Source organism: Azospirillum canadense (genome assembly GCF_025961225.1).
GTDB classification, from domain to species: Bacteria; Pseudomonadota; Alphaproteobacteria; order Azospirillales; family Azospirillaceae; genus Azospirillum; species Azospirillum canadense.
This window is the reverse complement of record NZ_JAOQNG010000010.1, coordinates 274,845-331,950: the sequence shown is the minus strand read 5'-3', so window position 1 is coordinate 331,950 and position 57,106 is coordinate 274,845. Positions and strand designations below refer to the sequence as shown.

The window sequence follows — 57,106 nt, the reverse complement described above, 5'->3', positions numbered from 1 at the left end:
GCTAAACGCGCCCGGCGTCGCGCCGAGGAAATGCGGCGGGCGCTGGCAGACAAAACCCGACCTCCGCCGTCTCAATAAACCTTGCCCCTGTGAGTCGTCCCAAAGCCAAGCCCAAGCCGTCTCATTGAAATGGGGTTGACAGTTTTGAGACGTTTGGGCGATAACGTCTTAGGGTTCATTGAGACGCTTGGGACGACTCGGCATGTTGATCGGATACGCTCGTACCTCAACCCTCGACCAGAAGGCGAGCATAGAGGCCCAGGCCCGCGACCTTCGGGCCGCAGGTTGCGAGAAGCTGTTTCAGGAACAAGTTTCCTCTGTGGACGTGGCGAACCGCGAACAGCTAGCCCTGACCCTCGATTTCGTCCGGGAAGGCGATGCGCTGGTAGTCACAAAGCTGGACCGCTTGGCCCGCTCTGTAGCGCATCTAATAACGATACTCGACGCTCTGAAGGCCAAGGGCGCCTCCCTGCGTATCCTCAACATGGGCATCGATACCGCTACCCCTACCGGCAAGCTGATGTTGACCATGCTTGCGGGCGTGGCCGAGTTCGAACGGGAAATTATGCTCGAACGTCAACGCGAAGGCATTGCGAAAGCCAAGGCTGAAGGGAAGTACAAGGGACGCAAGCCTACCGCCCAAGCGAAGGCGGACGAGGTAATGGCCTTGAAGGCCCAGGGCGTAGGAGCTTCGGAGATTGCCAAGCGGCTCGGCATCGGGCGGGCTAGTGTTTACCGGATCATCGAAGCAGAAGCGGGGCCTGATCGAGAAAGGGAGGGTGCAGGAGTCCCAGAGACGTTGAGACTCCCGCACCCTGCCCCGGTTCGCTAAAGAGCCACTTCAAAAAAAGGGTTAAAGGTTGCGTTGTTCGTTGTTATTCGGTCTTCAGCCCTGGCCTCCCGACCTCGGTATTTCAAAGCCCTGGTAAACAATCTTTTCGACCGTATCGCGGCGTTGTTGCATGGTCATGCCATCAGGATTGTAAACACGATACGTAATCCCCGCCTTTTCGTGCCCAATGATTTCGGCGGCCTCGTTTTGAGGCACTCTGGACCGCTCCAAACAACGGGTAGCGTTCTTACGAAACGAATGGAAGGCTTTCCCTGCTCCAATGACGCCGCGCTTTCGCCTGTACTCGCTAAAATCGCCGGACAGATACCAAGATAGTTTCTTATCTGGCCCCCCAGGCTTCAACTGGGGCCAGAGTAGTTGCTTGGGATCATTGGCACGCCTTTCCAGTAGCCAGATAAGCTTACTGTGGATTGGCACAGGCCGAACACCAGCTTCCGATTTGGCAGCGACAATATCGAAATACCAAACCCCGTCTTGTTGTCGTACATTCTCCCAAGCAAGGGAACATATCTCGTTCAGCCGCATGCCGGTATAGAGAGCGACAAGCGGGATTTCCCATAGAGCGGTATTTTTCGGTAGCGGACTGAATAGTTGATTTAACTCGTCGATTTCATAAGGCACGTACGTCTCAGAGTTTTTTGCGTTGACCGCGCGAAATAGTCCATCGAAAGGATTTTCTCCGTTAGACTCCTGGCGTTTTTTAGCCCATTTCCATGCACAGCTAAGCGAAGTTACGTACCTGTTAAGCGTCCTTACAGCCAACCCTTCCTCAGAGCCGCTGTAAAGTTCTCGAAGCTCCTGAAACGACCGACTCTTCGTCTTTGGGCTCCTTCCCCAGTTAGGGTTGAACGTCGAAACCATGTCCAAGAAATTTATCGCGTCCTTGGGACCAATGAGCCGCATTGGCTTATCTTTGATAAAATCGCTAAAGAGCCGGAAGACAGCTTGATATTGTCCGTATGTCTGGTTTGTTAGCTCCGCCTTTACCTCTTCCAAGTATTTTTTACAACACTCGCTAAAAGGCATGCCGTATTCCGGCTTGACCTTAAGCGTTTTCCCGGCTGCCTCTTTCGCATAATCGTTGAGCGCATCAATCTTCGCCTGAATTGCAGCAGGCAAAGGAGCATCCACGTCAGGGTTAGCTTTGAGCCATTCGGCTTCTATCGCCTCAAGGGCAAAGTCTACGCCGCTGGACGATACCTCGTCGCCGTGTACATCTCGTACGGCATCGCCGAAGGCCCCCGCTCGCGCTTGGTCCAATGTCTCTCGGTAGGCCTTCCAAGGCACGCTTTCGGCATTTCCTCGCATCTCCTCGAAGGTACGGGTCCAATGCGCAACCCGTTCCCAGCGGCGCGTTTGGGCAACCGACAGATCGCGTGTTTGAAGGCTCTCAACTATGTCTGCCTTACCAAGCTGAACCCGCAACTCGGCGGGCACTGCGATACGGAAATACCACGCTTGCCGACGCTGTTTCAGGTAACGAAGATCCGCCACGAACGCCCTCGATGGTACATAGTAATGGTACACGATTGCGGTACATGTAGCCAAATTGCTCCAGCAAAATCAACGATTATAGTGCGTTACCGGCGTTTTGGCTTGGGCTCCTGGCGCCCCAGCCAACCTAACCCGCTGACGTGGTTGTAGTCTCGGGTTTGATTGCGGTCCCATTCTGTATGCACCGGCTTGTGCACGCAAGGTAACCGAACTCCTCAAAATCCTGAGTTTCCGATTTTGTACGAAAATTTCCAGTGTACATCAGGTGCACATGGGCGAGCCCGATTTTGGCTCTGAGGAGCCTTCAGATGCCATCCCGATCACTTTCGTCGCATCGCCACAAAACCGCGAGTGGCCACAGCGTGATGTTGGACAAGCTCAAAGCATGCGAATGTGAGTGGGATCAAGCCGATATGTTCCGCCGTCATTCCTCTGGCTGTAGACGTCCGCCAATTTAGACAGTTGCCCAAGAATAGATGCGGCCATGCTTGGAAACGTCAAGCGGGCAAAACTCGGAGTCGGGAAGAACACAACAAGCCCCGTTGACTTCCAAAGAGCCAGATTTTGCGGATGGCTTTTGATATCCGATATCATCGTCAGCAACATCCAGCCATCTCTAAGAGCTGGATGAAACCATGATGATCCAGTATGCGGCGGCTGTGGGTATACCTCGTCAATGTGACCAATGCAGTGATTACATTGATCGAGTTGCGCAATCTTGTTTATTCCGCCAGCGAAGGCTGGCGGAAACTCTTCCGTCAGCAAAAGCTTCACGCGGCTAATCTCCGAGCAGCAAGGTCGGCTTCGAACTCAATCGCAGCCCGAACATCTTCGATGTCTAGTTCATACCACCGCGCTACGGACTCCACAGAGCCTTGCGCCTCCATAGCGCGGGCAAGGGCAGCGGTTGGCACTCGACGTTTGGCTAATATTGGAGCACCAAACGCATGGCTCGGGTCCAAAACGACCGGAACACCGCGACCTTTTGGCCACCAACGGGAAGGGAGCGCATCGTCGCCCATATCGACGGAGTCAAGCGTAGGAGCAACTACGGCTTCGAATACATATTGCCATCGATTTAGATCGAGTAGCGGCTTTCCCCCTTTATTCACGGCCTTTCGGTAAAGAAATTGCCCATCTGTGAAAAGCTGCTTATTAAGCAAAGGATAATCACCACCATTATCCGCGCGATAATTCGTTAAAGCTTCTCTAATGTGTGTCAATCGCATCGACTTCTCTTGATCAAGCAAGCGTTTGACCAACCTAATTTCCATAAGATCGAGGAATGTCAATGCCTGCTTGCCATCCATCTCAGGCAAGTGCGGACTCCACAATGCCGGCTGACGCTTCGGACCACTCTTCGTTTTGACGAACGAACCTGTCATCCAAGAGCGCAAGCGGGCGTCGGTCACCCCGATCAGACGAGCTGCTTGCGGGATGTTGTAAATGCCAACGTTAAGGAAAGAAGTATCAATTGCCATGATCAGCCACACGGTTCATTCGGACGATTGTCGCCCACGCGTGGTAAATAAAGACTTTCGAGCACGTCGGAGCGAAAATTCGCACCCCGGCACCGACTCCCGCCACCATCCTTGTATCCAAATAGCTGGTTCACTGCGCAACCTCGTGATGCATGCCCTCGAACGCGTGACGGCACCGCCAGCATGAAGTCGCCTCTTCCTTCGCTACCGCATAGCATTTCGGGCACGTTCTCATGCCTGGAATAAAATTATCTGAGGCCTCACTGGATGATTGCGGAGTGTGATAGAGCGCCTGTTCGATCGGGCGCGGAGCCTGGGCGCCTATCACCGCCCCAAGGGCTTCTACTGCATCGCGCACCGTGGCGAAGCCGATCAGCATGCAACCTGTCATGAACAGGAATCCCGAGACGGTGAGGACGGACGTCTGCTGGCCGAGCAACCCGATGTTCACGATGCGCCCGGTTGAGCCGACTCCGCCGGAGACGCTGGTGTCCATTCCCAGGCCGGCAAAGAGCCCGAGAATGCCCAGCACGATCATGACAAAACCACTGCCTCGCACAGTACTCGCCCCCATCCCACCGGTTCTCACCATTGAGCGCCGATCGTTGGATGGTGTTAACGCAATCATGAAATGTCTATAGAGAGAAGCATCCGCCCAGTGTTTCTCATTGCCACACAACAGCATCTGGATGATCGTATACTTACATCAACACCCTTCGTTTGCTTCTCCCGCGTCCTATTCTGACGCGAAGCCCTACGGTGGAGAGTGATACCACATGGGAACCGATGGTGGTCCGTCACGACGCCGGCCGACGCACATGGTCTTGTTCATTCCTCCGTCCAGAAGGCATGAAGCAAGACCATCAGCCCTACCCCCATCGATACGCTTAACCTACAATAATGCACCCGCATTAAAATTTCTTAGTATGCGTATGTTCCAGGCTCGACGCGACACACCGCGAGGGCTTTGATTGTGGACATCAACAATACGCCTCACAAAATAAGGTCATTAGAGTTTGGCCGTTTCGTGGCCGCGATCCTGGTCGTTTTGCATCACGCGACGCTCATTCCGCAGGAAGCGCGATTTCTCGGGTACCAGCCGCTGCGCAGCTTTTTCTTCCCCGGGCATATGGGGGTCGAGTTCTTCTTCGTGCTGAGCGGCTTCATCATCATGCACGCCCACGCGGACGATCTCGGTCATCCCGAGCGCCTGGGCGGTTACCTGTGGCGGCGCATTTCGCGCATCTTCGTTCCGTACTGGATTGTGCTGGCGGTTCTCGTCCCGATGTACCTGCTGACCGGCATGGGCAGCGCGGACAAGCGCGACTGGAGCTACATCGCCATGTCGGCCTTCCTGGTGCCGCAGACGTCCCAGCCGGTGCTGGGTGTGGCCTGGACGTTGACGCACGAGGTTCTGTTCTACGCGATCTTCGCGCTGTGCATCCTCAGCCGCCGCCTGCTGCCCATCATGATGGGGGTCTGGATCGCGCTGATCCTGATCAATCAATACGTCTGGAACCTGCCGTTTCCGGGCAGCTTCCTGCTCAGCCTCTACAACGTCCTGTTCATCCTCGGCATCGGCTGCGCGTGGCTGCTGCGGCGCGTAACGGTTCCGCGGGCAGGCCTGGTCCTTGCGCTCGGGCTGGCGGTCGTGGTCGCCAGTTGGGTGCTGGAACTGTCGGTTGACGTCCGGTGGGACGTTCAGCGGTGCTTGTACGGCGTCAGTTCGGTGCTGATCATCCTGGGCATGGCGGAGTTGGAGCGGTCGGGCCGCCTTCGGGTGCCCTCCTGGCTGGTGCTGGGGGGAGCGGCTTCCTACGGCATCTATCTGGTGCACGCGGTGGTGCAGTCGCTCATCTTGAACGCCACCTTCCGCACCGCGGTCGGCGGCATGGTTCCGGACTGGGCCTTGTTCGCCGCGCTGGTGGTCGTTCCGGTCGCGGTCGGCCTTGCCTTCCACCGGGTGGCGGAGAAGCCGGCCATCGGGCTGTTTCGCGCCCTGCGGCCCGGCCACCTCGCGGTGTGGAGCTGGCCGCGGCTGCTGAAGGATTCCGCGTAAGCGCCCGACAGCCCGCGCGGCCCGATCGCCGGCACTCCGCCGGCGGCCGGGCCGTCGTTCTTCAAACCCGAAACGTTTCCAACGGCGCCGTCGAGCCCCGGACGACGCAGGTTCCGCTCAGCACCACCTTGCGGGTGGGGCGGTCCGGGGCCTCCAACCGCTCGAACAGCAGGTTCATGGCGGCGGCGCCGATCTCGTGGACGGGCTGCTCGATGACCGTCAGCCCCGGCCCCACCAGCTCCGTCCACGCTTCGTTGTCGAACCCGGCCAGGGCCAGATCACCGGGGATCGACAAGCCATGCTTCCGCACGGCCTTCACCACCCCCATCAGCAGCAGACTGTTGCTGACCATCACCGCCTCGGGCCGCACCGCACCTGGATTTTGTATGTCGGCGAGCCAGCCCGCCACCTCCGCCTCCGCAGCGTCGGCGTAGGGCGGAACGAAGCGGGCGTCGGGCGTCAGTCCGTGCGCGACCATCGCCGCGTGATAGCCGCCGTGCCGCTCCACCGCGGTGGTGCTGGTGTTGCCGAACAGCCCGGCGATGCGCCGGTAGCCCTGGGCGTGCAGGTGGCCGACCAGCGCCGCGGCGGCCTGCTGGTTGTCCAGCACCACGGAATCATATAGGCCGGACGGCCCGCTGCGGTCGATCAGCACCACCGGGAAATCCAGCCCGGCGCGGTCGAGCCGCGCCAGCGTGGCACGCGTCGGCGCGAAGATCAGGCCGGTGACCCGCTCTTCCTGCATCAGGCGCAGGTACATCGCCTCGCGGTCCGGGTTCTCGTCGGTGTTGCACAGGATCACCCGCATGCCGGCCTGGAACGCCGCGTCCTCCACCGCGCGGCTGACCGCGGTGAAGAAGGGGTTGCGGATGTCCGACACGATCAGCCCGATGGTCTGGCTGTGCTGTGACCGCAACCGCCGCGCGGACAGATTCGGGCGGTAGCCGGTGGCGGCAACCGCCTCCTCCACCCGCGCGCGCAGCGCGTCGCTGACCGGGCCGCTGCCCAACACCCGCGACACGGTGGCGACGGAAACCCCGGCCTTTTGCGCCACGTCCTTGATGCTGACAGTCATCCTGCGGTCGTCTCTGTAAACGTTACCAATGCCGATGCCTCAGATTCGCCCATTTCATCCGAATGCGCAAGGCGCATCTGGTATTCGGCGCGTTGACAACGTCACTGTAATCGTTTTCAATAACAGCGCTGCAACGGCCTACAAAAAATCAGTTGGAGGAGACGGACCCGCCATGGCACCCGAAACGCTGACCGCGACCCTGCCCCCCGACCTCGTCCGGCTGAACGCCCGGCCCGCCAGCAAAGGGGACGCCATCGGGGAAGCCGCCCAGCTGCTCATCGCCGCTGGCTGCATCGATCCGGCCTACGCCGACAGCATGCTGCGGCGGGAGGCGGTTGCGAACACCTTCCTCGGCCACGGCGTCGCCATTCCCCACGGCATGGTGGAGGACCGCAACCTCGTCCGCCGCAACGGCATCGCCATCCTGCAGGTGCCCCAGGGGGTGGAGTGGAACCCCGGCCAGACCGCCCAACTCGTGGTCGCCATCGCCGCGCAGTCGGATTCGCATCTGGCGGTGCTGCGGCGCCTGACCCGCCTGATGCAGGACGAGGCGCGCCTGACCGGCCTGTTCACGGCCACCGATCCCTCCGCACTGCTCGCCGCCCTGAACGAGGACCAGCCGAGCGCGCCCCCATCCGCCCCCGGCCGTGATCTGGCGGAACGGTTCGAGTGGGTGGTCGACTACCCCACCGGCCTGCACGCCCGCCCCGCGACCGCTTGGGTGGAGGCCGCCCGCCAGTCCACCGCCCGCGTGCAGATTCGCCACGGCGACCAAGTGGCCGACGCCAAGGCGCTCGTGGCGCTCCTGCAGCTTGGCCTGCGGGCCGGCGATTCCGTGGTCGTGTCGGCCGAGGGGGAGGACGCCGTCGCGGCGCTGGCCCGCGTGAGGGCGACCATCACGCGCCTCACCGCGCGGGAGCAGGCGGACGCCGCCGCGGCGGCGCAGAAAGCTCGCACACCCACGCGCGGCTGGACGCCGCCGGGCGCCCTGCCCGCCGTCGCCGGCATCCCGGCCAGCCCCGGCCTTGCCATCGGCCCGATCCATGTTCTCCAGTCGGCCGAGCTGACCGTGCCGGATCAGCCGGTTTCCTTGATCGAGGGCGGCAACCGGCTGCACGAGGCGCTGACCCTGACCCGCCAGCATCTGAAGGCGCTGGCTGACGACACCGCCCGCCGGCTGGGGCCCTCGGAAGCGGGGATCTTTACCGCCCAGGCCGAGCTTCTGAACGACACCGACCTCGTCACCGTCGCCTGCCAGCTGATGGTGGAGGGGCACGGGGTGGCATGGTCGTGGCATCAGGCGGTGGAGCGGACGGCCAATGGCCTATCGGCGCTCGACAATCCGGTGCTCGCTGCACGCGCCGCCGACCTGCGCGACGTGGGCCAGCGCGTGCTGGCGCGCATCGACCCGGCGCTGCGGATCGGCTCGATGCGCGACCTGCCCGACACGCCCTGCATCCTCGTCGCCGATGACCTGTCGCCATCGGACACCGCGGCGCTGGACATGGGCCGGGTGATCGGCCTCGCCACCGCGCAGGGCGGCCCGACCTCCCACACCGCCATCCTGGCGCGCACGCTCGGTCTGCCGGCCATGGTGGCGGGCGGCGGCGCCCTGCTGGGGCTGGCGAACGGCACTCCCGCCGTGCTCGACGGGCAGGCAGGCCGGTTGCACCTGACGCCGTCGGACGAGGACGTGGCGTCGGCCCGCGCCTGGATCGACCGGGAACAGGCGCGCAAGGCGGAGGAGGAGGCCCGGCGCGGCCTCCCCGCCCGCACCCGCGACGGGCACGAGGTGGAGATCGGGGCCAACGTCAACCGCCCCGATCAGGTCGCCATGGCCCTGTCGCAGGGTGCCGAGAGCGTCGGCCTGATGCGCACGGAGTTCCTGTTCCTGGAACGCGCCGAGGCCCCCGGCGAGGACGAGCAGTTCGAGACCTACCGCACCATGCTGGAGGCGCTGGACGGCCGCCCCTTGATCGTCCGCGCGCTGGACATCGGCGGCGACAAGCAGGTGCCGCACCTGCAGCTGCCGCATGAGGAGAACCCGTTCCTCGGCGTGCGCGGCGCCCGCCTGCTGCTACGCCGGCCGGACCTGCTGGACACCCAGCTGCGTGCCCTCTACCGCGCCGCCAAGGTGCGGGACACGTCAGGCCATGCGCTATCCATCATGTTCCCGATGATCACGGCCTTGCCGGAGGTGCAGACCTTGCGCGCCGCCTGTGACCGCATCCGCGCGGAGTTGGACGCCCCGCCGGTGCCGCTTGGCATCATGGTGGAGGTGCCGGCCGCCGCCATCCAGGCCGACGTGCTGGCCCGCCATGTGGACTTCTTCTCCATCGGCACCAACGACCTGACGCAATACGCCCTGGCCATCGACCGCCAGCATCCGGAACTGGCCGCGGAGGCCGACAGCCTGCACCCGGCCGTGCTGCGCCTGATCCGCCTGACCGTGGAGGGGGCGGAGCGGCACGGGCGCTGGGTCGGCGTGTGCGGCGGCATCGCCGGCGACCCGTTCGGCGCGGCGCTGCTGACCGGGCTGGGCGTGCGGGAGCTGTCCATGACCCCGCGCGATATCCCGGGGGTGAAGGACCGGCTGCGCGCCAGCGACCTGTCCGCCCTGCGCGATGCGGCGCGGCGCGCGCTGGATTGCGAGACCGCCGACGCCGTGCGCGCCCTGGACGGCACGCTGGAAGGAGGCGAGGCATGACCGCGCCCGCTGGCAACGCGCCCGTCATCACCGTGACGCTGAACCCGGCCATCGACCAGACCATCACGGTCCAGGCGCTGCGCCCCGGCACGGTCCACCGGGCCACGGCGGTGCGCCGCAACGCCGGGGGCAAAGGCGTCAACGTCGCCTCCTGCCTTGCTGATTGGGGAACGCCGGTGGCCGTTACCGGCCTGCTCGGCGCCGACAACGCCGCACCGTTCGAGGCGCTGTTCGCCGCCAAGGGCATCGCCGACCTGTTCGTACGGCTGCCCGGCGAAACCCGCGTCAACATCAAGATCGCCGACCTCGGCAGCGGCGACACGACCGACATCAACCTGCCGGGCCTGACCGCCACCGCTGACGCGATGGATCAGGTCAGCGAAACGCTCCAGCGCCTGGTCGCGCCGGGCTCCTTGGTTCTGCTGGCCGGAAGCCTGCCGGACGGGCTGCCGGACGACAGCTACGCGGCGCTGGCCGCCGACCTGCACGCGCAGGGAGCCCGCGTCGTCCTCGACAGCAGCGGTGCCCCGCTGGCGTCGGCGCTGGCGGAGGGGGCCGGTCCCCTGCCCTACTGCATCAAGCCGAACCGGCACGAGCTGGAGGCCTGGGCCGGCACGCCGCTTCCGACACATGCCGACCTCCTGGCCGCGGCGCGCGACCTGCACGGCCGCGGGGTCGGCATGGTGGTGGTGTCGCTGGGGGCCGACGGCGCCCTGTTCGTGGCGGACGGGCCGGCCCTGCATGCCCGGCTGCCGGCGGTGACCGCACTCAGCACCGTCGGCGCTGGCGACGCCATGGTGGCGGGCCTGATCGCCGCCTTCCGCGACGGTCTTTCAACGGAGGGCGTCGCCCGCCGGGCGGTGGCCTTCGCGACCGCCAAGCTCGGCTGCTTCGGGCCGAACCTGCCCGGCGCCGACGCGGTCCGGTCGTTGGCCACGCAGGTCCAGGTGACCACGCTTTAATCAAGAAAGGGCGCGTGTCCGCCCGGGAGGAAAACATGGCAAATATGCTGGCCGTGGTCGCCGCGGGCGACCTCAGCACCCAGGCCGTCCTGGCCGCCGAAGCCTTGCGCAAGGCCGCGATCTCGCTCGGCCACAGCATCGAGGTGGAGGTGCGGACCAGCCTCGGCATCCGCAACGGACTGCCCGCCAACGCGGCGGAGCGCGCGCAGGGAGTCATCCTGGTCGGCTCCGGGGACCTGGGGGAGGAACGCTTCGCTGGCCTGAAGCGCACGGCCGCGGCGCTCGACGCCGTGCTGGGCAACGCGCGGGCGGTGCTGGAGCAGGCGCTCTCCACCGCCACCACGACGGCGGCAGCCTCCGCACCGGCCGCGACCGGAACGCGCCGGATCGTCGCCATCACCTCCTGCCCCACGGGCATCGCCCACACCTTCATGGCGGCGGAGGGCATCCAGCAGGCGGCGGCGGCGCTGGGCCACCGGGTGCGGGTGGAAACGCAAGGGTCGGTCGGCGCCCGCGACACGCTGACCGACGACGAGATCCGCGACGCCGACCTCGTCCTGATCGCCGCTGACACGCAGGTGGACCTCAGCCGCTTCGCCGGAAAGCGCCTGTTCCGCAGCGGGACCAAGCCCGCCATCAACGACGGCCGCGCCCTGATCGAGCGCGCCCTGGCGGAGGCCAGCCCCTACGGCGCCGCGGCGGACGCAGCCTCGCCCCACCTGACCGACGCGGTCACCGCCGGCAAGGCGGAGCGCGCGACCCAGCGCAGCGGGCCCTACAAGCACCTGATGACCGGCGTGTCCTTCATGCTGCCCTTCGTGGTGACCGGCGGCCTGCTGATCGCCATCGCCTTCGCGCTCAGTGGCATCTACGTGGTCGAGGACAGCCAGCAGGGCACGCTAGGGCACGCGCTGTTCCAGATCGGTGCCAAGGGCGCCTTCGCCCTGATGGTGCCGGCGCTGGCCGGCTACATCGCCTTTTCCATCGCCGACCGGCCGGGCATCACGCCGGGCATGGTCGGGGGCCTCCTGGCCGCCAACCTTGGCGCCGGTTTCCTGGGCGGCATCGCCGCGGGCTTCATCGCCGGCTACGGCACCGCCTGGCTGAACCGACACATCCGGCTGCACCGCAACCTGGAGGGGCTGAAGCCGGTACTGATCCTGCCGCTGCTGGGCTCCCTGATCACCGGCCTCGCCATGATCTACGTGGTGGGCACCCCGGTGGCGGAGGCGCTGGCCGTGATGAGCGCCTGGTTGAAGGGGATGCAGGGCAGCAGCGCGATCCTGCTCGGCCTGCTGATCGGCGCGATGATGGCTTTCGACATGGGCGGCCCGGTCAACAAGGCGGCCTACGCTTTCTCCACCGGCCTGATCGCCAGCCAGGTCTACACCCCCATGGCCGCCGCCATGGCCGCGGGCATGGTGCCGCCGTTGGGCCTCGCGCTCGCCACCAAGCTGTTCGCCGACCGCTTCACCGCCGAGGAGCGGGAGGCCGGCAACGCCGCCGCCGTGCTGGGCATCGCCTTCATCACGGAGGGCGCCATCCCCTTCGCCGCCCGCGACCCGCTGCGCGTCATCCCGGCCCTGGTGCTGGGCGCCGCCCTGACCGGCGCCATCTCCATGGGGATCGGGGCGGAGCTGAAGGTGCCGCACGGCGGCGTCTTCGTGCTGCCGATCCCCAATGCCGTCACCCACCTCGCCGGCTACATCATCGCCATCGCCATCGGCACGGTGACCACCGCCATCGCCCTGCGCGTCCTGAAACGTCCGGCCGTGGTTGCGGCGGTTGCGGGCAAGGCGGTCGCATAACAGGGTCCTGTAAACGATTACACGAAACCGTGGACGCGCAGGATCCTCCCGGCTATGGTGACCCCGCTGCCCTGCGCAGCACGCTCTCATAGGGCGTTTCCTCCCTAGACTTAAGGCCACGCGCATCGCTGCGCGTGGCCCTTTTTTTGAGGTCTGTCGGCAACCGTGCAACGTGCGCGATTGACAGTGCGCCACAGCTCACTTAGCGTGACGACCATGCGCACGCGGTCTTCCCTTTCGCAGACGTCGAAAAAATCCCCGTAACGGGGATTGTGGGACCACGCGCGCCGACTCCGGCTGCAACCAGTCTTCCCAACCCCGTCAGGCCAGGCGGGGTCGTGGTGCGTTCGGCTTCGCCTCCTGTCCCACTTACAGGAGCACGAACCGATGACGTCCCTTTCCACCCCTTCCGGCATTTGGCTGCCACTCATCACGCCGTTCCGCGACGGCGCCGTGGATTTTCCTTCCTTGCGCCGCTTGGTCCGTCATTACGCCGATTTGCCGGTGGATGGCCTGATCCTCGGCGCCACGACCGGCGAAGCCCTGGCGCTGGACGACGACGAATTGCACCGCCTGACCGTGGAATCGGCTGAAGCCCTGGCGGGGTGCGGGCATGCCCCGACCCTGTTCATCGGCTTGAGCGGAAGCGACACCCGGACGATGGTCAAGGCCATGAGACGCGTCGCCACCCTGCCGGTGGCGGGTTGCCTGATCGCCTGCCCCTATTACGTGCGCCCATCGCAGGAAGGGCTGTACCACCATTTCCTGGCCATCGCCGAGGCGGCGGACCAGCCCCTGTGGATCTACAACATTCCCTACCGCACCGGCGTGAACATGAGCAACGACACCCTGCTCAGGCTGGCGGAGCATCCCCGCATCACCGGACTGAAGGATTGCTGCGCCGAAGCCGGGCAAAGTTTCGACCTGCTGTGCCGCCGTCCCCCGGGCTTCCAGGTCTTCACCGGCGAGGATACGTCGTACTTCGCCGCCTTGGCCCAAGGTGCGGATGGCGGCATCCTGGCGTCGGCCCATGTGGAGACCGCGGCCTTCGCTCGGGTGGGCGATCTGCTGCGGCAGGACCGGCTGGCCGAGGCCCTTGTCCAATGGCGCGCCATCGTCACCCTGACCGGCCTGCTGTTTGCGGAACCGAACCCGGCCCCGGTGAAGCATTGGCTGTGGCGCGAAGGGCTGATCGACAGCCCCGAACTCCGCCTGCCCATGACGGGCGTGAGCGCCACCCTGGCCCAACGCCTCGATGCGGAGATCGAACGCCGGCGAGCGTTCCGCTAACCCTGGAAAGCAAAACGGATGGTGCCGCGCGCCGGGCGCCTCGCAAGGCCATGTCTTGCCCCGGACCTCGCGCGCAGCACCCCGAACAGAGGTTCTATGCTCCACCAAAGGTGAAAGCCCTTCCCCGGCCATAGTGGGCAGTTCCGATCGGTGGTAAGACTGCCGAAGCTGCTGAGTGAGGACCCGCCGTGAAGATCGCGCAAAAGCTGAGCATCGGCTTTGGTGTCATGTGTTGCCTCGTTGTCCTGCCCCTGCTCTACGAGGCGAACCGGGTGGACCGCGTCTTGGGCGTCGTCGAGGAGGTTTCCCATCACGACATCGAAGCGGCGGCTTTGCTGAGGGAGATCGCCGTCCTCCAGTCGGACCTGCGCAGCCAGCGGGAGAGCGCCGTCGCCGAAGCGGTGATCGCCAGGGCGGAGAACCGGCTCCCGGACGTGATTCTGCTGCAGCAGGGCTACATCGCCGACAGCGAGAAGGTAAACGGGCTGGTGGACCGCCTCCACACGCTGGCCGTCTCCAGCGCGGACGCTCCCATCTCCAGCACGCGGGAACGGCTGTGGACGGAGATGATCGACCGCTCCAGCCGCCTGCGCGACGCGTTCCAGAGCGTCCAAAAGGACGCCATCCCGATGTTCGACAAGCTTCTCCAGGGTCATGTCGACGATGCGCGCGCCGTGCAGCCGCAATTGACCGCGATGCGCGCGGTCATCGACACAAACATCACCGACGGCAGCCAGATCAGCGAGCAGTTGGCGCAAGCCGGCCAGGACCGCGTGCGGCAGCTCCGCCAGGATATGGTGGAGTCCGCTGTGATCGCCGGCGCGGTCGGCATCCTGGCCGCCATCGCCATCGCTTTCCTGACCAGCCGCTCGATCACCGTCCGCCTGCGCCGGGCCGTCCGGCTGACCGGGCAGGTGCGGGACGGCGACCTGACGCAGCAGGTCGCGACGGAGGGTTCCGACGAGCTGGCGACGCTCGGCCGCTATCTCAACGACATGGCCGCGAAGCTGCGGACCGTCGCCTCCTCCACCCGTGCGACGGCGGAGAGCATGCACGCGGCGACGGCGCAGATCCGCGCCTCCACGCAGCAGCAGGCGGCCAGCGTGGCGCAGCAGCTGGCGGCAGTGGAAGAAACCACGGCGACGCTGAGCGAGATCACCGAGTCCGGCGCGCAGATCAACCGCCGCGCTCAGGACGTGGCGGAGAACGCCGAGGCCGCGGCGGCGACCAGCGACAACGGGCTGAAGGCGGTGGAGGACACCAACCTGGCGATGGACGCCATCCGCGAGCAGGCGGAGGCGGTGGCCGAGAACATCGTCGTGCTGTCGGAGCGCACCCAGGCGATCGGCGAGATCATCCTGACCGTCAACGACATCGCCGAACGCTCGCACCTCCTGGCGCTCAACGCCGCCATCGAGGCGGCGGCGGCCGGCGAGCACGGCCGCACCTTCGCCGTGGTGGCCAGCGAGATCAAGAGCCTGGCCGACCAGGCCAAGGAGGCCACCGCGCAGGTCCGTTCCAACCTCAGCGAGATCCAGCACGGCATCAACGCCTCGGTCATGCTGACCGAGGAGGCGGTCAAGCGCGTCGGGGCTGGCAAGCGGCAGACCGACGCCACCCAGGCCACCATCCGCGACCTCGCCGAGAGCGTGCAGGAAAGCCTGCTCGCCTTCCAGCAGATCGTCGCCGGCACCAACCAGCAACAGATCGGCCTGGAGCAGGTCACCCGCGCCATGCACAACATCCGCGAGGCGAGCAGCCAGACCGCCGCCGGCACCCGCCAGCTGGAGGGCGCCGCCGGCAACCTCAGCGACCTTGGGGAGGGGTTGGTGGGGCTGGTGCAGTATTACCGGGTGTGATGGGGTTGGTGTTGAGAGGGTCGGGGTGGGGGCTCCAACACAACCACTCCCCCCACACCACCCTCACCCCCGAACCAGCCGCTCCAACAGATCCTCGCTGCCCATCTGGCCGCCCTTCAACATCAGCTCCAGCCCGTCCGCGGCGGGGTCCGCGCTGTGGCTGCGGCTGACCGTCACGCCGGGCGAGAGCGTCGTCACATAGGACAATCCCCAGCAGCCGAGCGCCGCCACCGCCTTGCTCGACGTGTCGCCGCCCAGGATGCCGACGCGGCGCAGCGGCATCGCGCGCACCACCGCGACGATGAAGGCGGCTGTCGCGTCGGCCACGGCTGCGGCCTGCGTGGTGTCCGCGGTGCCGTCGGACGGCGCCGTCCAGACAAGCGCATGGCGACCCGCCCGCAGGAGGCCGGCGACCCGCTCCAGCAAGGCCGCCGTATAGGCGGGGTCGCCGCACAGGCGGCCGGCGTCGGCCGGGATTCGCTCGAAGGAAGTCGTGGCCTCGACTTGGCGCCGCGTGACCGGCGACAGGCTGCCCGCCATCACGAAGACCGGGCCGGAAGCCGGCGCTAGCCCGGTGTTCGAAACAGACCCCGCCGGCCACTGCGTCGCCAGCGCCTGTGCCACGCTGCTCGGCCCAACAGCCAGCAGCGGTGCGCGCAGAGAGCGCTTGTGGATCAGGCGGCCGGCCGGCTCCAAGTGCGCGGGGCTGCCGACGTCCAGCAGGACGCCGCCCTCCCCGGCCTCCACCAGCCCGTCCAGACGGGCGGCGAGCGCCGCAGGGTCCAGGTCGTAATCCGGGCAGTGCAGCGCCGCCAGCCCCTCCAGCCCCTGCGCGGCGAGGTGCCGGCGCAGGTCGGCCTCCGCCATGGGGGTGACGGGGTGACGGCTCATGGTCGGGTGGCGATCGATGCGGTGCACGGACCCGCCCGTGCCGGCCGCAGCGAAGAGATTGCTGAACAGGCAGTAGCGGCCGATGTTCGGCTGTCCGCCGACGATGGGCAGGAAACGGTTGGGGAAAAAGGGACGCAAAGCCGCCACGGCCGCCCCGATGCTCCCCACATGCGGCGCGCTGTCGAAGGTGGAGCAGCACTTGTAGTGCATCACCGGCACGCCGAGCCCGGCGAAGAAGCGCCCGACCGGCTCCAGCTCCGCCCGCATGGCCTCGGGGTCCATGGTGCGCGCGGCCCCGGCGATGCCCAGCGCGTCGAGATCCCCGAGCGACGCCAGCCGCGCCGCGTCGGGAATGCCGAGGAGGAGCAGCGCGCGCTGCCCCGCCTTGGCCAGCGTCGCCAGCGTGTCCGTGGCGCCGGTGAAATCGTCGCCGTACCAAGCGAACCGGGGGCCGTACCGCAAGGTCACGGCTTGGCCCCGAAGAAGTCCAGGGCGCGCTTCAGCTCCGGCTGGCTTTGCGCCGCGTCCGGCAGGCTGGTGCCCGCACGGACGGCCGCCCAGGCCTGCCGGATGGAGGCGACGCCCGCGGCCGGGCCGTCCGGGTGGGCCATGATGCCGCCGCCGGCCATGAACAGCAGGTCGTCGGTGCCCGCGGCGTCCCAAGTCACCGGCACCGTGCCCGCCCACTGGCCGGAGGAGAAGGCCGGCATCACGCGATCGTCGGCACCGTCCGTCAGCGGCGTCAGGCAGGCCCGCGCGCCGTCGATCACCTCCGCGTCCGGCTGAGCGAACTTGCCCTGAAGGCCGTGCACGTGCATGTGGTCCACGCCGGCCAGCCGCCACAGAACCTGATAGGCGTCGAAGCCGATGCCCAGCATGGGGTGGCGCGAGAAGGCGCCGAAGCCGTTGCGGTGCCCGTGCAGCGCCAGCCCGGTGCTCCGCCGCAGCGTCTGGACGGCGGAGAAGCCGCACCAGTTCAGGCTGACCATCACGCAGCTGCCGCCTTCCCTCTCCACCAGATCGGCGTGGCGACGCATGGCGTCGGTCTCGTCGGTGATGTTGAAGGCGACCATGACGTGCTTGCCGGTGCGGTCCTGGTGGCGGCGCACCCGCGCCATCACCGCTGGAATGCGCTCGGCCAGCGGCGCGTGAACGGGATCGGCGGAAATCTCGTCGTCCTTGATGAAGTCCAGCCCGGCGGCGCAGAGCTGCCCGACCAGTTCCCCCGTCTCCTCCGCCGACAGCCCGACGTTCGGCTTGATGATGGAGCCGACCAGAGCTCCCTCCGCCACGCCGGTCAGCCGCCGCGTGCCCGCCACGCCGTGGCGCGGCAGGTCGAATCCAGCGCGGTAGGCCGCCGGCACCCGGACGGATTCCAGGCGCAGGCCGGTGACCTCGCCCAGGTCGTACAGGTTGCCGGCCACGGTGGCCGCCAGGGTTGGCAGGTTGGCGCCGATGTTGGCGGTCGGGAAGGAGATGGTGACCTTCGCCCGCCGCCAGGGGCCCGGCTGATTCTTCCGCTCCAGCCAGCTGTTGGGCAGGCTGGGCGTGTCGGTCGCGGGCAGTTCCTCGATCCGTTCCACCACCGCGCGGGCGCGGGCGCGGAGGTCATCCGTCTCCCCATGCACGCGGGTGAAGGTGCCGCAGGACTGCTCCCCCGCCATCACCTCGGCCACCTTGGCGGGGTCGAGCGGGGTCTCGATCAGGTAGTCGGCCTCCAAACGGTCCGGACTCATGACGCGTCTCACAGCCGGTTGAGGTCGGGGAAGGGGCGGACGGGATCCTTGCCGTCCCAGCCGATGGAGGCCTCGCGGATCAGGTCGAACATCTTGCCCTTGGGACCGGCGACCTCCGACAGCTCGATGACCGTGCCGGGGTGGTACTCGGTGTCGAAATAGACGAAGCGGCCGCGCTCGCCCACCTCGCCGCTCATCACCGCCTTGAAGCCCTGCGCGGTCAGGCGCGCCAGGTCGGCGTCGTAGTCCTGCGTCCAGTAGGCAACGTGCTGGAGCCCGGTGCGCCCGGCCTGACGGAAGTCGCGGTACATCGACGGCGCGTCGTTGCGGGTCTGGATCAGCTCCATCTGCAGCGACCCGGAGTTGGCGAGCGCCACCGAATTGTGCGGCTCGTAGGACTCGCCGCGGTAGGTGTAGTTCTTGATCGGAACGCGCTCGTTGTAGAACCACGGACCGATGCCGAGCTTGCTGCTCCAGTAGTCCATGGCGGCCTCGATGTCGTCCACGACATAGCCGGCCTGCCGGATCTCGCCGAAAAATCGGCTCATGGGATGCTCCTCGAAGGAAAAGGGGGACCGGCCCGCCGTCAGAACGGGAGAAAGCCGGTGGAAATCCAGGGAACGGCGGCCACGACGACCAGCCCGATCAGCAAGGCGGCGACATAGCCCCAGATGTGCTTCAGGCCCTCGTCCGGGTGCACCTTGCTGATGGCGCAGGCGCCGTAGTAGCCGACGCCGAAGGGCGGGGAGAACAGGCCGATGCCCATCGCGAAGATCACCACCATCGCGTAGTGCACCTCGTGCACCCCCGCGGCGCGGGCGATGGGGAACAGCAGCGGGCCGAACAGCACGATGGCGGGGATGCCTTCCAACACGCTGCCCAGGATGATGAAGGCGACGATGGAGATGGCGAGGAAGCCGTAGCCGCCGCCGGGGATGCCGGCCATCCAGCGCGCCAGATCGCGGGAGAAGCCGGACTGCGTCAGGCCCCAGGCCATGGCGGTGGCGCAGCCGACGATGAAGATGATCGCACCGGTCAGCGACGCGGTCTCGATCAGCATCGGCTTGATGCGCCGCCAATCGAACTGGCGGTAGACGAGTAGCCCCATCAACGTCGCGTAGGCGATGCCGATGGTGGAGACCTCCGTCGCCGTCGCCACGCCCTCGACCACCGCGGCGCGGATGACGAAGGGCAGCAGGATGGCGGGCAGCGCCACCACGGCCAGCCGGGCGATCTCCTTCTTCGGGGTCCGCTCGACGTGGCTCAGATCCTCGTGCCGGTAGCGCCACCAGACCACGGCACACAGTGCCGCGCCCAGCACCACGGCCGGCAGCAGGCCGCCCGCGAACAGGGCCGCGATGGACACGCCGGTGACCGAGCCGATGGTGATCAGCACGATGGAGGGCGGAATGGTTTCCGTCTGCGCGCCGGTGGCCGACAGAAGGGCCACGAGGTCGCCGGGGGCGGCGCCGCGCTTCTTCATCTCCGGGAACAGCACCGGCGCGATGGCCGCCATGTCGGCGATCTTCGAGCCGGAGATGCCGGAGACGAGGTACATCGCCCCGATCAGCACGTAGGACAGGCCGCCGCGCACATGGCCCAGCAGGCTGGCCAGGAACTGGATCATCGCCCGCGCCATGCCGGTCATCTCGATCAGCAGGCCCAGGAAGATGAACAGCGGCACCGCCAGCAGGATCAGGTGCGACATGCCCTCGTCCAGCCGGCCGACCATCACCAGCATCGGCGTCGTGGTGGTCAGCCCCAGATAGCCGAAGGTGGCCAGTGCGAAGGAGAAGGCGATGGGCACGCCGGCGAAGACGTTGGCCGCGACCACGCCGACGAAGAAGATGATCAGGTTCAACTGGCCCAGCGGCTTGAACACGGGTCCGGCCAGCCAGAACAGCACGGCCACCACGGCCGTCAGCAGCACCGCCGCCCCGACCAGCTTGGGCGAGCGTAGCCGCATCAGCCGCGTCAGCGCCGCCACCAGCATCAGCGCGATGCCGGTGGGCAGCGCCGCCGCCCGCCAGGCGTTGGAGATCTCCAACGCCGGCGTGACGATGAACTGCTCCTCCATCGCGTAGTCGGTGGCGGGGTGCAGGATCATGCCCAGGAAGGCGACCGGCACGGTGATCGCCAGCGTCTCCAGCAGCGCGCGGGTGCGCGGGCCTATGAGGCCGAGCATGCCGGTCATCCGCATGTGCTCGCCCCGCCGCAGCGCCACCACCGCCCCCAGCATGGACAGCCAGAGGAACAGGATGGAGGCCAGCTCGTCCGACCACACGATCGGCGCGTGGAAGACGTAGCGGGCCACCACGCCGGTCAGCAGCACGCCGATCTCGACGAGCACCAGCAGGGCCGCCACCGCTTCGATCGTTGCCGCCAAGCCGCGGTCGAACCGTTCCGCGAAATACGCCACCGATCCGGCGGGGGCGCTGGTCACGTCATTCAGGGTCGCTTCACGCATGGTCGCGCGCTCCTCCGCTGGAGTGTGCATCTCCTTGGCAGCATCAAGGGGGGACGTCAGGCGAGCTTGCCGACGGCGCCTTCCAGAAGGCCCCAGGCCTCGTCGCCGAAGCGGCCCTTCCATTCCGAATAGAAGCCGCTGTCGCGCAGCTTGGCGCGGAAGCTGTCCGGCGCGGGCTGGTTGAAGGTCAGGCCCTTCGACTGAAGGTCCGCCTGCACCGACGCGTTCAGCGCCTTGATGTCCTCGCGCTGCTTCATGCCGGCGTCGTTGATGGCGTCCGCCACGATCTTCTGCAGGTCCGGCGGCAGGCCGTTCCAGGCGCGGCCATTGGCGATGAACCAGAAGCCGTCCCAGATGTGGTTGGACAGGGCGCAGTACTTCTGCACCTCGTACAGCTTGGCGACCTGGATGATCGGCAGCGGGTTTTCCTGCGCGTCGACGATGCGGGTCTGGAGCGAGGAGTAGACCTCGCTGAACTGCAGGCTGGCCGGGGCCGCCGACAGGGCCTTAAACATTGCGATGCTGAGCGGGCTGACCGGCACGCGGATCTTCAGGCCGTTCATGTCGGCCGCGGTCTCGATGGGCTTGGCGCCGCTGGTCATCTGGCGGAAGCCGTTGTCCCACATCTTCTCGAAGGCGTAGAGCCCGACCTTGGATATGGCGTTGCGAACATGGCCGCCCAGCTTGCCGTCCATCGCCGCCCAGACCTGGCTGTAGTCGGAGAAGGCGAAGCCCACCGCGTTGATCGCCGCCACCGGCACCAGCGTCGCGATTACCAGCGCCGACGGCGTGAAGAAGGTGATGCCGCCGTTGCGCACCTGGGACAGCATGTCGGTGTCGCCGCCAAGCTGGTTGTTCGGGAAGATCTGGATGCTGACCCGCCCGTTCGTCTCCTTGGCGATGCGGTCGGCGGCTTCCTGCGCGCGGACGTTCAGCGGGTGAGTCAGCGGCAGGTTGTTGCCGTACTTCAGCTCAAACTCCGCGGCGCGGGCGATGCCCGGCATGCCGATGAGGGCACCGGTTCCCGCGGCGAGCGCGCCCGCCGCCGGGGCGGATGCGAGTGCCTTGAGCATGGTGCGGCGCGACAGGTTGTTCATGCTTTCCTCCCCGGCATCACTGATGTACTTTGATGCCCTAGCGTGATTGTTCGCTGGACGGTAAGTCTTCGAACATTCTGGGTCAAATGTGTTTTTTGATGTTTTTTGATGGTGCATCAATGATGCGTGATGATGTGGAGTCCGATGATCAGGGCCGTCTTCCAGAGGGTCCGCGCGGCCTGCCGCGGATCGCCGACATCGCGCGGCTGTCGGGCGTGTCCACGGCGACGGTGGACCGCGTCCTGAACAACCGGCCGGGCGTGCGCGCCGCCACCGTGCAGCGGGTGATGAAGGCCGCGGCGGAACTGGATTACATCCCGGAATCGGCGCTCAGCGCGGCTATGGCGCCGAAGCCGATGCGCACCCTGTTCCTGCTGCCGTCAGGCACCAACCGCTTCCTGACCGGGCTGGGGCAGCTGGTCCGCGCATCGGAGGCGGCGCTGGCCCCCTTCGGCCTGAAGGCGCAGGTGGAGTTCATCAACAGCTTCAACCCGGAACTGCTGGCGCGCAGCCTGCTCCAGCACTGGCGCAAGGTGGACGGCATCGCCTTCATGGCGCTGGAGCATCCCGCCGTGCGGGAGGCGGTGAACGAGTTGGCAGAGCGCAACGTGCCCACCGTCACGCTGATCTCCGACGTGCTGAACTGCCGCCGCGTCGCCTATGTCGGGCTGGACAACCGCGCGGCGGGCCGCACCGCCGGGCACCTGATCGCCCGCTTCGTCGACCGCCGCCCGGCTAAAGTCGCCATGATCGCCGGCAGCCTGAGCTACCGCGCGCATGAGGAGCGCGAGTTCGGCTTCCTCGCCTACCTCGGCGAGGCCGCTCCCGAGATGGAGGTCCTTGGCCTGCGCGAGGCCCACGACGACGAGGGCGAAAGCTACCGTCAGGCCCGCACGCTGCTGAGCCACCACCCCGACCTTGCCGCCATCTACAACATCGGCGGCGCCCCTGGCGGCGTCGCCCGCGCGCTGCGCGAGGCCCGGCGGGAGCGCGACGTGGTGTTCGTCGGCCACGGCCTGACGCCTGAGACGCGCGGCATGCTGATCGACGGCACCATGGACGCGGTGCTGACCCAGGACCCGCGCGGCGCCATGCTGAGCTGCGCCGCCGTCTTCGCCAACCTGCGCGCCGGCCGCGAGCCGACCCACGGCATCGAAGCCCCGCGCATCGACATCGTCTTCCGGGAAAACCTTCCGCAGGGGACGTTGCCGTAGGTCTTCTGCAGGAATATTCGCGCACGCATGGACGCTATGCTTCCCGGGAATCCCTCATTCTCGCGCAACAATTGTGTGGCGCAGACTTTTGTCCTAATGTCAGGATCCGGGAACCTCATGGGCTGGCGGCATCGACGTGATCACACGGGTACAGGCTTTGGGCGCCGTTCCACCCTGTGCCCCACCGCGTGCTGCGTGGTGACCGCCCATGATGGCCTCGTCCCACATCATCGTCGGTGGAGCGACGTGGTTCTACGTGTCGACGCGGCTCGGCCTGCCCTTCGACGCGGCGGCCTTCGGGGTGGCGATCCTCGGCTCACTCGCGCCGGACATCGACCACCCGAAATCGACTCTCGGCCAGTGGGTCAAGCCGCTGTCGCTGCTGGTCTCCGCCATCTTCGGGCACCGCGGCATCACGCATTCCACGCTCGCCATCGCGGCCTGCCTGTGGTTCCTGCATGAGCACGCGGCCTACTCGCACATCATCATCCCCTTCCTGGTCGGCTACCTGACGCACCTCGCGGGCGACCTGCTGACGCCGGCCGGGCTGCCGCTGCTGTGGCCGATCAAGCGGCGGCGCAACTTCGCCCTGCCGATCCTGAAGACGGGCGGCTTTTCGGAGCAGCTGGCGGTGACCCTGCTGGCTGGCTGGATGATCTCCGGCCTGTTCCAGGGCGGCTGGCCGCCCCTGCCCTTCGAACGCCCCTGGCGTTCGGTCGTCGCCGTGGCGCAGGGATATCTCGGGGAAGGGAAAGAGGCGGCCGGCCCGCCGCCGCTGCCGCCCCGCAAACCGCCGGAGGCTGGACGCAACCGCCCCCTCCGGGGATGATCACGCCCGGCGGCGCCGGCTCGACCAACGGAACTGCGGGTCACCGGCGATGCGGTGCAGGTGGTCGCTGATGCGGTTGCGCTCCAGCCAGCCGACCGCGGCCTCCAGCTCGTCCAGAGTCATGGTCGCGCGGCTTTTGCCCAGCACACGGCGCAGTGCGGCATTGTAGGCGTGGTAGCCCAGGCCCCGGCGCGCGGTGCCGACCCCGGCGTCCTCATCCTCCACCACCTGGGCGGCGACCATCTGGCCGATGCGGTCGCGCAGATGCCGCTCCAGCATGGAGGGCGTTGGCCCGCCGCCGCGCCCGACCACCGGCCCAAGGTCGGGACCGGGCGCCAGCGTGTCGAACCGTACCTCCGTCGCGCTGGAGCGCAGCGGCACGATCACCCGGCCCGGCCGCTCCGTCACCTCCTCCGGCGGCGCGTCGCAGGAGGCGAGCGCGGCATCGACCGGCGCATCCTCGCCGGTTTCCGCTGCCACGTCGTGAAGCTCATCCTCCACCACCGTCCCCCCGCCCTCCCCCGGCATCTCGGCCGGGATGTCGGCGCGCACGCCCTGCTCCGTCTCAATGGCGGTGCGGAAAGAGCGGAACATGGGATCGTCGGGGTGGTAGACGATGGCCTGCTGCCGTTCATAGGCGCCGCCCAGCGGGTCAAAGCGGGTGGCGCGCGCCACCATTTGCTCCAGCCAGCCGCGGGAGCGGATGTGGGTCAGGCAGGCGACGTGGCTGATCTCCGGGCAGTCCATGCCCTCGTAGGCCATGCCCACGGTGACCAGCACCGACGGGTCGGGGCGCAGCCGGAACTCCGCGATGGTGCCGTGCGGGTCGGGCGCGCTGCTGACCGCGACGCGCACGATGTCCTGCCCGCCCGCCCAGGCCTGGAGCGTTGCGGCGTAGCGCCACGCCGCCGTCTGGTCCGGCGCCACCACCAGCAGCTTGCCGAGCCCCGGCGCGGAATCCGTGGGCCCCAGGCCGAGGTCGATGCGCCGCTCCGCGCGCCGCTTGCGGCAGGCGTCGAAGGCCATGCGCAGCATCGCGTCGGCGTATTCCGTGCGCAGCGCGGTGAACAGCGCGTCCCGCGCCATCCGCCGGGCGTTGGCGAGCGAGGCGACGCGCCGCGTGCGCGCACCGCCGATCCACTCCGCCTCCCCATCCACGGCGCCGAAGGTCACGGGGATCAGCGCGCGTTCGGCCAGCGCCTGCCGGCGGCTGTAGCCGACCACCGCCCAGCCCGGCGCCTCGAAGTCGATCTCCCGTACGCGGCGGAAGCCGCGCGGTCGGCGGTAGGGCAGCCGCAGGATCGCCCGCCCGTCGGCGCGCTGGAGCGTCCCCGACATCAGCAGCCGGGCGGTGGCACTTTCCAGCATGGGGGCGACCGCCCGGCTCCAGGCCGTCTCCGCCTCCTCCGCGGTCAGGGGGTCGAGGTCGGACAGGGCCGGCAGGTGGTGCAGTTCGTCCACGACGACGAGGTAGCGGTGGCGGCGGATCTCGGACAGGTGCAGGTCGGGGGCCGCGGCGACGGCTTGGTAGGTGGTGACGTAGCCGTCCAGGCCGCGGCAGAGGTCCGGGCCATTGTCGGCGGCGCGCAGCGAGACGGCGTGGCCGATGGCCGCGCGCCACGCCGGGTCGGCAAAGGCCTCCTCCGCCTGGAGGCGCAGGCTGTCGCGCGGCACGATCCAGCACACGCGGTCCACAATGCCGGCGGCGATCAGGCGGGCCGCCGCGATGACGGGAAGCAGGCTCTTGCCGCCGCCGGGCGTGACGGCGGCCAGGATGTCGCGCACCGGGGAGTCACCGGCGGCGATGGCGCGGACGACGCTGTCGAGCGCCCGCTGATGGGTTCGCAGATGTCGGGTCATTCCGGTCGGGTTGGTCAAGAAGGATGCGGGCGGGAACGCCGGAACGGCTTCCCGAAGACATGAACAAAACAGGAACATTATTCTACCCGACCAGCCACGGCGCACCAGTGCGCATAAGTGGCGGTGCGCCGTTTCGTCAGCCTGGAAGCCGTTGATGAAGCTTGGAAAAGTCCGGCCAGGGGTTGCCGGCCGGCGGGTCATTCAGAACGCGCCGGATAGCAGCCGGATCATCGCCCAAGTCCTCCCAATTCAAAGGTACGGCGATGGGCGCGCCGGGCCGCGCCCGCGGCGAGAATGCGGCCACCGCCGTGGCCGCGCGGCTGTTGCGCAGGTGGTCCAGGAACACGCGCCCGTGCCGCGCCTCCTTCAGCGGGTTGGTCGTGTAGCGGTCGGGCGCGTCCGCTTCCAACCGCTCCGCGACTTCATGCGCGAAGGCCTTGACCTGCTCCCATCCCGCGCGTGGTTCGATGGGAACGACGACGTGCAGCCCCTTGCCGCCCGTGGACTTCACGAAACTGCGAAGGCCCATCCCGTCCAGCACGGCGCGAACGGCCCGCGCGCCCTCCACCACCCGCGCCCAGGGCACGCCCTCGTCCGGGTCGAAGTCGAAGACGACGCGGTCCGGATGCTCCAGATCGTCCGCCTTAGCGCCCCAGGGGTGGAACTCCAGCACGCCCATCTGCACCAGCGCCACGAGGCCGGCCGCGTCGTCCACGACCAGCCATTCGTCGTCGCCGTCGCGCAGGCGGCGCACCGCCTTGGACAGGCCGGGCCAGGGATGCTTCTGCACGAAGCACTCCCCCTCACTGCCGGACGGACAGCGCAGCAGGGTCAGCGGACGGTTCGCGATCTGCGGCAGCAACCGGTCGGCGACCGCGACGCAATAGTCCGCCAAGGCGCGCTTGGTCACCCCCGCCGACGGCCAGAGCAGCCGGTCGGGATGGGTGACGGTGACACCGGCAATCTCGGCCGCATCCTCTTTATGAGCGGATTTCGCCTTGGGCATGGGTTCCTCCCGCAATGCCCAAGGGAAACGCTGAACGGCCCCGCAGGCTCCCTACGCCGCGTCGAACTGCGGCATGGACCAGGGACCGCCGAGGTCGGCGTTGCGCAGCAGCAGCACCAGTTCCTCCCGCGACCGGGTCACGGCGGTGTAGAGCCAGCGCCACTTGTGCTCCCGGAAGGCGTTGGAATCGTCCAGCACGGTGACGGACGGGAACTCCGACCCCTGGGCGGAATGGCAAGTGATCAGCCACGCCCAGTCGAACAACTGCACGTTCTTGTCCACCCGCGTCGGCGCCGGCTCCCCCGTGTAGTGCGCTTCGAACAGGCCGGGATGCACGATGACCTTGCTGCGCGACCGCACCTCGTCCTCCATATGGACGCCCAGCGACCACAGGCCGTCGTTCTTGCCGCGCGCCTCCGTGCCCGGGCGAGTCAGCGTGCCGATCATGCCGTTGAACAGCCCCTCGTCTTTGTGGTTGCGGCGGCAGATCACCCGCTCCCCCGCCTGCGGCATGACCATCTCAAAGCCGTGGCCGGAGCGGATGCGCTTGGTGAAGGCGGTGCGGACGCGGTGCGTGCCGCAGATGGTCTGCGTGTCCACGCGGGTCGCCAGCACCTCCGTCTGGCGGGTCATGGGCAGGACGTGGACCTTGCCGACCGATCCGAAGCGGCGCGGCAGCTCCTGCCGGCGCAGCAGGTGGGCCAGCCGGATCACCGGGCTTTCCCGCGCGGTCCGGTGCGGCTCCACCAGCCGGAAGTCGGGCTGGCCACTGGTCAGCGTGCCCTGGCCCGACACCGGCGGAAGCTGGTAGTCGTCGGCGATCATCAGGATCTTCTTGCCCGAGCGGATCAGGTCGCCGGCCACGTCGTCGCCGACCATGGAGCCCTCGTCGCAGACGATCAGGTCGGCCTCCACGAAGGACCCTTCGGAGCGGCGGGCGAACAGCAAATCCCCCGTGTCCTCGTCCACGCGCGGCGCGTAGATCAGCGAATGCAGGGTCGAGGCTTGGTCGAGCCCCTTGCGGCGCAGCACCTGGGCGGCCTTGCCGGTCGGCGCGCCCACCACGAAGTCGCGCAGGCGCCGGCGGTCCTGCAGATGCTCCAGCGCGAAGACGGTGGTCTTGGTCTTGCCGGTCCCGGCCTCCCCCGCCAGCCAGAAGATCTGGGGCGCGTTGGGGTCCGCGTACCAAGCGTCGATGGCCTGGATGGCGCGGTGCTGCTCGTCCGTGGGGGTGTTCGAGCTGGCAGGCTTCAAGGTTTCTGGAGGCGGGGTCATCGCGGGCTCCGAAGGGTGGCGCACACTACCTCCGGCGCCGCGCATCGGCATAGGGACTTCTGCCATCGAAGCGTTTGCAGCCGGAGAACGGAAACAATGTCCTACGACGTTCGTTACAGTGTTCGACAAGCCCCGACCCGGCGGAAGACTCCAACATGCCCGATGACTTGCAGCGCGGGGACGCGCGCACCGCCCCCGGCCCCGAACACGCCCACGCGTCCGACACCAAGCCAACCGAAAACCGCTCCTCCGACGACAACAAGAAGCCTGGCTTCCTCAAGCGCCATCCGCTGGCCATCGGCATCGGGCTGGTGGTCCTGGCGCTCGCCATCGTCGGCGGCTACCTCTACTGGCGCGAGAACATCCGGCCCTTCGAGACGACGGACGACGCCTTCGTCGACGCGCGGCAGTTCGCCGTGGCGCCCAAGGTCTCCGGCTACGTCACCGAGGTCGCGGTCACCGACAACCAGCATGTGGAGGCCGGCGCCACGCTCTTCACCATCGACCCGCGCGACTACCAGACGGCGCTGGAGCAGGCGAAGGCGAAGGTGAGCGCAGCCCAGGCTTCCATCGACAACGTGGACGCCCAAATCGCCGCCCAGCGCGCGCAGATCGACGAGGCCGCCGCCGAGGTCGAGCAAACCCAAGCCGCCCTGCGCTTCGTCGAGGAGGACGCCGCCCGCTACGAGGACCTGAAGTCCCGCGGCAACGGCACGGTGCAGCAGTACCAGCAGTCGGCCTCCAACCTGAAGCAGCAGCAGGCCAACCTCGCCCGCGCCAAGGCCGGCCAGACGGCCGCGCAGCGGCAGGTCGGCAGCCTGGAGGCGCAGCGGGTGAGCGCGGTGGCGGAACTGGCCCAGGCCAAGGCCCAGGTGGACCAGGCGGTGCTGAACCTGTCCTACACCACCGTCACCGCCGCGCAGGCCGGCCGCATCGTCCGGCTGGGCGCCGCCAAGGGGCAATACGCCCAGGCGGGTCAGAGCCTGTCCATGTTCGTTCCCGACGAGACCTGGGTGACCGCGAATTTCAAGGAAACGCAGATCACCGACATGCGCCCCGGCCAACCGGTGGACATCCGCATCGACGCCTACCCCGACCACAAGATCTCCGGTCACGTGGACAGCGTCCAGCCCGGCTCCGGCACCGCCTTTTCCCTTTTGCCGGCGGAGAACGCGACCGGCAACTACATCAAAGTCGTGCAGCGCGTCCCGGTGAAGATCACGGTGGACGGCTGGCCGACCGACGTCGCCATTGGCCCCGGCATGTCCGTCGTGCCCACGGTTACCGTGCGATGAGCGGAAGCCAAAATGGTGCCGCCGGGACGCACAACCCTTGGCTGATCGCGGTGGTTGTCTCCATCGCCACCTTCATGGAGGTGCTGGACACGACCATCGCCAATGTGGCGTTGCGCTACATCTCCGGCACGCTGGCGATCAGCACCGACCAGGCCTCCTGGGTCGTCACGACCTATCTGGTCGCCAACGCCATCGTGCTGACGGCCAGCAGTTTCATCGCCAAGCGCTATGGGCGCAAGCGCTTCTACCTCGGCTGCCTGGGGCTGTTCACCGTCAGTTCGATCCTGTGCGGCTTCGCCTGGAACCTGGAATCGCTGCTGGTCTTCCGCGTGTTCCAGGGCTTCGCGGGGGGCGGCATGGTGCCGATCTCGCAGTCGATCCTGGCCGACTCCTTCCCGCCGGCCAAGCGCGGGCAGGCCTTCGCCATCTTCGGCGTCGCGGTGGTCGTGGCCCCGGTGGTCGGGCCGACGCTGGGCGGCTGGCTGTCGGACAATTACTCCTGGCACTGGTGCTTCCTGATCAACGGCCCGGTCGGCGTCCTCGCCTTCGCACTGGTCGCCTTCCTCGTCCAGGAACCGAAGTCCGCCATCGAGGAGCGCGCGAAGCTGAAGCGGGAAGGCATCCGGCTGGACGTCGTCGGCTTCCTTCTGGTCGCCGGCTTCCTGGGCTCGCTGGAGATGGTGCTCGACCGCGGCCAGACGGAGGACTGGTTCGGATCCACCTTCATCATCGCCTTCACGGTCGTCTGCGTGGCCTGCTTCTGCCTGATGATCCCGTGGGAGCTGTCGCGGAAGAACCCGGTGATGGACATCCGCATGATCGCCACGCGGCAGTTCGGCTCCTGCTTCCTGGTCATGATGGCGACCGGCGCCATCCTGATCGCGACGACGCAGTTCCTGCCGGAACTGCTTCAGCAATATTACGGCTACACCGCGACCTGGGCCGGGCTGGCCCTGTCGCCGGGCGGCATGGTGACCATGATGATGATGTTCGTGGTCGGCCGCCTGACCGGCATCGTAGAGCCCAAATACCTGATCGCCGTGGGCGCGGGGATCGTCGCGCTGGCGATGTGGGACCTGACCAACCTCTACGCCGACGCGACCTTCTGGTTCTTCGCCTGGTCGCGCATCTTCATCGGGCTTGGCCTGCCGCTGATCTTCATTCCGATCACGACCGCCTCTTACAACGGTATCCCGCCGGACAAGACCGACCAAGCCTCCGCCCTGATCAACGTGGCGCGCAACGTCGGCGGCTCCATCGGCGTGTCGGTTGCCGCCAACGTCCTGGCCTACCGCGAGCAGTTCCACCAGAGCCGGCTGGTCGAGCATGTCGTGCCGTCCAACCCGGCCTACCAAACCACGCTGCAGTCCGTGACCAACTACTTTGCCACGGCGGGCAACGCGGTGGACGCGTCGGGGCAGGCCATCGCCTACATCGGCCGGCAGGTGCAGACGCAGGCCGGATTCTGGGCCTACATCGACGTGTTCTTCGTGCTGATGCTGATCTCCGCAGCGGCGGTGCCGCTCGCACTGATTTTGCGCAACGTCCACCGATAAACGTCGGCGCGGCGAAAAATCCTCGAATCCGTCTCCAAAATGTGACAGCCGGCACGCAACCCGCGGCGCGGAATCGCGTTGTAGGTGTGTAAGGACATCGAGAGGAGACGGACATGCGCGCAATCGCCGCCGGGATCCTGGCGACCCTGGTCAGCCTCTCAGCCCCATGGGCGACCGCCGCGGCGGCCTGCCCCAGCCCGGATCAACTGCCGATCGTCGGCGGGGAACCGCTGTCGGACCTGGACGACCTGATCGACCGTGTCGTGACGGGCAGCGACGGCCGGCCCGTCGGCACCGTGTGGGACGTGACGCTCGACCGCTGCCGCACCCCGCAGGACATCGTCGTCACGGAGGAAGGCGCCCTGGACCGCAAGGTCGCGATCCCGATCAGCCGCATCCGAACCGTGACCGACGACAACCGGCTGGAGTTGAAGGACGTCACCGTCGCGGAAGCCCACACGCTCCCGCCCTTCCACACCGAGGGATCCATGACCTCGCTGGCGGGCCGGCAGTAACGCCCAACCCATTTGATTTTCACCACAGAGGCGCGGAGACACGGAGAAAACACCCTCTGTGTCTCCGTGTCTCTGTGGTGAAAATCAACCTTCACGTCCCCACTTTTCGGCCCTCACCCGCCTGCTGTTCGAACAGGCGGCGATAGAGGCCGTTGGGGCGGTACAGCAGGGCGGCGTGGGTGCCTTCCTCCACCACGCGGCCGTGGTTGAAGACCAGGATGCGGTCCAGCGTGCGGACGGTGGACAGGCGGTGGGCGATGATGATCGCCGTGCGCCCTTCCATCAGCCGCTCCATCGCTTCCTGGATCAGGGCCTCCGATTCGGAATCCAGGCTGGAGGTCGCCTCGTCCAGGATCAAGATCGGCGCGTCGGCCAGGAAGGCACGGGCCAGGGCCACGCGCTGACGCTCCCCGCCCGACAACTTCACCCCGCGCTCCCCCACCAACGTGGCGTAGCCCTTGGGCAGCCGCGCGATGAAGTCGTGCGCGTTGGCGAGCCGCGCCGCCCGCTCGATCTCCGCCATCGACGCGCCGGGCCGGCCGTAGGCGATGTTCTCCGCGAGCGAGCGGTGGAACAGGATCGGCTCCTGCGGGACGATGGCGATCTGGCCGCGCAGGGAGCTTTGCGTCGCCGTCGCGACGTCCTGCCCGTCGATCAGCACGCGTCCCTCCGTCACGTCGTAGAGGCGCTGGATCAGTTTCACGAAGGTCGTCTTGCCCGACCCCGACGGGCCGACCAGCCCAACCCGCTCCCCGGCCCGGATGGTGACCGACAGGTCGCGGTAGAGCGGCGTCGTGTGCCCTCCGTAGAGGAAAGTGACGGCGTCGAACCGCACCTCGCCCGCCCCGATGCGGATCGGCCGCGCGTCCGGGCGATCTTCCACCCCCAGCGGTTCCGCATGCAGGTCGACCAGTTCCTCCATCTCGTTGACCGCGCGCTGGAGGTGGTTGATGTGCATGCCGATGTCGCGCAGGTAGCCGTGCACGACGAAGTAGGTCGTCAGCACATAGGCGACGTCGCCCGGCGTCGCCTGCCCCTGCCACCACAGCCAAAGGGCGGTCGCGACCACGCCGCTGCGGATGACCAGCAGGACCGTCAACTGCGCCGTGCTGTGGCGGGTGTGGCGCGTCCAGGTGCGGCGGGTGCGGCGGCTCCATTTCGAGACCACGGCGGCCAGACGCTCGTCCTCGCGCGGCTCCGCGCCGAAGGCCTTGACCACGGCGTTGCAGCTGACGGCGTCGGCCAGCGTGCCGCCCAGCCGCGTGTCCCAGGCGTTGGACAGCCGCGCGGCCGGCGCGATGTAGGTGGTGGAGAAGACCACCGTCATCGACACGTAGACTACGGTGCCGAGCGCGATCACCAGTCCCATCACCGGCCAATGCAGCGCCAGCATCACCATGGTGCCGACCAGCACGACCAACGACGGCCAGAGCGCCAGCAGCAGCGTGTCGTCCAGCGTGTCGAGCGCCCACATGCCGCGCGTGATCTTGCGCACGACCGAACCCGCGAAGCTGTTGGCGTGCCAGTCGGTGGAGAAGCGCTGGACGCGATGGAAAGCGTCCCGCCCGACATCGCTCATGATCCGCAGCGACAGCGGGATCACGCCGCTCCACGCCACGTGGCGCATCACGACCATCGCGGCCCCCAGCGCCACCATGGCGCCGAAGGACATCAGCGCGGCGTCGCGCGCCGCCTCGCGGTCGCCCGTGAGCATCGCCAGCGCGTCCACCAGCCGACCGGCAAAGAAGGGCATGAAGACGTCGGCCAGCGTGGAGAGCGCGATGGCCCCGGCGATGCCGGCCACCCGCAGCCGCTGCCGGCGCCAATGACGGAACGTGAAGGCGAGGACGGTGCGGATGGCGTCCGCCCGACCATTGCGTTTGAAAAGCGGCATGATCCCTAATCCGGCGCCAGGGGGCGCCGTCCAATCGAAACAGCGGTGTCCGGAAAGCTCTGCGGCCTTGGAAGGGGCGGCCGGGATTCTTTAAGCGGGCTGGCGGGATGGCAACGGCAGGCACGCCGGACGCATGGTCGGACGCATGCAGACCCCTCCCAACCTAGCCGTGAAAAACAGGGCGCCCCTTATAGCCGGGCGTCGCGCGCCGGCCAATAGGCCTTTGGTGCACGCACAAATGACCATCCAGCCGACGCACCCCCACCGCCATCGCTTTTACACCATCGAGGTAATCACCATTCGACCTATGCCCAAATGGCGATCTTAACACCTCGTTAACTCGGAAAATGGCTCAATGGCTTCAGCAAGGACGAACACTCAACCAAACAAACATCGGGAGTTAGCCATCATGAAGTCTCCGATCTTCTCGAACGATGTTGTCGCCGCTGCTTCCGTGCACCTGAGCATCCTGGACGATTTCATCGCCACCGTGCAGAAGAAGATGGAAGAGACGGTCAATCCTTTCGTCCGCGACAGCCTGGTCGACCTGCTAGCCAACCTGCGGGATCAGCGCGAGGGCTACAGCCTGTTCGCCGCGCCCGCCACCACCTCGGTTGCCGCTTCTTCCATCGCTGCGGTTTGATGCTTGGTAAAGCGGATCGTGATCCGCTTAGGACCGCGACTGCGGTCCCGGCCGCCCATGCGGCCGAAGCTTGGCCGGCGAATGAGGCCATATGACTCTAACAGGACGCGGAAAAAGGCTTTGCCCGGCCGGGCGGTCGTGATTCCCTCCGGTCGTGGAGAAAGCGGCCGGCGAGGGGACGATGCGGGGTTCGGACGAACGCAGCGAGGGTCTGTTCAGCTACGTAAGTTGCGAGGCGCGGGTTCCGGCCACCCACCCGCTGCGAGCGATCCGGGCCATCGTGGATGAAGCGCTGGAGGTGATGTCGCCAGCCTTCGAGGGTCTGTACTCGAAGATCGGACGGCCTTCGATCCCGCCGGAGAAGCTGCTGCGTGCGCTGCTGCTCCAGGCCTTCTACTCGGTGCGTTCGGAACGCCAGTTGATGGAGCAGTTGGACTACAATCTGCTGTTCCGCTGGTTCGTCGGCCTGTCGATGGATGCCCCGGTGTGGGACGTGACGGTCTTCACCAAGAACCGTGAGCGTCTGCTGGCCGGCGATGTGGCGGCCAAGTTCCTGGCCACCGTGCTGGGCCAGCCGAAGGTCAAGGCGTTGTTGTCGGACGAGCACTTCTCGGTGGACGGCACGTTGATCGAAGCGTGGGCCTCGGTGAAGAGCTTCCGGCCCAAGGACGGCAGCGGCGAGCCGCCGGGCCCGGGGCGCAACGGTGAACGCGACTTCCATGGCGAGAAGCGGTCCAACGAAACGCACGCCTCGACCAGCGATCCCGAGGCGCGGCTGTACCGCAAGGGCCACGGGCAGCCGGCGAAACTGGCCTTCATGGGCCACGCGCTGATGGAGAACCGCCACGCCCTGGTGGTCGATGTCCGGCTCACCGCGGCCACCGGCTTGGCCGAACGCGAGGCGGCGGTCTCCATGGTCGAGGCCATTCCCGGGCGCCACCGCATCACGGTGGCCGCCGACAAGGCCTATGACACCAAGGATTTCGTGGCGAACCTGCGCGAGTTGGGCGCCGCCCCGCATGTCGCGCAGAACACCAGCAACCGCCGCTCGGCGATCGACGGCCGGACCACCCGTCACCCCGGCTACGCCGTCAGCCTTCGGATCCGCAAGCGGATCGAAGAGGTGTTCGGTTGGATCAAAGCGGCCGGGCTGCGCAAGACCCGTCACCGAGGCACGGCTCGCGTCGGCTGGATGTTCACCCTGACCGCTGCCGCCTACAACCTGATCCGCCTGCCCAAGCTGCTGGCTGCAGCGTAATCGTGCCCGGAGTCCGCCTGAACGGCGGCTCCGGGAGCCTCGGAGCGAGGAAAAACGCTCCATCCCGACCAAAACGGGCGTTCAAAACGCCATCTTCAAGCCTCAGCAGAGGCGAAGGCGCTGCATCGGCCCGTTTTTCCGCATCCTGCTAAAGCGAATGCAAATTCGCTTTAGGTCCCGGCCGCGAGGACGCGGAGTGCCTTCGGCCGGGTGCGGTAGCGCAGGGGTGGGCGCAGCTTCTCCACCTCCCCGTCCAATGAGACCCACAGATGGTGGGCGTCGGAGCGGATTTCGACGTCCTTCACCGCCATCCGGTCAAAGTCCCGTTCCTGGTCCAGCCGCCCCACGGCGGCCCGGACGCCGAGCCAGAGCAGCCCCCAGGGGCTGCGGTGATCCAGCACGTAGAGGCACAGCTCGCCCCGGTCCAGCGCCGCTCGACCGCCGGGGTTGAACAGGCTGAGGTCGTAGCTGTTGTTGCCGACGAAGACAAAGGGCGTCTTGCAGGGCCGCGTCCAGCCCTCCGCACAGATGGACAGCCGCCGCAGGGGAAAGCGTCGCAGCACCCGCAGGCCGGCGATGGCCAGCGCCGGCCACTTGCCGCGCCCGGCGTCGTCCTGCTGCCGCTCCCGGTCCGCCACCATCTCGGCGTAAAGGCCGATGGAGGAATTGTTCACGAAGACGCGGCCGTTGACCTCCGCCACGTCCACGGCGCGCACCGCCCCTTTGGCGATCACGCCCACCGCCCCTTCCAGGTCCAGCGGCAGCCCCAGATCCTTGGCGAAGTGATTGAGCGTCCCGAGCGGCAGTACGCCCAGCGGAACCCCGCTGCCGGCGAGCACGCCCGCCGCAGCGCTGATCGTGCCGTCGCCGCCGCCCACCACAACCGCATCCAGCCGGCCCATTTCCGCCTCCAGCCGGGCCGTCTCCATGGCCTGCCGCAGCTCGTCACCCGAGGCCATGATGATGGAGGCCTCGACGCCCTTCTGCTGGAAAAGGTCCCTCAGCTGTTCGGCCAGTTCATCAGCGCCCGATCCCTTGACCGTTCCGCCGCCCTTGTTGACGATCACGCGTGCCCGCATCACTCCCCGGCTCAGTCGCCTCCAGAGCGACTGAAGATAGGCTGCCGGCCGGCGCCGACCGCTATCCTCCAGGGGGAGGTCCAGGCCAGCCGCAAGGCGACCAGACCGCCGAACACCGCGAGGTAGACGAAGGGCGGGATCTGCCAGCCCTTCACCAGCATCACGTAATGGAAGCAGCCGGCCAGCCCGGCGGCGAACACCGTCTTGTGCAGCGCGCGCCAGCGCCGCCCGCCCAGCCGCTTTACCATGCCGTTGGTGGAGGTCGCTGCCAGCGCGGTCAGGATCACGAAGGCGCCCATGCCGACGGTGATGTAGGGGCGCTTGACGATGTCCTTCCACACCGCGCCCCAGTCGAAGAATTGGTCGATGCCCACATAAGTCAGCACATGGAGCAGCGCGTAGGCGAAGGCGAACAGCCCGATCATGCGCCGGAAGCGCGCCAGCGCCGGCACGCGGGTCAGTTGCCGCAGCGGCGTCACCGCCAGCGCGATGAGCAGGAAGCGCAGCGCCCACAGGCCGGTCTGCCGCACGCCCTCCGCGATCGGCTCCGCCCCCAGCCCGCCGGTGCCGGCGAGCCAGAAGGTCCAGGCCATGGGCAGCAGGGCCGCCACAAACACCGCTGGCTTCGCCCAGCGCGACATCAGCGCCGTCGAAATGGTCGCCCTAAGTCCGATCGCCCTGAGTCCGGTTGCCATCTCAGAAATACTTCCGCAGGTCCATACCGGAGTAGAGCGACGCGACTTCCTCGCCATAGCCATTGAATGCCAAGGTCTTGCGCCGGAAAAAGTCGCCGACGCGGCGCTCGTTCGCCTGGCTCCAGCGCGGGTGGTCCACGTCCGGGTTCACGTTGGCGTAGAAGCCGTATTCGAAGGGCTGGGAGCGGTTCCAGGCGGTTGGCGGCTGGTCCTTCGTCACCGTGATGCGCACGATGGACTTGATCGACTTGAAGCCGTACTTCCACGGCACAACCAGCCGGATCGGCGCGCCGCTCTGGTTCGGCAACACGTCGCCGTACATGCCCACGGCCAGGATGGCGAGCGGGTGCATGGCCTCGTCCAGCCGCAGCCCCTCGGTGTAAGGCCAGTTCAGCACGCCCAGCCGCTGGCCCGGCATCTGTGCCGGGTCGTGCAGGGTCCGAAAGGCGACGTACTTGGCCGACCCGGTCGGCTCCACCCGCTTCAGCAGTTCCGCCAGCGGGAAGCCGACCCAGGGGATGACCATCGACCAGGCCTCCACGCAGCGCAGGCGGTAGATGCGCTCTTCCAGCGGGAACTTCAGCAGGTCCTCGATGCCGAAGGTCATTGGCTTGCCCACCTCGCCGTCGACGACGACCTCCCACGGGCGGGTCTTCAGCGTGCCGGCGTATTCGGACGGATCGGTCTTGCCGGTGCCGAATTCATAGAAGTTGTTGTAGGTCGTCGCCGACTTCTGCGGCGTAACCGCGTCCAACTTGGCGTCCGGCGGCTGGATCGTCGTCTTCGCATCAAGGGCGGCGAAGGCCGGGCCGGACAGCAGCGGGGCCATGCCGCCGACCGCCAGGGCAGCAGCGCCCCCCGCAATAACCGAACGGCGGGACAGGAACAGCGCGCGGGGCGTGACCTCGTCCTCGCGGGCTTCCGACGCGGCGCGGACCTTCAACAACATGCGACCAACTCCCCCCAATCCATCATGGGCAAATGTCCACGATGGACACGCTACTCCGGTGGCGCTTCAACGGCGAATCACGTCGTGAACACGATCCCGTGATGCGCCCGCGATTGTTTGCGCCGTCCATAGATTTTGGACTTATTCCAATCTTTCTCAAAAGGCTATCTTGGTGGCGAGCTTCTGAAGTCAACACGAGCCCGCAGGAATATCGTGGTTAATGCGTCGATCAGCGCGCAGGACACAAGAACGGCCCCGCCCGAAGCGGTTCCACTGTCGGAGATCCTGGGCGCGCTCAGCCATGCGATCGACCTGACCGAGGGGCAGCCGCCGGGGCACTGCGTGCGCTGCTGCTGGATCGGCGTGCACATCGGGCGCGCGCTCGGCCTCGACGACGCGGCGATGGACGACCTCTACTACGCGATCCTGCTGAAGGATCTCGGCTGCAGCAGCAACGCCGCGCGCATCTGCCAGCTCTATCTCAGCGACGACATCGGGTTCAAACGCGACTTCAAGACCGTCGGCAGCGGCCTGCCGCAGGTGCTGGGCTTCGTTCTGTCGCACACCGGCCTTCAGTCCAGCCTGGCGGAGCGCTTTCGCGCGGTGCTGAACATCGTCCGCAACGGCGGGGAGATCGCGCAGGAGCTGATCGAGACGCGCTGCCAGCGCGGCGCCGACATCGCCCGCCGCCTGCGCTTCTCGGAGGCGGTGGCCCAGGCGATCCAGGCGCTGGACGAGCATTGGGACGGGAACGGGCAGCCGGCGGGCCTGACGGGCGAGGCGATTCCCCTCTTCGCTCGCATCGCGCTCCTGTCGCAGGTCGTGGACGTCTTCCACACCGGCGGCGGACCGGAGGCCGCGTTGAAGGAAGTGCGCGGGCGGTCCGGCACTTGGTTTGATCCCCAGGTCGTCGCCGCGCTGGAGCGGGTCGCGGCCGATCCGGCCTTCTGGGCCACCCTGGCCTCCGACGAGGTCGAGCAGGCGATCTTTCGGCTGGAGCCGGCGCGCCGCGACACGGTCCCCGACGAATCCTACCTGGACGACATCGCGGAGGCCTTCGCAGACATCGTCGACGCAAAGAGCCCCTACACCCGCGGCCACAGCGACCGCGTCGCCTTCTACACCGAGCAAATCGCTTTGGAGTTGGGCCTCGACGGTGCGCGGACGCGGCGTTTGAAGCGGGCGGCGCTGCTGCACGATGTCGGAAAGCTCGGCGTCAGCAACCAGATCCTCGACAAGCCGGGCAAGCTCGACGAGGAGGAATGGGTCGCCATGCGCAGCCACGCGGCGCTCAGCGAAACCATCCTGTCGCGCATCGGCGCCTTCGAGGACCTCGCCCGCATCGGCGGCGCCCATCATGAAAGGCTGGACGGCCGCGGCTACCCGCGCGGCCTGACGGGGGAGAGCATCGAACTCGGCACCCGCATCGTGACCGTCGCCGACGTCTTCGACGCCCTGACCGCCGCCCGCCCCTACCGCGGCCCCATGCCGGCGGAAAAAGCGCTGGAGATCATGGAGAAGGAGGAGGGGCGAGCGTTCGACCCGGAGTGCATGGACGCGCTGCGGCGGGTGCTGGCGCGGGGGTAGCAGGCGGATGGAAGGTGCTGGCGTTGGGCCCCCCTCCCAACCTTGTATGTTGGAACAGCATTAGAGTGAAACCCGGCTGGCGCGCGGCCGCGCGCCAGCCGGGTTGACCGACCCCGTTACCAACCCGTCTTCAAAGCCGTGGGGGAGCTTGGGGCGGTCAACCTTCCTTGGAGACCGAACGGTTGCTTGGGGCGTGACCCCGCAGCACAAGGAAGGAGCGCAAGGATGACACACCTGATCCCGTCTGTCGGCCTCGATTGTGGCCGGGATTGGCTCGATGCCGCCCTGTTCCCCGGCCCGGCCCGCCTGCGCGTCGCCAACACCTCGGAGGGGCGGAGCGCGCTGGCGTCCTGGATCCGCGAGCGCGGTCTCGCCCGCGTCGGGGTCGAGGCCAGCGGCGGCTACGAGCGCCCGGTCCGCGACGACCTGGGCGCGGCCGGCTTGGCCGTTCACGTCCTCGATGCGGCCCGCGTGCGCCACTTTGCCAAGGCCAAGGGCCGGCGTGCCAAGTCGGACGCCATCGATGCTCCGCTGATCGCCGAGTTCACCGCCACCCTGATCGACGGCCCGCCCACGGCGCCCGACCACGGACGGGAGGCGTTGGCCGGCTTGCTGCGTCTGCGCCGGCGGTTGGTCGATCAGAGTGCCGATCTGCGCAAAGCGGCGGTCGGCCTGCCGAGGGAGGCCGAGGCCACCGTCGGCGGCGCGCTCGCGGCGTTGGACCAGGCGGTGGCCGCCGTGGAAGCGCTCATCACCCGGCGGGTGGCGGCCGACAGGGCGCTCGGAGAGCGCGTCGCCGCGCTTCAGAGCGCCCCGGGCATTGGGCCGGTGACGGCGACGACCCTGGCGGTTCGGCTGCCCGAATTGGGGGCACTGAGCGGCGCCAAAATCGCCGCGCTGGTGGGGGTGGCGCCCTATGCCGCCGACAGCGGCGAGCACCATGGCGAGCGCCACATCGCCGGCGGGCGCACCGATGTGCGCCGGGCGCTGTATATGGCGACGCTGACCAGCGCCGTCCGTGGCCGCGGCGTCCTGGCGCGGTTCTATGCTCGACTGATCGCCTGCGGCAAGAAGCCCAAGGTGGCGTTGGTCGCCTGCATGCGCAAACTGCTCGTCCGCCTCAACGCCATGCTCGCCCACCACCAAACTTGGCACGAGCAGACCGCCTAGAGGCCGACGGTCGGCGCTCGCCGCCGACCACATGCCCAGCCCAGCGAACCGGGGGCGCGGACCGGTCAAGGCCGCAGCCGCCCGCAGGGCGGGCGCGCGCCAGCGCGAGCCTTGACAGGGAGCACCCCCGGTTCACTCACCACCTCCCAGAAAACACGGTTGCTCCCCCCGTCGAAGATGGGGAGAGGTTGGGAGGGGGGCCCAACGCGACCACTTTCCACCCACCCCCCAATACCTCACGCCGCCGCGGCGGCCTCGACCGGCACGGACCGGATCAGGAAGTCGAAGGCCGACAGGGCCGCCTTCGATCCCTCGCCCATCGCGATGACGATCTGCTTGTACGGCACCGTGGTCGCGTCGCCGGCGGCGAAGACGCCGGGGATGGAGGTCTGGCCGCGGGCGTCGACCTCGATCTCGCCGCGCGGGGTCAGGGCGATGGTCCCCTTCAGCCACTCGGTGTTGGGGACGAGGCCGATCTGGACGAAGATGCCTTCCAGCTCGACCGTGTGCAGGGCGCCGCCGTTGCGGTCCTTGTAGACCAGGGCGGTCACCTTGTTGCCGTCGCCCAGCACCTCGGTGGTCTGGCCCGACGTGACGATCGTCACGTTGGGCAGGCTGCGCAGCTTGCGCTGGAGCACCTCGTCGGCGCGCAGCTGGCTGTCGAACTCGACCAGCGTCACATGCGCGACGATGCCCGCCAGGTCGATGGCTGCCTCGACGCCGGAGTTGCCGCCGCCGATCACCGCCACGCGCTTGCCCTTGAACAGCGGGCCGTCGCAGTGCGGGCAGTAGGCCACGCCCTTGTTGCGGTACTCGTCCTCGCCCGGCACGTTCATCTGGCGCCAGCGGGCGCCGGTGGACAGGATCACCGTCTTCGCCTTCAGCGAGGCGCCGTTGGCCAGCCGCACCTCGGTCAGCCCGCCGGGCTGCGAGGCCGGGATCAGGGCTTCGGCGCGCTGCAGGTTCATGATGTCCACGTCATAGTCCTTGACGTGCTGCTCCAGCGCGGCGGCGAGCTTCGGCCCCTCGGTGTGCGAAACGGAGATGAAGTTCTCGATGCCCATGGTGTCCAGCACCTGGCCGCCGAAGCGCTCCGCCGCGATGCCGGTGCGGATGCCCTTGCGGGCGGCGTAGATCGCCGCGGAGGCGCCGGCCGGGCCGCCGCCGATCACCAGCACGTCGAAGGCGTCCTTGGCCTTGATCTTCTCCGCGTCGCGCGCCGAGGCGCCGGTGTCGATCTTGGCGAGGATCTGCTCCAGCCCCATACGGCCCTGGCCGAACGGCTCGCCGCTCAGGAAGATGGAGGGCACGGCCATGATCTTGCGCTGCTCGACCTCGCCCTGGAACAGCGCGCCATCGATGGCGACATGCTTGATCCGCGGGTTGAGCACGCTCATCAGGTTCAGCGCCTGCACCACGTCCGGGCAGTTCTGGCAGGTGAGCGAGAAATAGGTTTCAAAGACGTACTCGCCCTCAAGCGATTTCACCTGCTCGATGACGTCGGCCGATTCCTTGGACGGATGGCCGCCGACCTGCAGCAGCGCGAGGATGAGCGAATTGAACTCGTGCCCCATGGGCAGGCCCGCGAAGCGCACGCCGATGTCGGTGCCGGCGCGGTTGATCGCGAAGGACGGCTTGCGGGCGTCGTCGCCGCGCCGCAGGGTGATCTTGTCCGACAGGGCCTCGATCTCCTGGAGGAGTTCGAGCATGTCCTTGGACTTGGCGCCGTCGTCCAGGGATGCCACCAGTTCGACGGGCTGCGTGATGCGTTCGAAATAGGCCTTGAGCTGGCCCTTGACGTTGTTGTCCAACACGGCGATGGCTCCCGAAACGGTGTTGCGCGGTCAAGTGGGGTCCGCCCCCGGACCCGGCGGACGCCGGGCCCGGAGGGTATCCAACAGCGTTATGGCAACAAGGTTGATGCCAACAGCGTGGATGCGGACCGATCGCGGACTTAGATCTTGCCGACCAAGTCCAGCGACGGGGCGAGCGTCTTCTCACCCTCTTCCCACTTGGCCGGGCAGACCTCGCCCGGGTGGGAGGCGACGTACTGGGCGGCCTTGACCTTGCGGAGCAGCTCGCGGGCGTCGCGGCCGATGCCGCCAGCCGTGATCTCGACGATCTGGATCTTGCCGTCCGGGTCGACGACGAAGGTGCCGCGGTCGGCCAGGCCCTTCTCCTCGATCATGACTTCGAAGTTGCGGGAGATCGTGCCGGTCGGATCACCGACCATCGTGTAGCCGATCTTGCCGATGGCCGGCGAAGTGTCGTGCCAAGCCTTGTGCGAGAAGTGCGTGTCGGTCGAGACGCTGTAGATCTCGACGCCCAGCTTCTGGAACTCGGCGTAGTTGTCGGCCAGGTCCTCAAGCTCGGTCGGGCAGACGAAGGTGAAATCGGCCGGGTAGAAGAACACCACCGACCACTTGCCCTTCAGGTCGGCGTCGGAAACGTCGATGAACTTGCCGCCCTTGAAAGCAGTGGCCTTGAACGGCTTAATTTCGGAGTTGATCAAAGACATGTGTTCTCCATCAGTCATATTGATTGGAGCAACCATCAGCCCGGCGTCCTGAATGCGGCCCGCCGTGCGTCGGCTCCCCCCTCGTTGGTCGTTTGACGCTGCGGAAATTAGGGTCTCTCGGCCAACGAGGGAAACGAAAAATACTGATCGCAGTGATCGGAAAAATCGATTATATTGCGATGCATGAAGCCGCTCCCCACCCTGCGCCAGCTGCACTACCTCGTCGCCGTCGTCGACCGCTGCCATTTCGGCAAGGCGGCGGAGGCCTGCCTCGTCAGCCAGTCCACCCTCAGCGCCGGCATCCAGGAGTTGGAAAGCGTGCTCGGCGCGCCGCTGCTGGAGCGCACGAAGCGCTCCGTCCTGCCCACCCCACTGGGGCGGGAGATCGCGGAGCGCGCCCGCACATTGCTGAAGGGGGCAGAGGATCTGGTGGACGTCGCGCGGTCGGTGGACAACGCCATGGCCGGGCCGCTGCATCTGGGCGTGATCCCGACCATCGGGCCGTTCCTGATTCCGCGCGTCATGCCGGCGCTGCGCGACGCCTTCCCGAAGCTGAAGCTCTATCTGCGGGAAGACCAGACCGCTCGGCTGCTCGACCGGCTCGAGTCGGGGGAGCTGGACGCCGCCATCCTGGCCCTGCCCTACCCGTCCGGCGACGTCGAGTCGATCGACATCGCGGAGGACCGATTCTCGGTCGTCTGCCCGCCGGGCCACAAGCTGTCCCGCATGCCGTCGGCACGGCCGTCGGACGTCGCGCCGGAGGATTTGCTGCTGCTGGAGGACGGGCACTGCCTGCGCGACCACGCGCTGGCCGCCTGCGCACTGGAAGGCACGCGGCAAAGCGCCGCGTTCCAGGGAACGAGCCTGCACACGCTGGTCCAGATGGTCGCGAATGGGCTGGGGATCACGCTGCTGCCGCAGATGGCGCTCGACTCAGGCATCCTGCGCGGGCTCGACCTGACGGTGCGGCCGCTCGACGCCGACCGCCCGTTCCGCCGGATCGGCCTCGTCTGGCGCCGGACGTCCGGGCGCAAAGAGACCTTCCGGCAACTCGCCGCCGCGCTGAAGGACACAATTGCCCAGGAAGGTGGCGCCCAGGAAAGCAACACGACCGTTGGGGCCGAAGCGGCGGCGTAAGCCCGCCGATCCGGCCCCGGTGTCGTCAAAAGCGATTCACCGCGCGCCGTTGAGGATCGGAACGTGGTCCATGCCGGTGGCGGTCGGCCCGTCCTGCTCCATGGCCGGGTTGGTCATGGCGCCGAAATCGGGGATCACGTCGCGGAGCGGCGAAACGGACGCGGTCTGCGGCACGGGGTGCGTCGCACCCCCGGACATGGTGGGCCCAGACATGGTTGGCATGGACACGAGCATCATGACCGCCACCATGGCAGCCAAAGCGGCGATCATCGCCCAGCCCATCCGGCCGACTCGCGGCCGGATAGAGGGGCGGGCATAGGGCATGCGAAGCGTTTGGGGACGATGGTGCATGGCGGGCTCTCCTCACCGTGACGGGGTGAGGAGACGCTAGGCCCCAAGGCCCTCCACCGCTGTGAGCCGCGCCACAAACGGCGCGGCTCACCGCCGATCAGCCGAAGCGGCCGGTGATGTACTCCGACGTCTTTTCCTTGGCCGGGTTGGTGAAGATGCTCTCGGTGTCACCGAACTCGATCAGCTCGCCCAGATACATGAAGGCGGTGAAGTTGGAGACGCGGGCCGCCTGCTGCATGTTGTGCGTCACGATGGCGATGCAGTAGTCGGAGCGCAGCTCGTCCACCAACTCCTCGCACTTGGCGGTGGAGATGGGGTCGAGCGCCGATGTCGGCTCGTCGAGCAGCAGGACCGACGGCTTCACCGCGATGGCGCGGGCGATGCACAGGCGCTGCTGCTGGCCGCCCGACAGGCTCATGCCGTTCTGCCGCAGCTTGTCCTTCACCTCGTCCCACAGGGCGGCGCGGCGCAGGCTGTACTCGATGCGGTCGTTCATCTCCGACTTCGACAGCTTCTCGTACAGGCGCACGCCGAACGCGATGTTGTCGTAGATCGACATCGGGAAGGGCGTCGGCTTCTGGAACACCATGCCGACGCGCGCGCGCAGCAGGTTCAAATCCTGCTTGGGCGACAGGATGTTGTTGCCGTCCAGCAGCACCTCGCCCGTCGCCTTCTGCTTCGGGTACAGGTCGTACATGCGGTTCAGGATGCGCAGCAGCGTGGACTTGCCGCAGCCCGACGGGCCGATGAAGGCGGTGACCTGGCGGTCGTACAGCGGCAGCGAGATGTCCTTCAGCGCCCGGTAGCCGTCGTAATAGAAGTCCAGGTTGCGGACGCTGATCTTCTCCGCCAAGCCGGCACGGCTGCGGTTGCCCACGCGCCCTTCGGGAAGGCCCGCGGTCGGCGACATGGCAATGGCAGGATTGATGGCGGCGTTGCGGCCAGGGGTCCCGGTCGGTTCGAAGTTGGTCGTGGTCATGATCACTTTCTCGTCGTGCCGAGGCCGGCGAGCACCCGCGCGCCGATGTTGAGAAGAAGGATGGTCACCGTGATCAGCAGGGCGCCGCCCCAGGCCAGCTGGCGCCAGTCCTCGTACGGCGACATCGCGTACTGGAAGATGACCACCGGCAGGTTGGCCATCGGCGCGTTCATGTCCGCGCTCCAGAACTGGTTGTTCAGCGCGGTGAACAGCAGCGGCGCCGTCTCGCCGCTGATGCGGGCGATGGCCAGCAGGACGCCGGTGATGATGCCGTTGCGCGCCGCGCGGTAGGCGACCAGCGTGATCACCTTCCACTGCGGGGCGCCCAGCGCCGCCGCCGCCTCGCGCAGGCTGTTCGGCACCAGCTTCAGCATGTCCTCGGTCGTGCGGACGACGACCGGGATGACGATCACCGCCAGCGCCAAGGCACCAGCCCAGGCCGAGAAATGGCCCATGCGGACGACGACCACCTCATAGATGAACAGGCCGACCATAATGGACGGCGCGCTCAGCAGGATGTCGTTGATGAAGCGCACGACCTCGGCCAGCTTCGCCCCGCGGCCGAACTCCGCCAGATAGGTGCCCGCCATGATGCCGACGGGCGTGCCGACCAGGGTCGCCACGGTGGTCATCACCACGCTGCCGAAGATCGCGTTCAGCAGGCCGCCCTCACCGCCCGGCGGCGGGGTGTTCTCGGTGAACAGGGCAAGGTTGATGGACGACAGCCCGTTGAACAGCAGCGTCCACAGGATGGCGACGAGCCAGAACAGGCCGAAGCCGGCCGCACCCAGGGCCAGCGACAGGGCGACGCGGTTGACCGCCTTGCGGCGCAGGTAGATGGCGTTCATGGGCTCAGGCTCCCGCCTTGCGCTGCAGGCGGATCAGCATGAACTTGGCCGCCGACAGAACCACGAAGGTGATGAAGAAGAGGATCAGGCCCATCGCGATCAGCGCCGAGGTGTAGACGTCGCCCACCGCCTCGGTGAACTCGTTGGCGATGGAGGCGGAAATCGTCGTGCCCGGCGCCAGGATGGAGGAGCTGATGCGGTGCGCGTTGCCGATCACGAAGGTGACGGCCATGGTCTCGCCCAGCGCGCGGCCGAGGCCAAGCATGACGCCGCCGACCACGCCCGTGCGGGTGTAGGGCAGCACTACGTTCCACACCACCTCCCACGTCGTGGCGCCCAGGCCGTAGGCGCTCTCGCGCACCATCGGCGGCACCGTCTCGAACACGTCGCGGGTGATGGAGGTGATGAAAGGCAGGACCATGATGCCCAGGATCAGCCCGGCGGTCAGGACGCCGATGCCATAAGGCGGGCCCATGAAAATGTTCTCAAGGACCGGCAGCTGGCCCACCGTATCGATCAGGAAGGGCTGCACCGTCGACTGCATGAAGGGGGCGAAGACGAACAGGCCCCAAATGCCATAAATAATGCTGGGAATGCCGGCCAGAAGCTCGATGGCGATGCCGAGCGGGCGCTTCAGCCAGGTCGGGCACATCTCGGTGATGAACAGGGCGATGCCGAAGCTGACGGGAATGCCCACCAGCATGGCGATGGCCGCGGTGACCAGCGTGCCGTAGATCGGGGCCAGCGCGCCGAACTGGTCGGTCACCGGGTTCCAGACCTCGGTCGTGACGAAGCCGACGCCGAAGGCGCGGATGGCCGGCATGGCGCCGTCGATCAGCGCGACGGCGACGCCGCCAAGAATGAGCAACACCAGCACAGCGAAGAAAAGGGTGGCCGTGCGGAACGCTACGTCCTGCAGGCGCTGGCGTCGGGCGCGGCGCAGGACGGTCACGTCTTCGGACAGGTCCAAGGCAATCTCGGTCATAGCGGCTCCACAACAGGCAAGCGGGGAGGACGGCGAACCGCCGCCCTCCCCCATGTCCTCACACCGTCCGCGCGCTTACTTGGCCGCGGCGGTCCAGACCGCCTTGCCGTCGGCCTTGATCTGCTCGGCCCAGGTCTTCTGGACCATCGCCACGACGTTGTCCGGCATCGGGACGTAGTCGAGCGCGGTGGCCGCCTGGGCGCCGCTCTTGTAGGCCCAGCTGAAGAACTTCAGGGCGGCCTCGGTGGCGGCGGCGTCCTGCGGCTGCTTGTGCAGCAGGATGAAGCTGGCGCCGGTGATCGGCCAGCTGGCCGCACCCGGCTCGTTCGTCAGGATGACGTAGTAGCCCTTGGCGTTGGCCCAGTCGGCGTTGGCGGCCGCGGCCTGGAACGCCTCGATCTTCGGCTCGACGACCTTGCCGTCCTTGTTCTGCAGGGCGATGAAGGGGATGTTGTTCTGCTTGGCGTAGGCGTACTCGACGTAGCCGACGGCGCCCTCGGTCTGCTTGACCATGTTGGCGACGCCCTCGTTGCCCTTGGCGCCGATGCCGGCCGGCCACTGGACGGAGGTGTTGGCGCCGATCTGCGTCAGGAACTTCGGGCTGGTCTTCGACAGGTAATCGGTGAACAGGAAGTTCGTGCCCGACCCGTCGGAGCGGTAGACCGGGGCGATGGCGGTGTTCGGCAGGTTGACGCCGGGGTTCAGCGCCTTGATCTGCTCATCGTTCCACTTCTTGACCTCGCCCATGTAGATGTTGGCCAGCACCGTGCCGCTCAGCTTGATGGCGCCGGCGGTGACGCCCTTCAGGTTCACGACCGGGACGACGCCGCCCATGATCATCGGGAACTGCACGAGGCCGGCCTCGTCCAGCTCCTCCGGCTTCAGCGGCATGTCGGACGCGCCGAAGGTGACGGTCTTGGCCTTGATCTGCTTGATGCCGCCGCCCGAGCCAATGGACTGGTAGTTCAGCCCGACGCCCGTCTCCTTCTTGTAGGCGTCCGCCCACTTCGCGTAGATCGGGTACGGGAAGGTGGCGCCGGCGCCGGAGATGTCGGCGGCCTGCGCCGTGGCGACGGCGGCGGTGGACGCGGTGATCACGGCCAGAACGCCGAAGGCGGCCGAGCGCAGATACGCCGAGGTCTTGATGTTCACGACAAAGCTCCCGATTGATTTGGACGTTTGGTGAGATCGGCTGGTGGTGAGATCGGCTGACGCCATGACCGGTCCGCCCGTCCGTTTCGCCGTCCATTTCGAACGCGTGCGACGATAGCGAACGGCCGTGACTCGTCTGTTGCGGTTCCGTGTCAGTTTTATGAATACAGTTGGCTCTCCGGCGCCCGGTCAGCGCGCCGCGCGGATCTCCTGCAGGAAGAGGTGCACGGACGAACCGAGCGTGGTCGCCTCGCGCGACAGGCTTTCGGCGACCTCCAGCACGTCGCCGGCCTGCGCCCGCACGACGGCCGCCGATTCCGACAGGCCGGCAACGTGCTCCGACGCCGCCTGGGTGCCGGCGGCCACCTTGTGCGACACCTCGACGATGCCGGACGTGATCGCCGCCTGCTCTTCGATGGCCGCGGCGATGGCGGACGCGTTGCCTTCGATGCGCTGGACGCTGTCCGCCATCCCCTCCACCTCGTCGGCGGTCTGGCGGCTGGCGTCCTGGGTGGCGGCGATCTGGCGGGCGATGTCGGCCGTGGCGCTGGCCGTCTGGGAGGCGAGGTGCTTCACCTCGCCCGCCACGACCGCAAAGCCCTTGCCGGCCTCCCCCGCGCGCGCCGCCTCGATGGTGGCGTTCAGCGCCAGCAGGTTGGTCTGGCCGGCGATGCTCTCGATCAGGTCGACCACGGCGCCGATGGCGCCGGCGGCCTGCGACAGGTCGCTGACCGTGCCCTTGACCCGCTCCGCCCCCGCGGCGGTGTCGCCGATGATGCGGGCGGATTCGCCGGTGCGCTTGCTGATCTCGGCGATGGAGTTTGAAATCTAGGCCGCGGCGACGGCCACCTGCTGGATGCCGGCGGACATCTCGGCCGACACCTCCATGGCGGCGGTGGCGCGGTCGCTGGCGTTGGTGGCGATGGACGTGAGCGAGCGGGCGCGGTCGGCCATGGCCCGGGCGGCGCCGGCCAGGGTTTCGACGCTGGCCAGCACGTTGCTCTCGAACTGGTCGGCGATTTCCAGCATGCCGGCGCGGCGCTGCTGCGCGGCGCTGCGTCGCTCCTCTTCCACGCGGCGGTGGGCGTCGTCCATGGCGCGGGCGTTGGCGATGAAGACGTCCAGCGCCTCCGCCATGTCGGTGATCTCGTCCCCACCAAATTTTGGGCCCGACTTCGGCACATCGACCGTCAGGTCGCCGCGGGCGACCCGGCGCATGGCGGCGGCCAGGCTTTCCAGCCGGCCGACGATGCGGCGCCCGACGTAGAGCCAGACGATCAGCGCCGACAGCAGCACGCCGACGGTGGCGAGCAGCATCTGGATGTCGTTGGTCCGCTCCAACGCCGCTTGTGTGTCCTGAGCCCCGCGGGCGGTGGCCTGCTCCGCGCGCCGGACCAGCCCGTCGACGGTCGCCGACAGGGCACTGGCGGCGGCTTGGTTGCGTTCATTCAGGCGCGCGTTCTCGGCGTAGGCCTCCAGTTCCCCCTGGCGCAGCGCCAGGATCCCCTCCGGCCCGAAGCCAAGCGCCAGGAGCCGGTCGGCCAGCGGGCGGACGGCCGCCCCCTCCTCCTCCGACAGGGCGCCGACGCCGTCGCGGATCGTCGCGGCGATGGTGTCCAGGGCGCGGCGGGCCTCATTCAGACGCCGCGGGCTGTCGGCGTCGCCGGCCTCCGCCAGCTTGCCGGCCAGCAGGTTCGCCTTGGCGAGCAGGCCGCTCAGTGTGATGTAGCTCTGCTGCGCGGCGGGGACGACGGTGGTCGACAGCTCCTGCACGCGCTGCTCGATGGCCCCGCTGGTGTCGGCGATGCGCGTGCGCGAGTTCAGCATCAGCGGCAGCATCCGCGTGTTGGCGGTGCCGTCCAGCTGGACGATGTCGTCCACGCTCCGCGCCAGCCCCTCGGCGAGGCTGCGGGCCTCCGCCGCCGAGACGCCGGGGTCGAGTTGGCGGACGCGCCGGGTGTAGACGCTGCGGTCGCCGTCACCGTAGGCGGTCAGCGCGCGGATCGCCTGCACCACGGGGGCGGCGTCCTCGTTCGACGCGAGCGGCCGCAGCGCGCCCTGCACGTCCGACACCGCGGAGTCGAAGTCGGTGGACAGCGACATGACCTTGGACCGGTCGGTTTCGTAAGCGCCGATCAGCAGCGACTTGGTCAAGGCCGCCGCAGCGCCGCGCAGCTGGAACAACGGCAGGACCGTCTGGCCCAACTCCTCCCCAATGATGGAGGTCTGCTGTGCCGCGACGTCCACCATGGAACCGATGGACTGTTCCAGGTTCTGCTTGGAGCGCTGCATCCGCGGCTCCAGCGCGGCGAGCAGGCGCGCGTGGGCGTCGCTCAGATCCACCAGCCGGGTGGCGCGTCGTTCGCGCAGCTCGAGCCGGCGGCCGGTGGCGACGGCCAACGCGTCGATGTTCGCCAACAGCGACTGCGCGGTCGCTCCCATACCGGCGAAACCCTCGCCGTTGGCGTCAATGGCAGTGAGCGTCGCCGTTTGCCGCTTCAGCGCGGCGCGCTGCGCGTCCACCTCCGCTCGCAGGCGGGCCAAGCCGTCGGGCGAGGCCGCGGCGTCGATCAGGGGGCCGAGCGCCATCACCCGCGCGGTCGTGGTCGCCAGCCCGTGGGCGGCGCCCAGCAAGGGCACCTGCACCCCGGTGATGTCCGCCACATGGTCCTTCACCGCGCCATAGGACAGCCAGCCGATGATGGCGGCGGCGCAAGGCAGGGCGCCGACCGCGCCGAAGGCCACCAGCATCTTCGCCTTGATGCCGAAGCGCCGGGACGGGTCCGGGGCAGCGCTGTTGTCCATCGCCATGTCGTCAGCCAATACAGTGGAGGTGCGCTCCGCCGCAGCGCGACGGATTGCATGGCTGAAGCTTCTAAAGTCGATGCAGAACGGTACGATGATGGATTTGTGAAGTTTTCAAGAACCTACGTGCACGTCCAATTGCGCGGTCAGCGGCTTTCCTCGCGCCCCGTGGGCAGGGAAAAGTTGCCGGTGGCGGTGTCGTTGCGGGTGAGATAATCCGTCGCAGCCAGCGAGAACAGGATGCCCAGCCAGAACAGGCCGGCACCCGCGGCGACGCGGGCCAGCACCGGCCCGCGGAACAGCTTCATGAAGAGCGTCACCACCAGTCCGGCCTTGACCGCGGCGATGGTCAAGGCCACGACGATGCTGAACCGCCCCAACGGCGCGTAGGCCAGCCCGAGCGTGAGCGCGACCAGCCCAAGCAGGGCGAGCCACGTCAGCAGCAGCGACCGCGGCGGCCGGCCCAATCCAGCGTCCACACTCCTCATGGCCCGCTCCTTCCCGCCAGATAGATAAGCGGGTAGAGGAAAATCCACACGAGGTCCACGAAGTGCCAGTAGAGCCCCGTTACCTCGACCGGGGTGTAATAGCGCGCGGAGAAGCCGCCCCTCCAGGCCCGCACCGCCATCAGCGCGACGAGGCCGATCCCGATGGTGACGTGCAGGCCGTGCACGCCCGTCAGCATGAAGTAGAGGTAGTAGAACATCGCCGCGACATGGGCGTTGGGGCCGTCCTTGTGGAAGTTCAGGCCGGGGACGACGCCTTCCTCCCACTCCTTGTAGTACTCCAGCCCCTTCAGCCCGAGGAACAGCAGGCCGAGCAGCGCCGTGGCAGCGAGCAGCAGGGCGGTGGCGCGCCGCCGGTCGCGCTCCGCCGCATGAACCGCCCAGGCCATTGTGAAGCTGCTGGTCAGCAGGACGACCGTGTTGATGGTGCCGATGATGACGTGCGTCTCGCGCGCCGCCTCGGCGAAGCCCTCGGGAAAGGTGGCGCGGAGGTAGGTGTAGCCGAACAGCATGCCGCCGAAGAACAGCACCTCCGTCGCCAGGAAGACCCACATGCCGAAGGCCGCCGTCTCCGCCTGTTGCCGGGCGGTGGCGTATTGCGGCTCCAGGTGGAGGCGGCCCAAATCTTGGGGGGCCAGCGGAGTCTCAGACATCCTGCGGCTCCGGGTCGGGTCGGTACTGGTAGGGCGGACGGGTGACCGTCGGCGTGACGTCGAAGTTGTGCGGCGGCGGCGGGGACGGCGTGCGCCACTCCAGCCCGGTCGCGGCCCAGGGGTTCGGCCCGGCCTTCTGCCCCCGCCACAGCGACCAGCCGAGGTAGAACAGCGGCAGCGCGTAGCCGACGGCCAGGATCGAGGCGCCAGCCGACGACAGCACGTTCCAGATCTGGAACTCCGGCGGGTAGCTGGCGTAGCGGCGCTGCATGCCGAGATAGCCCAGGATGAACTGCGGGAAGAAGGTCAGGTTGAAGCCGAAGAAGATGAGGATGGCGGCGATGCGCGCCCACCATTCCGGGTACAGGCGCCCGGTGATCTTCGGCCACCAGTAATGCAGCCCGCCGAAGTACGCGCTGACCATGCCGCCGACCATGATGTAGTGGAAATGCGCCACCACGAAGTAGGTGTCGGTGGCGTGCACGTCGAAGGCGAGGTTGGCGACGAACAGCCCGGTCAGCCCGCCGATGGTGAACAGCCCGATGAAGCCCAGCGCGTAGAGCATCGGCGCGTCGAAGCTGATCCAGCCCTTATGCAGCGTGGCCGTCCAGTTGAACACCTTGATGGCCGACGGCACGGCGATGATGTAGCTGAGCAGCGAGAAGACCAGCCCGGCGTAGAGCGAGATGCCCGCCACGAACATGTGGTGCGCCCAGACGAAGAAGCCGATGCCGGCGATGGCGATGCTGGACCACACCACGAACTTGTAGCCGAACAGCGGCTTGCGGGCGAAGCAGGGCACGATCTCGCTGATCACGCCGAAGCCCGGCAGGATCATGATGTAGACCGCGGGGTGGCTGTAGAACCAGAACAGGTGCTGGAACAGCAGCGGGTCGCCGCCGAGTGCGGGGTCAAAGATGCCGACCTTCAGCAGCCGCTCCACCGCCACCAGCGCCAGCGTGATCGCCAGGATCGGCGTCGCCAGCACCAGGATCAGCGCGGTGGCGTAGTTCGACCAGCAGAAGACCGGCAGCCGGTACCAGGTCAGCCCCGGCGCGCGCAGCCGGTGGATGCTGACGATGAAGTTCAGCCCCGTCAGGATGGAGGAAAATCCCGACACGAACACCGCCGCCAGCGCCAGCACGACGTAGCCGTTGGAATACATGGTCGAAAACGGCGTGTAGAAGGTCCAGCCCGTGTCCACCCCGCCGGCCCCAATGGCGATCAGCCCCAACACGCCGGCGATCACGAACAGGTACCAGCTCAGCAGGTTCAGGCGCGGGAAGGCCAGGTCCTTCGCCCCGATCATCAGCGGGATCAGGAAGTTGCCGAGCGTCGTCGGGATCGACGGGATCAGGAAGAACCACACCATCACGATGCCGTGCATGGTGAACAGCCGGTTGTAGGTGTCCGGCTGGAACAGGCCCGGCGGAGTCACGAGGTTGAAGCGGATCAGCGTCGCCGCCGCCCCGCCCACAAAGAAGAACAGCGTGATGGAGATGGTGTAGAGGATGGCGATCCGCTTATGGTCCTTGGTCAGCAGCCAAGAGCGCAGGGTGAAGCCTTCGGCCGTGAGATAGCTGGCCTGGGAACCGGGGGCGGGTTCTTCCGACTGCCCCGTGAAGGTCGCGGTGGTCATCGGGCAGGCCTTTCCTTGGTACCCAGCGATTTTATGTAGGCGACGATTTTCAGCAGGTCGTCCTCCCCGATCTGGCCGGCGAAGGAGGGCATGATCGGCGGATAGCCCGCCGCCACCTGCGCCTTCGGCATCAGGATGGAATCGCGAATGTAGCGGTCGTCGGCGACCACCGTTTCGCCGCTCGCCAGCGGCACCGGGCGGCCGAACAGCCCGTCCAGCGGCGGCGCATGCACGGTGCTGGCCGCACCATGGCAGCCGCTGCAGCCGTACTGGCGGAACAGCGCCGCCCCCTCCTGCGCCAGCGTCTCCATGGCGCCTTGCTGGTCGAGCCAGCGCTGGAAGTCGCCGGGCTCCATCACCGTGATTGTGCCGCCCATGCGCGCGTGGTCGGTGCCGCAGAACTCCGCGCAGAACAGGTGGTAGTCGCCGACCGCCGTCGGCGTGAACCACAGCGTCTCGTACCGGCCGGGCACCGCGTCCTGGCGGATGCGGAAGGCAGGGATGGCGAAGTCGTGGATCACGTCCTCCGACGACAGGACCAGTCGCACCGGCCGCCCGACCGGGACGTGCAGGGCGTCGATCTCCTTCTGGCCGCCGGGATGTTCCACCTTCCACATCCACTGCTTGCCGACGACGTAGATGTCCGTGGCGTCGGCGGGCGGGCGGTGCAGGTCGATGTAGAGGTTGGCGCCCCAGGCGTAGAGCCCCATGAACAGCACGAATGTCGCGGCCGTCCAGGCGACCTCCACCCGCCACGTCTTCGTCATCCGGTCGCCGCGATCCGCCCCGCTGCCCTTCCGGTAGCGGACGCAGAAGACGATCATCAGCCCGAAGACCAGCAACAGGATGAAGACGCTGGTCGCGACCAGCCCGGCGAAGAGCCAGTTCATCTCCCCGGCGTGGGCCGAGGCGGTGGCGGGCAGGAACGGGACTTTCCCTTCCATGGCCGGTCATACCCTCCCCGACGGGTGCGCCGCGCGCGCGATCACGAGGCCGAGCCCCGCCATCGACAGGGCGCCGATGCCCTTCATCAGGTAGGCGACAGTCAGGTTGTATTTCCCCGCCGCCGGGTCGTAGGCGTAGCAGAGCAGCAGCAGATGGTCGGCGACCGACGCCACGGTCCCCGTTGACGCCTCCACGATCCCCAGCCGCAGGTCCATCGGGTGGTAGCCGATGCCGAGGATGTAGCGCGACACCACGCCGCCCGGCGCCAGCAGCACCAGCCCCGCGGGATGCGCGAACTGCCCGATGGCTGGGTCGGGCCGGTAGGCGAAGCCCACCGCGTCGGCGAGGCGGCGGACCTGCGCCTCCTCGCCGGTCAGGAACCGCACGGCCCCGGTAAAGGCCGGGTCGCGGTCGAAGTGCTTGGCCTTTAGCGCCGCCCCGTCGGCGGGCATCTCCGCCGGGTCGATGCTGACCGCGAGCACGCCGTAATCCCGCCCCGGCTCCAGAGGCACTTTCGCCAGCGCCGCCGCCAGATCGCCCAGCACCACCCCGCACAGCGTCGTGCAGCGGAAATAGTCGAACACCAGGACCAGCGGCTTGTCCGCGGCGAACAGGTCGCCCGTCCGCACCGCCCGCCCCTGCTCGTCAGTCAGCGTCACATCCCCCGGCAATTGCGCGCCGGGATGCTGCGCGAAGGCCAGATCGGCGAAGGCGGACGCCGGCAGCGTCGATGGGGCCGCCTGCGCCACCCCCGCCAGAAGCGTTGCAAAAGCAGCGAACATCACGAGGAGCGTGGTCATGGCTTCGCCCCCGGCCAATCGCGGATGCCGCGCTCGGCCAGCCGCTTCATCGCCTCGTCGATCGGTTCGCGGGCGATCTCCCGGTCGCGGTCCACCCAGCCGTAGCTGTGCAGCTTGCTCTCCGCGTCGGCGCGGTAGGCCCGCATATCCATGACGGGAGAGGTCTGGAGCCGTGGTTCCGGCATCGGCGCGGCGAGTTGCTTGGGCTGATCCTGTACCGCGTGCGGGAAGATGAGCCGCAGCGCCACGACGACCACGATGATCAGCGACGCTGCGATCCCGGCGAGAAACCCGATCAGCCACAAGGGCGCGTCGCGCGTCTCCACCCGCGTGTCGGCGTTGCGGGGTTCCTCATCCCTAGGTCGCAGCCGGCGGCGCTTCATCCGGTTCGACAGGCCGAACAGCAGCGCCCCCACCACGCGGGCGCCCGGACCGCCGAGGCGGCCGACGCGGGCCAGATCATCCATGGCGCGCCTCCCCCACCAGCCCGGCGGCGTGCGGTGCCTCCGCGGCCGGTTGCCGCCGAACGGCTTTCAGCCGTCCCAGGAACAGGGCAGCCCAAAGCCCGCCGATGCCCAGCGTCGCCACCGGCGCGAACCACGTCCAGCCGCCCGGCGTGCCCGGCAGCACCAGCCACCAACATTCCAACAGATGCGACGCCAGCAGCAGGCCACAGACGGCGCCGAGCCCGATGCGGCTGCGCTTCACCGGCCACCAGATCAGCGCGAAGAAGGGAAGCGCGCCCTGCCCCAGCGCCCCCAGCACGGCCACCCAGCCCCAGCCGCCGGCCAGCCGCGCCACGTACCAGGAGATCTCCTTCGGCAGGTCCTCCTCCCAAATGATCAGGAACTGCATGAAGGACAGGTAGAACCACAGCAGAATCCCGGCGATCAGCAGGCTGCCGAGGTCCATCCGCTCCCCTTCCCCCACCGCCGGCCCGGCGACGACCGCGGCCAGGGTTGCCAGCGCCAGCGCGGCCAGCAGATGCCCGCTGATGACCATCATCCCGTAAATGCTGGATCCCCACTCCGGCTCCAGCGACATGGTCCAGTCGAAAGCGGCCAGCGTCGCCGTCAGCGCCAGCAGGATCAGCCCGACCACCGCGACCGGCGCCGGCACCGCCGCCGCCCGCCACGCCGCCACCAGCGACAGAAGGGTCCACAGGACGACGAACACCAGCGCCC

Annotated in this window: 50 protein-coding genes (1 of these 50 running past the window's edge); 17 read left to right on the top strand and 33 right to left on the bottom strand. The window is 67.6% G+C overall.

The genetic code is table 11. From position 1 onward, the window contains the following. Window positions 1-202 precede the first annotated feature (202 nt). Complete coding sequence (locus M2351_RS37310) at window positions 203-832, top strand: recombinase family protein (RefSeq protein ID WP_264661032.1); 630 nt, start codon at window positions 203-205, stop codon at window positions 830-832. Window positions 833-886: 54 nt separating this feature from the next. Here the strand turns inward: M2351_RS37310 and M2351_RS37305 are convergent, their stop codons facing one another. The 4 genes from M2351_RS37305 to M2351_RS37290 all read right to left on the bottom strand — a co-directional run bounded on the left by M2351_RS37305 (window position 887) and on the right by M2351_RS37290 (window position 4,366). Further along, complete coding sequence (locus tag M2351_RS37305; protein ID WP_264661031.1) at window positions 887-2,347, bottom strand: site-specific integrase; 1,461 nt, start codon at window positions 2,345-2,347, stop codon at window positions 887-889. 378 nt (window positions 2,348-2,725) lie between these two features. Beyond that, on the bottom strand, window positions 2,726-3,121 hold the full coding sequence (locus tag M2351_RS37300; RefSeq protein WP_264661030.1) for a PIN-like domain-containing protein: 396 nt from the start codon (window positions 3,119-3,121) through the stop codon (window positions 2,726-2,728). Then, window positions 3,118-3,840 (bottom strand): DUF433 domain-containing protein, encoded by a 723-nt coding sequence (locus M2351_RS37295; RefSeq protein ID WP_264661029.1) that lies wholly within the window; start codon window positions 3,838-3,840, stop codon window positions 3,118-3,120. Before M2351_RS37295 ends, M2351_RS37300 begins: the two co-directional genes overlap by 4 nt. A gap of 118 nt (window positions 3,841-3,958) precedes the next feature. Continuing rightward, entirely contained in the window at window positions 3,959-4,366 is a 408-nt protein-coding gene (locus M2351_RS37290) for a hypothetical protein (RefSeq protein WP_264661028.1), read from the bottom strand. Between the two features lie 435 nt (window positions 4,367-4,801). Between M2351_RS37290 and M2351_RS37285 the strand changes: the two genes are divergently transcribed. Further along, complete coding sequence (locus M2351_RS37285; protein ID WP_319801966.1) at window positions 4,802-5,887, top strand: acyltransferase family protein; 1,086 nt, start codon at window positions 4,802-4,804, stop codon at window positions 5,885-5,887. Window positions 5,888-5,948: 61 nt separating this feature from the next. Here M2351_RS37285 and M2351_RS37280 read toward each other — a convergent pair whose 3' ends face one another. Then, a complete protein-coding gene (locus M2351_RS37280) occupies window positions 5,949-6,962 on the bottom strand; it encodes a LacI family DNA-binding transcriptional regulator (RefSeq protein WP_264661026.1) in 1,014 nt (337 codons plus the stop codon). 172 nt (window positions 6,963-7,134) lie between these two features. On the opposite strand from M2351_RS37280, the gene ptsP reads away from it, so the two are divergent. The 5 genes from ptsP (at window position 7,135) to M2351_RS37255 (ending at window position 15,588) form a co-directional block, all read left to right on the top strand. Continuing rightward, window positions 7,135-9,669 (top strand): phosphoenolpyruvate--protein phosphotransferase, encoded by a 2,535-nt coding sequence (gene ptsP, locus M2351_RS37275; protein ID WP_264661025.1) that lies wholly within the window; start codon window positions 7,135-7,137, stop codon window positions 9,667-9,669. After that, window positions 9,666-10,631: a 1-phosphofructokinase gene (pfkB, locus tag M2351_RS37270; protein WP_264661024.1), complete on the top strand. Its 966-nt coding sequence runs from the start codon at window positions 9,666-9,668 to the stop codon at window positions 10,629-10,631. The genes ptsP and pfkB overlap by 4 nt, the downstream gene beginning before the upstream one ends. 35 nt (window positions 10,632-10,666) lie before the next feature. Beyond that, the gene (locus M2351_RS37265) at window positions 10,667-12,439 is read left to right on the top strand and encodes a fructose-specific PTS transporter subunit EIIC (protein ID WP_264661023.1); all 1,773 of its coding nucleotides are present in this window, start codon (window positions 10,667-10,669) and stop codon (window positions 12,437-12,439) included. A gap of 387 nt (window positions 12,440-12,826) precedes the next feature. Next, entirely contained in the window at window positions 12,827-13,729 is a 903-nt protein-coding gene (locus tag M2351_RS37260) for a 4-hydroxy-tetrahydrodipicolinate synthase family protein (protein WP_264661022.1), read from the top strand. A 188-nt stretch (window positions 13,730-13,917) separates the two neighbouring features. After that, complete coding sequence (locus tag M2351_RS37255; RefSeq protein ID WP_264661021.1) at window positions 13,918-15,588, top strand: methyl-accepting chemotaxis protein; 1,671 nt, start codon at window positions 13,918-13,920, stop codon at window positions 15,586-15,588. A gap of 63 nt (window positions 15,589-15,651) precedes the next feature. On the opposite strand, the gene M2351_RS37250 is transcribed toward M2351_RS37255, so the two are convergent. From M2351_RS37250 to M2351_RS37230, 5 genes are read right to left on the bottom strand one after another with little or no spacing between them, the layout of a single operon-like run. After that, complete coding sequence (locus M2351_RS37250; protein WP_264661020.1) at window positions 15,652-16,947, bottom strand: four-carbon acid sugar kinase family protein; 1,296 nt, start codon at window positions 16,945-16,947, stop codon at window positions 15,652-15,654. Then, the gene (locus M2351_RS37245; RefSeq protein ID WP_264661019.1) at window positions 16,944-18,215 is read right to left on the bottom strand and encodes a ribulose-bisphosphate carboxylase large subunit family protein; all 1,272 of its coding nucleotides are present in this window, start codon (window positions 18,213-18,215) and stop codon (window positions 16,944-16,946) included. Before M2351_RS37245 ends, M2351_RS37250 begins: the two co-directional genes overlap by 4 nt. An 8-nt stretch (window positions 18,216-18,223) precedes the next feature. Then, complete coding sequence (locus M2351_RS37240) at window positions 18,224-18,763, bottom strand: VOC family protein (protein WP_264661018.1); 540 nt, start codon at window positions 18,761-18,763, stop codon at window positions 18,224-18,226. Window positions 18,764-18,801: 38 nt separating this feature from the next. Continuing rightward, window positions 18,802-20,682: a TRAP transporter large permease gene (locus M2351_RS37235; protein WP_264661017.1), complete on the bottom strand. Its 1,881-nt coding sequence runs from the start codon at window positions 20,680-20,682 to the stop codon at window positions 18,802-18,804. 56 nt (window positions 20,683-20,738) lie between these two features. Further along, window positions 20,739-21,779 (bottom strand): TRAP transporter substrate-binding protein, encoded by a 1,041-nt coding sequence (locus M2351_RS37230; protein WP_264661016.1) that lies wholly within the window; start codon window positions 21,777-21,779, stop codon window positions 20,739-20,741. 119 nt (window positions 21,780-21,898) lie between these two features. On the opposite strand from M2351_RS37230, the gene M2351_RS37225 reads away from it, so the two are divergent. Together M2351_RS37225 and M2351_RS37220 are read left to right on the top strand one after the other, a co-directional pair. Next, window positions 21,899-22,993: a LacI family DNA-binding transcriptional regulator gene (locus M2351_RS37225; RefSeq protein ID WP_264661015.1), complete on the top strand. Its 1,095-nt coding sequence runs from the start codon at window positions 21,899-21,901 to the stop codon at window positions 22,991-22,993. 208 nt (window positions 22,994-23,201) lie between these two features. Then, window positions 23,202-23,822, top strand: coding sequence for a metal-dependent hydrolase (locus tag M2351_RS37220; RefSeq protein ID WP_264661014.1), 621 nt, complete (start codon window positions 23,202-23,204; stop codon window positions 23,820-23,822). Here the strand turns inward: M2351_RS37220 and M2351_RS37215 are convergent, their stop codons facing one another. The 3 genes from M2351_RS37215 to M2351_RS37205 all read right to left on the bottom strand — a co-directional run bounded on the left by M2351_RS37215 (window position 23,823) and on the right by M2351_RS37205 (window position 27,963). Next, window positions 23,823-25,682, bottom strand: coding sequence for a DEAD/DEAH box helicase (locus M2351_RS37215; protein ID WP_264661013.1), 1,860 nt, complete (start codon window positions 25,680-25,682; stop codon window positions 23,823-23,825). It lies immediately after the preceding gene. Between the two features lie 136 nt (window positions 25,683-25,818). Further along, window positions 25,819-26,688 (bottom strand): non-homologous end-joining DNA ligase, encoded by an 870-nt coding sequence (gene ligD / locus M2351_RS37210; protein ID WP_264661012.1) that lies wholly within the window; start codon window positions 26,686-26,688, stop codon window positions 25,819-25,821. A 51-nt stretch (window positions 26,689-26,739) separates the two neighbouring features. After that, a complete protein-coding gene (locus M2351_RS37205; protein ID WP_264661011.1) occupies window positions 26,740-27,963 on the bottom strand; it encodes an ATP-dependent DNA helicase in 1,224 nt (407 codons plus the stop codon). A 155-nt stretch (window positions 27,964-28,118) separates the two neighbouring features. Between M2351_RS37205 and M2351_RS37200 the strand changes: the two genes are divergently transcribed. The 3 genes from M2351_RS37200 (at window position 28,119) to M2351_RS37190 (ending at window position 31,329) form a co-directional block, all read left to right on the top strand. Next, window positions 28,119-29,258, top strand: coding sequence for an HlyD family secretion protein (locus tag M2351_RS37200; RefSeq protein ID WP_264661010.1), 1,140 nt, complete (start codon window positions 28,119-28,121; stop codon window positions 29,256-29,258). Beyond that, window positions 29,255-30,814, top strand: a complete 1,560-nt coding sequence (locus M2351_RS37195; RefSeq protein ID WP_264661009.1) for a DHA2 family efflux MFS transporter permease subunit — start codon at window positions 29,255-29,257, stop codon at window positions 30,812-30,814. The genes M2351_RS37200 and M2351_RS37195 overlap by 4 nt, the downstream gene beginning before the upstream one ends. A gap of 113 nt (window positions 30,815-30,927) precedes the next feature. Beyond that, on the top strand, window positions 30,928-31,329 hold the full coding sequence (locus M2351_RS37190) for a PRC-barrel domain-containing protein (RefSeq protein WP_264661008.1): 402 nt from the start codon (window positions 30,928-30,930) through the stop codon (window positions 31,327-31,329). 91 nt (window positions 31,330-31,420) lie between these two features. Here the strand turns inward: M2351_RS37190 and M2351_RS37185 are convergent, their stop codons facing one another. Beyond that, on the bottom strand, window positions 31,421-33,223 hold the full coding sequence (locus M2351_RS37185; RefSeq protein WP_264661007.1) for an ABC transporter ATP-binding protein: 1,803 nt from the start codon (window positions 33,221-33,223) through the stop codon (window positions 31,421-31,423). Window positions 33,224-33,632: 409 nt separating this feature from the next. Here M2351_RS37185 and M2351_RS37180 point away from each other — a divergent pair, with 409 nt between their 5' ends. Next, window positions 33,633-33,866 carry a hypothetical protein gene (locus M2351_RS37180; protein ID WP_264661006.1) on the top strand — a complete coding sequence of 78 codons (234 nt, stop codon included), beginning with the start codon at window positions 33,633-33,635 and terminating at the stop codon, window positions 33,864-33,866. A gap of 181 nt (window positions 33,867-34,047) precedes the next feature. Then, window positions 34,048-35,124, top strand: coding sequence for an IS5 family transposase (locus tag M2351_RS37175; protein WP_264656639.1), 1,077 nt, complete (start codon window positions 34,048-34,050; stop codon window positions 35,122-35,124). 170 nt (window positions 35,125-35,294) lie between these two features. Here the strand turns inward: M2351_RS37175 and M2351_RS37170 are convergent, their stop codons facing one another. The 3 genes from M2351_RS37170 to msrP are packed head-to-tail and all read right to left on the bottom strand — an operon-like array spanning window position 35,295 to window position 37,847. After that, window positions 35,295-36,203 (bottom strand): diacylglycerol/lipid kinase family protein, encoded by a 909-nt coding sequence (locus tag M2351_RS37170; RefSeq protein ID WP_264661005.1) that lies wholly within the window; start codon window positions 36,201-36,203, stop codon window positions 35,295-35,297. Between the two features lie 11 nt (window positions 36,204-36,214). Next, window positions 36,215-36,898: a protein-methionine-sulfoxide reductase heme-binding subunit MsrQ gene (locus M2351_RS37165; protein ID WP_406567488.1), complete on the bottom strand. Its 684-nt coding sequence runs from the start codon at window positions 36,896-36,898 to the stop codon at window positions 36,215-36,217. Between the two features lies 1 nt (window position 36,899). Continuing rightward, window positions 36,900-37,847 carry a protein-methionine-sulfoxide reductase catalytic subunit MsrP gene (gene msrP / locus M2351_RS37160; RefSeq protein ID WP_264661004.1) on the bottom strand — a complete coding sequence of 316 codons (948 nt, stop codon included), beginning with the start codon at window positions 37,845-37,847 and terminating at the stop codon, window positions 36,900-36,902. 213 nt (window positions 37,848-38,060) lie between these two features. Between msrP and M2351_RS37155 the strand changes: the two genes are divergently transcribed. Next, window positions 38,061-39,434, top strand: coding sequence for an HD-GYP domain-containing protein (locus M2351_RS37155; protein WP_264661003.1), 1,374 nt, complete (start codon window positions 38,061-38,063; stop codon window positions 39,432-39,434). A 225-nt stretch (window positions 39,435-39,659) separates the two neighbouring features. Next, window positions 39,660-40,604: an IS110 family RNA-guided transposase gene (locus M2351_RS37150; RefSeq protein WP_264655227.1), complete on the top strand. Its 945-nt coding sequence runs from the start codon at window positions 39,660-39,662 to the stop codon at window positions 40,602-40,604. Between the two features lie 236 nt (window positions 40,605-40,840). Here the strand turns inward: M2351_RS37150 and ahpF are convergent, their stop codons facing one another. Continuing rightward, a complete protein-coding gene (gene ahpF / locus M2351_RS37145) occupies window positions 40,841-42,418 on the bottom strand; it encodes an alkyl hydroperoxide reductase subunit F (protein WP_264661002.1) in 1,578 nt (525 codons plus the stop codon). Between the two features lie 140 nt (window positions 42,419-42,558). Next, entirely contained in the window at window positions 42,559-43,122 is a 564-nt protein-coding gene (ahpC, locus tag M2351_RS37140; RefSeq protein WP_264661001.1) for an alkyl hydroperoxide reductase subunit C, read from the bottom strand. A gap of 183 nt (window positions 43,123-43,305) precedes the next feature. Between ahpC and M2351_RS37135 the strand changes: the two genes are divergently transcribed. Then, window positions 43,306-44,259 carry a hydrogen peroxide-inducible genes activator gene (locus M2351_RS37135; RefSeq protein ID WP_264661000.1) on the top strand — a complete coding sequence of 318 codons (954 nt, stop codon included), beginning with the start codon at window positions 43,306-43,308 and terminating at the stop codon, window positions 44,257-44,259. A 36-nt stretch (window positions 44,260-44,295) separates the two neighbouring features. On the opposite strand, the gene M2351_RS37130 is transcribed toward M2351_RS37135, so the two are convergent. From M2351_RS37130 to M2351_RS37065, 14 genes are all read right to left on the bottom strand, one after another. Further along, on the bottom strand, window positions 44,296-44,610 hold the full coding sequence (locus M2351_RS37130; protein ID WP_264660999.1) for a hypothetical protein: 315 nt from the start codon (window positions 44,608-44,610) through the stop codon (window positions 44,296-44,298). Between the two features lie 97 nt (window positions 44,611-44,707). After that, window positions 44,708-45,520, bottom strand: a complete 813-nt coding sequence (gene pstB / locus M2351_RS37125) for a phosphate ABC transporter ATP-binding protein PstB (RefSeq protein WP_264662411.1) — start codon at window positions 45,518-45,520, stop codon at window positions 44,708-44,710. A gap of 71 nt (window positions 45,521-45,591) precedes the next feature. After that, window positions 45,592-46,437 (bottom strand): phosphate ABC transporter permease PstA, encoded by an 846-nt coding sequence (gene pstA / locus M2351_RS37120; protein WP_209766500.1) that lies wholly within the window; start codon window positions 46,435-46,437, stop codon window positions 45,592-45,594. A gap of 4 nt (window positions 46,438-46,441) precedes the next feature. Further along, a complete protein-coding gene (pstC, locus tag M2351_RS37115; protein WP_264660998.1) occupies window positions 46,442-47,422 on the bottom strand; it encodes a phosphate ABC transporter permease subunit PstC in 981 nt (326 codons plus the stop codon). Between the two features lie 75 nt (window positions 47,423-47,497). Next, on the bottom strand, window positions 47,498-48,574 hold the full coding sequence (pstS, locus tag M2351_RS37110; protein WP_264660997.1) for a phosphate ABC transporter substrate-binding protein PstS: 1,077 nt from the start codon (window positions 48,572-48,574) through the stop codon (window positions 47,498-47,500). Between the two features lie 189 nt (window positions 48,575-48,763). After that, on the bottom strand, window positions 48,764-49,267 hold the full coding sequence (locus M2351_RS37105) for a methyl-accepting chemotaxis protein (protein WP_319801965.1): 504 nt from the start codon (window positions 49,265-49,267) through the stop codon (window positions 48,764-48,766). A 135-nt stretch (window positions 49,268-49,402) separates the two neighbouring features. Further along, entirely contained in the window at window positions 49,403-51,379 is a 1,977-nt protein-coding gene (locus M2351_RS37100) for a HAMP domain-containing protein (RefSeq protein WP_264660996.1), read from the bottom strand. A 146-nt stretch (window positions 51,380-51,525) separates the two neighbouring features. Further along, a complete protein-coding gene (locus M2351_RS37095; protein WP_264660995.1) occupies window positions 51,526-51,867 on the bottom strand; it encodes a cytochrome C oxidase subunit IV family protein in 342 nt (113 codons plus the stop codon). Continuing rightward, a complete protein-coding gene (locus tag M2351_RS37090; protein ID WP_264660994.1) occupies window positions 51,864-52,538 on the bottom strand; it encodes a cytochrome c oxidase subunit 3 in 675 nt (224 codons plus the stop codon). The genes M2351_RS37095 and M2351_RS37090 overlap by 4 nt, the downstream gene beginning before the upstream one ends. Beyond that, window positions 52,531-54,177, bottom strand: coding sequence for a cytochrome c oxidase subunit I (locus tag M2351_RS37085; RefSeq protein ID WP_264660993.1), 1,647 nt, complete (start codon window positions 54,175-54,177; stop codon window positions 52,531-52,533). The genes M2351_RS37090 and M2351_RS37085 overlap by 8 nt, the downstream gene beginning before the upstream one ends. Next, the gene (gene coxB / locus M2351_RS37080; protein ID WP_264660992.1) at window positions 54,174-55,121 is read right to left on the bottom strand and encodes a cytochrome c oxidase subunit II; all 948 of its coding nucleotides are present in this window, start codon (window positions 55,119-55,121) and stop codon (window positions 54,174-54,176) included. The genes M2351_RS37085 and coxB overlap by 4 nt, the downstream gene beginning before the upstream one ends. A 6-nt stretch (window positions 55,122-55,127) precedes the next feature. Then, window positions 55,128-55,922 carry an SCO family protein gene (locus M2351_RS37075; RefSeq protein WP_264660991.1) on the bottom strand — a complete coding sequence of 265 codons (795 nt, stop codon included), beginning with the start codon at window positions 55,920-55,922 and terminating at the stop codon, window positions 55,128-55,130. Then, the gene (locus M2351_RS37070) at window positions 55,919-56,389 is read right to left on the bottom strand and encodes a hypothetical protein (protein ID WP_264660990.1); all 471 of its coding nucleotides are present in this window, start codon (window positions 56,387-56,389) and stop codon (window positions 55,919-55,921) included. Before M2351_RS37070 ends, M2351_RS37075 begins: the two co-directional genes overlap by 4 nt. Then, window positions 56,382-57,106: the 3' portion of a hypothetical protein gene (locus tag M2351_RS37065; RefSeq protein WP_264660989.1), read on the bottom strand. The gene runs 355 nt beyond the window's last position; 725 of the gene's 1,080 nt are visible here — the last part of the coding sequence; its start codon lies beyond the right edge, outside the window — the gene reads right to left on this strand; its stop codon occupies window positions 56,382-56,384. Before M2351_RS37065 ends, M2351_RS37070 begins: the two co-directional genes overlap by 8 nt.

What these genes read in the sequence shown, in the direction of transcription:
- M2351_RS37185 (WP_264661007.1), bottom strand. Translation starts at nt 33,223, where the DNA reads ATGCCGCTTTTCAAACGCAATGGTCGGGCGGACGCCATCCGCACCGTC.
- M2351_RS37310 (WP_264661032.1), top strand. Translation starts at nt 203, where the DNA reads ATGTTGATCGGATACGCTCGTACCTCAACCCTCGACCAGAAGGCGAGC.
- M2351_RS37090 (WP_264660994.1), bottom strand. Translation starts at nt 52,538, where the DNA reads ATGTCTGAGACTCCGCTGGCCCCCCAAGATTTGGGCCGCCTCCACCTG.
- M2351_RS37095 (WP_264660995.1), bottom strand. Translation starts at nt 51,867, where the DNA reads ATGAGGAGTGTGGACGCTGGATTGGGCCGGCCGCCGCGGTCGCTGCTG.
- ligD (WP_264661012.1), bottom strand. Translation starts at nt 26,688, where the DNA reads ATGCCCAAGGCGAAATCCGCTCATAAAGAGGATGCGGCCGAGATTGCC.
- pstB (WP_264662411.1), bottom strand. Translation starts at nt 45,520, where the DNA reads ATGTCGCCGACCGCGGGCCTTCCCGAAGGGCGCGTGGGCAACCGCAGC.
- M2351_RS37225 (WP_264661015.1), top strand. Translation starts at nt 21,899, where the DNA reads ATGATGCGTGATGATGTGGAGTCCGATGATCAGGGCCGTCTTCCAGAG.
- coxB (WP_264660992.1), bottom strand. Translation starts at nt 55,121, where the DNA reads ATGGAAGGGAAAGTCCCGTTCCTGCCCGCCACCGCCTCGGCCCACGCC.
- M2351_RS37070 (WP_264660990.1), bottom strand. Translation starts at nt 56,389, where the DNA reads ATGGATGATCTGGCCCGCGTCGGCCGCCTCGGCGGTCCGGGCGCCCGC.
- M2351_RS37220 (WP_264661014.1), top strand. Translation starts at nt 23,202, where the DNA reads ATGATGGCCTCGTCCCACATCATCGTCGGTGGAGCGACGTGGTTCTAC.
- M2351_RS37135 (WP_264661000.1), top strand. Translation starts at nt 43,306, where the DNA reads ATGAAGCCGCTCCCCACCCTGCGCCAGCTGCACTACCTCGTCGCCGTC.
- M2351_RS37100 (WP_264660996.1), bottom strand. Translation starts at nt 51,379, where the DNA reads ATGGACAACAGCGCTGCCCCGGACCCGTCCCGGCGCTTCGGCATCAAG.
- M2351_RS37200 (WP_264661010.1), top strand. Translation starts at nt 28,119, where the DNA reads ATGCCCGATGACTTGCAGCGCGGGGACGCGCGCACCGCCCCCGGCCCC.
- M2351_RS37165 (WP_406567488.1), bottom strand. Translation starts at nt 36,898, where the DNA reads ATGGCAACCGGACTCAGGGCGATCGGACTTAGGGCGACCATTTCGACG.
- M2351_RS37170 (WP_264661005.1), bottom strand. Translation starts at nt 36,203, where the DNA reads ATGCGGGCACGCGTGATCGTCAACAAGGGCGGCGGAACGGTCAAGGGA.
- M2351_RS37230 (WP_264661016.1), bottom strand. Translation starts at nt 21,779, where the DNA reads ATGAACAACCTGTCGCGCCGCACCATGCTCAAGGCACTCGCATCCGCC.
- pstC (WP_264660998.1), bottom strand. Translation starts at nt 47,422, where the DNA reads ATGACCGAGATTGCCTTGGACCTGTCCGAAGACGTGACCGTCCTGCGC.
- M2351_RS37240 (WP_264661018.1), bottom strand. Translation starts at nt 18,763, where the DNA reads ATGAGCCGATTTTTCGGCGAGATCCGGCAGGCCGGCTATGTCGTGGAC.
- M2351_RS37215 (WP_264661013.1), bottom strand. Translation starts at nt 25,682, where the DNA reads ATGACCCGACATCTGCGAACCCATCAGCGGGCGCTCGACAGCGTCGTC.
- M2351_RS37195 (WP_264661009.1), top strand. Translation starts at nt 29,255, where the DNA reads ATGAGCGGAAGCCAAAATGGTGCCGCCGGGACGCACAACCCTTGGCTG.
- msrP (WP_264661004.1), bottom strand. Translation starts at nt 37,847, where the DNA reads ATGTTGTTGAAGGTCCGCGCCGCGTCGGAAGCCCGCGAGGACGAGGTC.
- M2351_RS37175 (WP_264656639.1), top strand. Translation starts at nt 34,048, where the DNA reads ATGCGGGGTTCGGACGAACGCAGCGAGGGTCTGTTCAGCTACGTAAGT.
- M2351_RS37245 (WP_264661019.1), bottom strand. Translation starts at nt 18,215, where the DNA reads ATGAGTCCGGACCGTTTGGAGGCCGACTACCTGATCGAGACCCCGCTC.
- pstA (WP_209766500.1), bottom strand. Translation starts at nt 46,437, where the DNA reads ATGAACGCCATCTACCTGCGCCGCAAGGCGGTCAACCGCGTCGCCCTG.
- M2351_RS37260 (WP_264661022.1), top strand. Translation starts at nt 12,827, where the DNA reads ATGACGTCCCTTTCCACCCCTTCCGGCATTTGGCTGCCACTCATCACG.
- M2351_RS37265 (WP_264661023.1), top strand. Translation starts at nt 10,667, where the DNA reads ATGGCAAATATGCTGGCCGTGGTCGCCGCGGGCGACCTCAGCACCCAG.
- M2351_RS37205 (WP_264661011.1), bottom strand. Translation starts at nt 27,963, where the DNA reads ATGACCCCGCCTCCAGAAACCTTGAAGCCTGCCAGCTCGAACACCCCC.
- M2351_RS37130 (WP_264660999.1), bottom strand. Translation starts at nt 44,610, where the DNA reads ATGCACCATCGTCCCCAAACGCTTCGCATGCCCTATGCCCGCCCCTCT.
- M2351_RS37290 (WP_264661028.1), bottom strand. Translation starts at nt 4,366, where the DNA reads ATGATCGTGCTGGGCATTCTCGGGCTCTTTGCCGGCCTGGGAATGGAC.
- M2351_RS37075 (WP_264660991.1), bottom strand. Translation starts at nt 55,922, where the DNA reads ATGACCACGCTCCTCGTGATGTTCGCTGCTTTTGCAACGCTTCTGGCG.
- pfkB (WP_264661024.1), top strand. Translation starts at nt 9,666, where the DNA reads ATGACCGCGCCCGCTGGCAACGCGCCCGTCATCACCGTGACGCTGAAC.
- ptsP (WP_264661025.1), top strand. Translation starts at nt 7,135, where the DNA reads ATGGCACCCGAAACGCTGACCGCGACCCTGCCCCCCGACCTCGTCCGG.
- ahpC (WP_264661001.1), bottom strand. Translation starts at nt 43,122, where the DNA reads ATGTCTTTGATCAACTCCGAAATTAAGCCGTTCAAGGCCACTGCTTTC.
- M2351_RS37235 (WP_264661017.1), bottom strand. Translation starts at nt 20,682, where the DNA reads ATGCGTGAAGCGACCCTGAATGACGTGACCAGCGCCCCCGCCGGATCG.
- M2351_RS37085 (WP_264660993.1), bottom strand. Translation starts at nt 54,177, where the DNA reads ATGACCACCGCGACCTTCACGGGGCAGTCGGAAGAACCCGCCCCCGGT.
- M2351_RS37190 (WP_264661008.1), top strand. Translation starts at nt 30,928, where the DNA reads ATGCGCGCAATCGCCGCCGGGATCCTGGCGACCCTGGTCAGCCTCTCA.
- M2351_RS37150 (WP_264655227.1), top strand. Translation starts at nt 39,660, where the DNA reads ATGACACACCTGATCCCGTCTGTCGGCCTCGATTGTGGCCGGGATTGG.
- M2351_RS37180 (WP_264661006.1), top strand. Translation starts at nt 33,633, where the DNA reads ATGAAGTCTCCGATCTTCTCGAACGATGTTGTCGCCGCTGCTTCCGTG.
- M2351_RS37280 (WP_264661026.1), bottom strand. Translation starts at nt 6,962, where the DNA reads ATGACTGTCAGCATCAAGGACGTGGCGCAAAAGGCCGGGGTTTCCGTC.